Source organism: Bacteroidales bacterium (assembly GCA_013141385.1).
In the GTDB taxonomy this organism is placed as follows: Bacteria; Bacteroidota; Bacteroidia; order Bacteroidales; family Tenuifilaceae; genus UBA8529.
The window spans coordinates 173,014-230,684 of the sequence record JABFRB010000022.1 but is presented as its reverse complement, the minus strand read 5'-3'; the positions used below and the strand labels follow the sequence as shown (position 1 = coordinate 230,684).

39 protein-coding genes and 2 pseudogenes (1 of these 41 running past the window's edge) are annotated in these 57,671 nt (G+C 35.4%); 12 read left to right on the top strand and 29 right to left on the bottom strand.

From position 1 onward, the window contains the following. The 5 genes from HOO91_14525 to HOO91_14505 all read left to right on the top strand — a co-directional run. Positions 1 to 718, top strand: the final stretch of a protein-coding gene (locus HOO91_14525; protein NOU18768.1) for a PAS domain-containing protein. Its footprint begins 1,565 nt before the window's first position; only the last 718 of its 2,283 coding nucleotides appear in the window; the start codon falls outside the window, past its left edge; its stop codon occupies positions 716 to 718. 153 nt (positions 719 to 871) lie between these two features. Further along, positions 872 to 2,590, top strand: a complete 1,719-nt coding sequence (locus HOO91_14520; GenBank protein ID NOU18767.1) for a DNA polymerase III subunit gamma/tau — start codon at positions 872 to 874, stop codon at positions 2,588 to 2,590. Between the two features lie 276 nt (positions 2,591 to 2,866). Next, complete coding sequence (locus tag HOO91_14515) at positions 2,867 to 3,385, top strand: ferritin (GenBank protein ID NOU18766.1); 519 nt, start codon at positions 2,867 to 2,869, stop codon at positions 3,383 to 3,385. 199 nt (positions 3,386 to 3,584) lie between these two features. Further along, on the top strand, positions 3,585 to 6,872 hold the full coding sequence (gene secA, locus HOO91_14510; protein ID NOU18765.1) for a preprotein translocase subunit SecA: 3,288 nt from the start codon (positions 3,585 to 3,587) through the stop codon (positions 6,870 to 6,872). 25 nt (positions 6,873 to 6,897) lie between these two features. Then, complete coding sequence (locus tag HOO91_14505; protein ID NOU18764.1) at positions 6,898 to 8,691, top strand: arginine--tRNA ligase; 1,794 nt, start codon at positions 6,898 to 6,900, stop codon at positions 8,689 to 8,691. A 130-nt stretch (positions 8,692 to 8,821) separates the two neighbouring features. Here the strand turns inward: HOO91_14505 and HOO91_14500 are convergent, their stop codons facing one another. From HOO91_14500 to HOO91_14465, 8 genes are all read right to left on the bottom strand, one after another. Next, positions 8,822 to 9,391, bottom strand: a complete 570-nt coding sequence (locus tag HOO91_14500; GenBank protein NOU18763.1) for a 3'-5' exonuclease — start codon at positions 9,389 to 9,391, stop codon at positions 8,822 to 8,824. Positions 9,392 to 9,623: 232 nt separating this feature from the next. Further along, positions 9,624 to 10,601, bottom strand: coding sequence for an adenosine deaminase (gene add / locus HOO91_14495; protein NOU18762.1), 978 nt, complete (start codon positions 10,599 to 10,601; stop codon positions 9,624 to 9,626). Between the two features lie 191 nt (positions 10,602 to 10,792). Next, positions 10,793 to 11,359, bottom strand: a complete 567-nt coding sequence (locus HOO91_14490; GenBank protein ID NOU18761.1) for a pentapeptide repeat-containing protein — start codon at positions 11,357 to 11,359, stop codon at positions 10,793 to 10,795. A 326-nt stretch (positions 11,360 to 11,685) separates the two neighbouring features. Then, positions 11,686 to 12,159: an N-acetyltransferase gene (locus tag HOO91_14485; protein NOU18760.1), complete on the bottom strand. Its 474-nt coding sequence runs from the start codon at positions 12,157 to 12,159 to the stop codon at positions 11,686 to 11,688. Positions 12,160 to 12,199: 40 nt separating this feature from the next. Further along, positions 12,200 to 12,721 (bottom strand): hypothetical protein, encoded by a 522-nt coding sequence (locus HOO91_14480; protein NOU18759.1) that lies wholly within the window; start codon positions 12,719 to 12,721, stop codon positions 12,200 to 12,202. Between the two features lie 41 nt (positions 12,722 to 12,762). Next, positions 12,763 to 14,046: a sugar MFS transporter gene (locus HOO91_14475; GenBank protein ID NOU18758.1), complete on the bottom strand. Its 1,284-nt coding sequence runs from the start codon at positions 14,044 to 14,046 to the stop codon at positions 12,763 to 12,765. Between the two features lie 112 nt (positions 14,047 to 14,158). Then, entirely contained in the window at positions 14,159 to 14,653 is a 495-nt protein-coding gene (locus HOO91_14470) for a peptide deformylase (GenBank protein NOU18757.1), read from the bottom strand. 83 nt (positions 14,654 to 14,736) lie between these two features. After that, positions 14,737 to 16,653, bottom strand: coding sequence for a T9SS type A sorting domain-containing protein (locus HOO91_14465; protein ID NOU18756.1), 1,917 nt, complete (start codon positions 16,651 to 16,653; stop codon positions 14,737 to 14,739). Between the two features lie 242 nt (positions 16,654 to 16,895). Here HOO91_14465 and HOO91_14460 point away from each other — a divergent pair, with 242 nt between their 5' ends. Both HOO91_14460 and HOO91_14455 read left to right on the top strand, forming a co-directional pair. Further along, positions 16,896 to 17,453, top strand: a complete 558-nt coding sequence (locus HOO91_14460) for a hypothetical protein (protein ID NOU18755.1) — start codon at positions 16,896 to 16,898, stop codon at positions 17,451 to 17,453. Positions 17,454 to 17,593: 140 nt separating this feature from the next. Next, positions 17,594 to 18,802: an ATP-dependent 6-phosphofructokinase gene (locus HOO91_14455; protein NOU18754.1), complete on the top strand. Its 1,209-nt coding sequence runs from the start codon at positions 17,594 to 17,596 to the stop codon at positions 18,800 to 18,802. 326 nt (positions 18,803 to 19,128) lie between these two features. Here HOO91_14455 and HOO91_14450 read toward each other — a convergent pair whose 3' ends face one another. The 5 genes and pseudogenes from HOO91_14450 to HOO91_14430 all read right to left on the bottom strand — a co-directional run bounded on the left by HOO91_14450 (position 19,129) and on the right by HOO91_14430 (position 24,307). Next, complete coding sequence (locus tag HOO91_14450) at positions 19,129 to 19,608, bottom strand: T9SS type A sorting domain-containing protein (GenBank protein NOU18753.1); 480 nt, start codon at positions 19,606 to 19,608, stop codon at positions 19,129 to 19,131. Positions 19,609 to 19,824: 216 nt separating this feature from the next. Continuing rightward, positions 19,825 to 20,211 (bottom strand): annotated as a pseudogene (locus HOO91_14445) (fibronectin type III domain-containing protein). Positions 20,212 to 20,826: 615 nt separating this feature from the next. Continuing rightward, positions 20,827 to 21,933: pseudogene (locus tag HOO91_14440) on the bottom strand (endonuclease I). A 468-nt stretch (positions 21,934 to 22,401) separates the two neighbouring features. Next, a complete protein-coding gene (locus HOO91_14435; GenBank protein NOU18752.1) occupies positions 22,402 to 23,070 on the bottom strand; it encodes an outer membrane beta-barrel protein in 669 nt (222 codons plus the stop codon). A gap of 127 nt (positions 23,071 to 23,197) precedes the next feature. Next, a complete protein-coding gene (locus HOO91_14430) occupies positions 23,198 to 24,307 on the bottom strand; it encodes an ATP-binding protein (protein ID NOU18751.1) in 1,110 nt (369 codons plus the stop codon). Positions 24,308 to 24,594: 287 nt separating this feature from the next. Here HOO91_14430 and HOO91_14425 point away from each other — a divergent pair, with 287 nt between their 5' ends. From HOO91_14425 to HOO91_14415, 3 genes are all read left to right on the top strand, one after another. Beyond that, the gene (locus tag HOO91_14425; GenBank protein ID NOU18750.1) at positions 24,595 to 25,380 is read left to right on the top strand and encodes a hypothetical protein; all 786 of its coding nucleotides are present in this window, start codon (positions 24,595 to 24,597) and stop codon (positions 25,378 to 25,380) included. A 250-nt stretch (positions 25,381 to 25,630) separates the two neighbouring features. After that, entirely contained in the window at positions 25,631 to 28,048 is a 2,418-nt protein-coding gene (locus HOO91_14420; GenBank protein NOU18749.1) for an FtsX-like permease family protein, read from the top strand. Between the two features lie 143 nt (positions 28,049 to 28,191). After that, entirely contained in the window at positions 28,192 to 28,788 is a 597-nt protein-coding gene (locus tag HOO91_14415) for an isochorismatase family protein (GenBank protein NOU18748.1), read from the top strand. 66 nt (positions 28,789 to 28,854) lie between these two features. On the opposite strand, the gene HOO91_14410 is transcribed toward HOO91_14415, so the two are convergent. From HOO91_14410 to HOO91_14365, 10 genes are all read right to left on the bottom strand, one after another. After that, positions 28,855 to 30,852: a tetratricopeptide repeat protein gene (locus HOO91_14410; protein NOU18747.1), complete on the bottom strand. Its 1,998-nt coding sequence runs from the start codon at positions 30,850 to 30,852 to the stop codon at positions 28,855 to 28,857. A gap of 1,394 nt (positions 30,853 to 32,246) precedes the next feature. After that, on the bottom strand, positions 32,247 to 35,639 hold the full coding sequence (locus HOO91_14405; GenBank protein ID NOU18746.1) for an efflux RND transporter permease subunit: 3,393 nt from the start codon (positions 35,637 to 35,639) through the stop codon (positions 32,247 to 32,249). A gap of 47 nt (positions 35,640 to 35,686) precedes the next feature. Beyond that, entirely contained in the window at positions 35,687 to 36,811 is a 1,125-nt protein-coding gene (locus HOO91_14400) for an efflux RND transporter periplasmic adaptor subunit (GenBank protein ID NOU18745.1), read from the bottom strand. A gap of 41 nt (positions 36,812 to 36,852) precedes the next feature. Continuing rightward, on the bottom strand, positions 36,853 to 38,238 hold the full coding sequence (locus HOO91_14395) for a TolC family protein (GenBank protein ID NOU18744.1): 1,386 nt from the start codon (positions 38,236 to 38,238) through the stop codon (positions 36,853 to 36,855). Positions 38,239 to 38,241: 3 nt separating this feature from the next. After that, the gene (locus HOO91_14390) at positions 38,242 to 38,871 is read right to left on the bottom strand and encodes a TetR/AcrR family transcriptional regulator (protein NOU18743.1); all 630 of its coding nucleotides are present in this window, start codon (positions 38,869 to 38,871) and stop codon (positions 38,242 to 38,244) included. Positions 38,872 to 39,080: 209 nt separating this feature from the next. Beyond that, entirely contained in the window at positions 39,081 to 39,770 is a 690-nt protein-coding gene (locus HOO91_14385) for a tRNA/rRNA methyltransferase (protein NOU18742.1), read from the bottom strand. A 66-nt stretch (positions 39,771 to 39,836) separates the two neighbouring features. Continuing rightward, positions 39,837 to 41,645, bottom strand: coding sequence for a beta-galactosidase (locus HOO91_14380; GenBank protein ID NOU18741.1), 1,809 nt, complete (start codon positions 41,643 to 41,645; stop codon positions 39,837 to 39,839). A gap of 175 nt (positions 41,646 to 41,820) precedes the next feature. After that, the gene (locus tag HOO91_14375; protein NOU18740.1) at positions 41,821 to 43,164 is read right to left on the bottom strand and encodes a hypothetical protein; all 1,344 of its coding nucleotides are present in this window, start codon (positions 43,162 to 43,164) and stop codon (positions 41,821 to 41,823) included. A 309-nt stretch (positions 43,165 to 43,473) separates the two neighbouring features. Beyond that, entirely contained in the window at positions 43,474 to 45,525 is a 2,052-nt protein-coding gene (locus HOO91_14370) for a hypothetical protein (protein NOU18739.1), read from the bottom strand. A 265-nt stretch (positions 45,526 to 45,790) separates the two neighbouring features. Next, complete coding sequence (locus HOO91_14365) at positions 45,791 to 46,159, bottom strand: YccF domain-containing protein (protein ID NOU18738.1); 369 nt, start codon at positions 46,157 to 46,159, stop codon at positions 45,791 to 45,793. 304 nt (positions 46,160 to 46,463) lie between these two features. On the opposite strand from HOO91_14365, the gene HOO91_14360 reads away from it, so the two are divergent. Both HOO91_14360 and HOO91_14355 read left to right on the top strand, forming a co-directional pair. After that, complete coding sequence (locus HOO91_14360) at positions 46,464 to 46,871, top strand: hypothetical protein (protein ID NOU18737.1); 408 nt, start codon at positions 46,464 to 46,466, stop codon at positions 46,869 to 46,871. A 223-nt stretch (positions 46,872 to 47,094) separates the two neighbouring features. Next, positions 47,095 to 49,104 (top strand): tetratricopeptide repeat protein, encoded by a 2,010-nt coding sequence (locus HOO91_14355; GenBank protein ID NOU18736.1) that lies wholly within the window; start codon positions 47,095 to 47,097, stop codon positions 49,102 to 49,104. A gap of 729 nt (positions 49,105 to 49,833) precedes the next feature. On the opposite strand, the gene rsgA is transcribed toward HOO91_14355, so the two are convergent. The 6 genes from rsgA to HOO91_14325 all read right to left on the bottom strand — a co-directional run bounded on the left by rsgA (position 49,834) and on the right by HOO91_14325 (position 57,416). Then, the gene (gene rsgA / locus HOO91_14350; protein NOU18735.1) at positions 49,834 to 50,901 is read right to left on the bottom strand and encodes a ribosome small subunit-dependent GTPase A; all 1,068 of its coding nucleotides are present in this window, start codon (positions 50,899 to 50,901) and stop codon (positions 49,834 to 49,836) included. Between the two features lie 42 nt (positions 50,902 to 50,943). Further along, positions 50,944 to 51,564, bottom strand: a complete 621-nt coding sequence (locus HOO91_14345; GenBank protein NOU18734.1) for a chloramphenicol acetyltransferase — start codon at positions 51,562 to 51,564, stop codon at positions 50,944 to 50,946. Positions 51,565 to 51,738: 174 nt separating this feature from the next. Further along, complete coding sequence (locus tag HOO91_14340) at positions 51,739 to 52,353, bottom strand: outer membrane beta-barrel protein (protein NOU18733.1); 615 nt, start codon at positions 52,351 to 52,353, stop codon at positions 51,739 to 51,741. A gap of 579 nt (positions 52,354 to 52,932) precedes the next feature. Continuing rightward, positions 52,933 to 54,033 (bottom strand): universal stress protein, encoded by a 1,101-nt coding sequence (locus HOO91_14335; GenBank protein ID NOU18732.1) that lies wholly within the window; start codon positions 54,031 to 54,033, stop codon positions 52,933 to 52,935. Between the two features lie 137 nt (positions 54,034 to 54,170). Next, positions 54,171 to 55,244: a hypothetical protein gene (locus tag HOO91_14330; protein ID NOU18731.1), complete on the bottom strand. Its 1,074-nt coding sequence runs from the start codon at positions 55,242 to 55,244 to the stop codon at positions 54,171 to 54,173. A 444-nt stretch (positions 55,245 to 55,688) separates the two neighbouring features. Continuing rightward, complete coding sequence (locus tag HOO91_14325; GenBank protein NOU18730.1) at positions 55,689 to 57,416, bottom strand: T9SS type A sorting domain-containing protein; 1,728 nt, start codon at positions 57,414 to 57,416, stop codon at positions 55,689 to 55,691. Positions 57,417 to 57,671 lie beyond the last annotated feature (255 nt).

The window sequence follows — 57,671 nt, the reverse complement described above, 5'->3', positions numbered from 1 at the left end:
ATCTATTTATGATTTTGTGGCGGAAAACGATCGTAAAAACCTTGAAAGGATATGGGATGATCTTACCCATGGCATTTCTTTTGAGGGACCCATAAAATTCTTAACAAAAGCAGATGAAAAGCGTTGGTTTAGAGTTACTTTCTCTGTTGTAAAAGATATGTATGAAGAGATTGCCAAGGTTATTTTCATAGCCAATGATATTACCCGGGAGAAAGTGATGGAGAAAGAAACTAAAGAACAAACTGAACGCTTGATGGTTCAAGAAGATTTACTCCGTCAGAATGAGGTTGAACTTAACAGAAAACTTCGCCAAGCTCGCGAGGAAGTTAAAAATCAATTTAAAGAAATTGAAAAGGCTAAAATAAGAAATGAGAAGATACTTGAGGGTTTCCTTGATGCTGTGGTTATAACTGATCAGGATGGAATTGTTAACTTCTTTAATAATGCTGCTGAGCAATTATTTGAAGTTAGCAAGAGTTACATTATTGGACAAAACATACGCTTACTTTTCCCTAATGAAATTGATGGAAAGGATGAATTTCTTGATGCATATCTTGATCCTCAGAAACAGAAAATCGTTGGTCAGCGTCGGGAGATTAATATTACATCCAAAAGTGGAAAAGAAATTCCTGTTTTAATGCTTCTTTCTGAAACAAAGATTGGTAGGGAGATAACCTATACAGCATTTATTCAAAATATCTCAGTTGATTTATTTTGATAATTGATTTATTTACCCGCCGCCTGTTGATAATTTAATTGTTTATAACACAATAATCTACATAATCATTTTTTTATTATTGAAGTCCCTAAAATCATTTTAGCTATTTTTGTCATCTTCAATCGCATTTAAAAAAGCGCATTATTACTAATTATGGAGAATTTTGTTGTATCTGCAAGGAAATACCGTCCATCTAACTTCCATAGCGTAGTTGGGCAGCTATCAATAGCTACTACTTTAAAAAATGCAATTCAGAGGAAACATCTTGCTCAAGCCTACCTGTTTTGTGGTCCAAGAGGTGTTGGAAAGACCACTTGTGCTAGAATTTTTGCCAAAACAATAAACTGCTTAAATCAAAGTCCTCAAATAGAAGCTTGTAACGAGTGCGAAAGTTGTGTTTCATTTAATTCTTCACGTTCATTTAATATTCACGAACTTGATGCTGCCTCCAATAACTCGGTAGAGGGTATTCGTAAGCTGATAGAACAGGTAAGAATCCCTCCTCAAATTGGTAAGTATAGTGTGTACATAATTGATGAGGTGCACATGCTATCCCAATCGGCATTTAATGCTTTTTTAAAGACACTTGAGGAACCACCCGCTCATGCCATATTTATATTGGCAACAACGGAGAAGCATAAAATACTTCCTACCATTCTTTCACGCTGCCAGATATATGATTTTAATAGAATTAAGGTTGAAGATACTGTTACCTATTTAGAACATATTGCTAAAAATGAAGGAGTTAAATATGAGGTAGAGGCATTAAACATCATTGCTCAAAAAGCCGATGGAGCAATGCGAGATGCATTATCTATATTTGATCAGGTAGTAAGTTTTAGCGATAATAATATTACTTACAACAATGTAATTGAAAACTTAAATGTTCTCGACTATCAATACTACTTTAAATTGACTGAGAACTTTAATAGCGGGAACTACACCGATTCATTAAGAATTTTTGACGAACTTTTATCAAAGGGTTTTGATGCTCAACAATTTGTATCAGGATTAAGCAATCACATTCGAAATTTGCTGGTTTGCAAGGATAGCCAAACGCTCTCTTTATTGGAGGTTGGAGCAGCAATAGCTGAGAGGTATAAAAACATGGCTGCTATTTGCCCACCAGATTTTTTGATTAGCGCATTAGATCAAGCAAATCAATGCGATGTAACATTCCGGCAAAGCACGAATCAAAGACTTCATGTTGAATTGATGCTGATTAAACTTTGCGGTCTTAATCAGGAAAAAAAAAAAGATAGTAACCAAGATGTAGATGATGTTCATCTTGAACCTGAGGTAAAGAAAAGTTTACCGAAGAAACCAATTAGCTCATCTTTGAATGAAACACCAGTTAAACCTCAAGTAAATAGAGTTGCGCCCAAATCATTTTCAATAAAAAATGCCGTAAATGGCACTTCCTCTGAAAGTAAAGTAGAAAATTCAGAAATTATTGCTGAACCTATTTCTGATGAATACGGTAGTAATAATATTATTGATGCTGATGTTCCGATAGTATCTGAAGAAAATCTTCTTAATAGTTGGCGATTATTTACCAATCAGATAAAAGATGATAAACCAAACCATAGCAGTATATTACAATCATATCAACCTCACCTTATTGATGATTATAAAATTGAAATTGTTCTAGAAAGTCAATTGCAGGTTGATCTATTTTCTGAAATAAAACCTGATCTATTACAATATATCCGTAACCAACTTAAAAATAAACAGCTAAATATAGTTGAAATTATTGAAGAGCAACAAGTTCAGAATAGGCTCTACACCTCAGACGATAAGTTCAAATTTATGCTTCAAAAAAATCCGAACTTAGCAAAACTAAAGCAGCAACTTAACCTCGATTTCAGCTAATTAATCCTAGTTGCTACATATAACAATCTTTTAAAGAATTGATTAACGAATATCGATTAACGATTTAGGATTTTTGAAGTAAAGATGAACAAAACACTCATATTTAGAAATATGATATTAAATTTCAAATATCTTCTTAAATCAAAATTTGTTAATCCTTGTTCTTAAATCTTTCGTTTTGTCCATAACTAACAACTTGAATTAATTAAATATTTTTTTGAGCATATTTTAAGTATTTTTGTTTACTTATTAAATTAAAAACTAATTCATTAAGATATGATATCAAAAAAGGTTGAGGAAACAATTAACAAGCAGATAAATGCTGAACTTTGGTCTGCTTATCTATACCTATCCATGTCAGCCTATTATGCTTCAATTGGATTAAGTGGCTTTGCTAACTGGATGCGAGTTCAATGGCAGGAAGAGGTTGCACATTCACTCAAATTTTTTGATTATTTAATCGAAAGAGGAGGAAGCCCAATTCTTGCTCAAATTGCTGATGTTCCAAAGAAATGGAATGATCCATTACAAGCTTTCGAAGAGGTACAAAAGCATGAACAGCATGTTACTGCGTTAATAAATAATTTAATGGATGTTGCCATTGAAGAGAAAGATCATGCATCAAAAAGTATGTTACAGTGGTTTGTTGATGAACAAGTTGAAGAGGAAGCAAATGCACAAGCCATAGTTGATAATTTACGCCTTGTTGGGGGTAAAGGGGATGGATTACTGCTTTTAGACCGTGAACTAAAACTTCGAGTTTTCGTTGATCCTACAGCTACTCCTAAAGCATAACTATTTTATCGACAATCATGACATAATAGCATAAAATTAGAGATTATTTTCAGCTTATGTCATGTAATTCCATTTTGGGTGCAATAAAATGTGCCCTTTTTGCTTTTGCATACTATTTGAGAATGATTAACCTTCTGGCAAATCGAAAAAAACGGTTAAATTTGCTGATTCAAAAAAGTAGTCTAAAAATATCAAGATAATGGGTTTTATAGATGGTATAATTGCTAAGCTCTTTGGTACCAAATCCGCACGCGATTTGAAAGAGTTGATGCCAATAGTTAATCGGATTAAGGAGGCATATCCACGATTTGTTAACCTTAGTAACGATGAACTTCGAAGTGAAACTTCGAGATTAAAGAAAAAGATTAGGGAATATATTTCTGCGGAAGAGAATAAAGTTGCAGAATTGAAGGCTCAAATGGAGACCGAGGGGATTGATTATGAGGAGAAGGAAAAGGTTTACACTGAGGTAGATTCACTTATTAAGCAGATTGATGTTAAGATAGAAGAGATTCTTAACGAAATTCTACCGGAGGCATTTTCAATCGTTAAGGAAACCGCTCGTCGCTTTAAGGAAAACGAGACAATTGTTGTAACTGCGAATGACTTTGATAGAGATCTTGCCGCTAAAAAAGATTTTGTTACCATCGAGGGCGATAAGGCAATCTATAAAAACCGCTGGATGGCTGGCGGAAATGAGGTTGTTTGGGACATGGTTCACTATGATGTTCAGCTTTTGGGAGGTGTTGTACTGCATCAAGGAAAGATATCGGAGATGGGAACAGGTGAGGGTAAAACCCTTGTTGCAACATTACCCGTATTCTTAAATGCTTTGGCAGGTAAAGGTGTTCACTTGGTAACTGTTAACGATTATTTGGCTCGTCGTGACTCGGAGTGGATGGGCCCAATTTATGAATTCAATGGCTTGTCTGTTGATTGTATTGATAAGCATCAACCCAACTCGGAGCAACGTCGTAGGGCTTACCTAGCGGATATTACCTTTGGAACTAATAACGAGTATGGTTTCGATTATCTCCGCGATAACATGGCCATTTCGCCTGAAGATCTTGTTCAGCGCAAGCATCACTATGCAATTGTTGATGAGGTCGACTCTGTACTTATTGATGATGCTCGTACACCATTAATTATCTCTGGTCCTGTGCCTAAAGGAGATGATCAGATGTTTGACGAGTATAAACCAAAGGTTGAAAAGTTAGTAAGTGCACAGCGTAATTACGTAACCCAACTTCTTGCTGATGCTAAAAAGCTAATATCAGAGGAAAAAACTGAAGAAGGAGGAAAACTGCTTCTCAGAGCACATAAAGGGATGCCAAAGTATAAGCCACTTATTAAATTCTTAAGTGAGCAGGGTATGAAAGCTCTTCTTCTTAAAACGGAGAACTTTTATATGTCGGACAATAACAAAAACATGCATGTTGTTACTGATGACCTTTTCTTTGTTATTGACGAAAAGTTAAACTCAGTTGAGCTCACCGATAAGGGTATTGATTTAATTACCAGTTCTTCGGAAGATTCAAAGTTCTTTGTTCTTCCCGATTTTGGTAGCGAAGTAGCAGAACTTGAGAAGAGTAGTTTAAGCCCTGCGGAAAGATTAGAAGCAAAAGAGACTATACTAAGGGACTATTCAATAAAATCGGAACGTGTACATACCGTTCATCAGTTGCTGAAAGCCTACGCCATGTTCGAGAAGGATATTGAGTATGTGGTGATGGATAACAAGGTTAAAATTGTAGATGAGCAAACAGGTCGTATTCTTGAGGGACGACGTTATTCCGATGGTTTGCATCAGGCTATTGAGGCTAAAGAGAAGGTAAAGGTTGAGGCTGCCACGCAGACTTTTGCAACCATTACACTTCAGAATTACTTTAGGATGTACCATAAACTAGCCGGTATGACAGGTACTGCTGAGACTGAAGCTGGTGAATTCTGGACAATCTATAAACTTGATGTTGTTGTAGTACCCACAAATCGTCCAGTAGTTCGTAAGGATATGGAAGATTTGGTTTATAAAACCAAGCGTGAAAAATACAACGCCGTTATTGATGAAATTGTAAGTCTAACAAATAATAATCGTCCTGTTCTTGTTGGTACAACATCCGTTGAGATTTCGGAGTTATTAAGCCGAATGCTCAAAATAAAGGGTGTTAAGCATAACGTTTTGAATGCTAAACTTCACCAACGTGAGGCTGATATTGTTGCTGAAGCAGGTAGACCTAAAACTGTTACCATTGCTACAAATATGGCTGGTCGTGGTACTGATATCAAGTTAACACCCGAGGTACGTGCTGCTGGTGGTTTGGCTATTATTGGTACTGAGCGTCACGAATCACGTCGTGTTGACCGTCAGCTTCGAGGTCGTGCTGGTCGTCAGGGAGATCCAGGTACTTCGCAATTCTTTGTATCGCTTGAAGATGAATTGATGAGACTTTTTGGCTCCGATCGTATTGCTAAGATTATGGATAGACTGGGCCTAAAAGAGGGTGAGGTTATCCAACACTCAATGATATCAAAATCGATTGAACGTGCTCAGAAAAAGGTTGAAGAGAACAACTTTGGTACTCGTAAACGTTTGCTCGAGTACGATGATGTAATGAACTCACAACGTGAGGTTATCTACACACGTCGTCGTCATGCTCTGTTTGGCGAACGTGTAGATGTTGATGTGGCAAATATGCTATACGATGTTTGTCAGGCAGTTGTAAATGATAATCATGGAATCGCTTCGTATGAAGATTTTAATTTAGATCTTATTAGAAATCTTTCCATTGAAGTTCCTATTGATGAGAAAGAATATCTCCAGATAAACGCAAGTGACTTAACCGATAGTATTTATAAATCGGCATTAGCTTCGTATAAACATAAATCTGCAACTATTGCAAATCAAGCTTATCCTGTTATAAAAGAGGTATATGAGAAGCAGTCGGCATTATATGAAAATATTGTAGTTCCAATTTCCGATGGTCAAAAGGTTTATCAAATTGTAACAAACCTTAAAAAATCATACGAATCGGGAGGAAAAGAGCTTACTCGCTCATTCAGCCAATCCATTAGTTTAATGACTGTTGATGATTATTGGAAAGAGCATTTACGTGAAATGGATGAACTTAAGCAGAGCGTTCAGAACGCAACTTATGAGCAAAAGGATCCTCTATTAATCTATAAATTCGAAGCGTACCAACTATTCAAAATAATGCTCGATAAGATGAATAGGGATGTTGCATCAATTCTGGTTAAAGCGTTTATTCCTACAAGGGATCCAAGTCAGGTTCAGGAAGCTCGTCAACATCGTAAACTCGATATGAGCAAGTATGAGACAAGCCGCACCGATGCCTTAAATGCAGGTTCAAATACTCAGGAACAACGTCATGAACCTATCCGTGTTGAGAAAAAAGTTGGTCGTAATGATCCTTGTCCTTGCGGAAGCGGTAAAAAGTACAAGGCTTGTCATGGTAGGAATGAAGCGTGAGTTTAACTAGATACTAAAGACAAAAATGTCTACAGAATTATTTCTTCAAAATGAAGCAAAAATAGCAGTTGAGAAGTTATATGGTGTGATTGCTGACGCTTCGCAGCTGCAAATACAGAAAACACGAAAGGAATTTGAAGGCGACTATACCTTGGTCGCCTTTCCTTTGCTTAAAATATCAAAGAAAAATCCAGAGGCAACTTCTCAGGAAATTGGTCAATATCTGGTTGATAATTGTAAGCAGATTGTTCGTTTCAATGTAATAAAGGGATTTCTTAACCTTTCGATGTCCAATGAATATTGGGCAGAAACCCTTACCAATATCTCCCTGACCAGTGATTATGGCTTTTTGCCATTGGGTGCATCGGGGAGGAGCGTGATGGTTGAATTTTCATCGCCTAATACCAATAAACCCCTTCACTTGGGTCATATTAGGAATAACCTACTTGGTTTTTCGGTTTCCAGAATCCTCGAAAAGAATGGTAATAACGTTAAAAGGGTGAACCTTGTTAACGATAGAGGTATTCATATCTGTAAATCGATGCTGGCATGGCAGAAGTTTGGTAATGGTGCAACCCCAGAATCATTGGGAAAGAAAGGCGATCATTTTGTTGGCGACTACTATGTTCGATTCGATAGGGAGTATAAATTGCAGATTGAAGATTTAAAATCGAAAGGGTTATCGGATGAGGAGGCAAGAACCAAAGCACCTTTAATGCTTGAGGCTCAGGAGATGCTCCGCAAGTGGGAGGCTAAAGATCCTGTGATTTATGCATTGTGGGAGAGGATGAATGGTTGGGTGTACGATGGATTTGAAAAAACCTACAAAGCGCTTGGAATTAGCTTTGATAAAACATATCACGAATCACAGACTTATCTCTTAGGAAAAGCAACTGTTTTGGAGGGACTCGATAAAGGGGTGTTTAAGCGTAAGGATGATGGATCTATTTGGATTGACCTTACCAATGATGGGCTTGATGAGAAGATTCTAATGCGCTCCGATGGAACATCGGTATATATAACTCAGGATATTGGTACTGCCATTCAACGTTTTGATGAGCATCATCTCGATGAGCATATCTATGTTGTTGGGAACGAGCAGGAGTACCATTTTCAGGTACTTAAGCTGATACTGGCAAAGCTAGGCTATAAATGGAGCGATAACCTGTTTCACCTATCCTACGGGATGGTTCAGCTACCTGAAGGCAAGATGAAATCGCGCGAAGGAACAGTTGTTGATGCCGATGAATTGGTTGAAGAGATGGTTTCAACTGCCCACGATATGTCCGCTGAGCTGGGTAAACTCGATGGTATTGATAGCAATGAGGCTGCCGCAATTAGCCGTATGGTTGGACTTGGTGCGCTTAAATACTTTATTCTTAAAGTTGATCCTAAAAAGAATATGACCTTTAATCCCCGCGAATCAATTGATTTTAATGGGAACACGGGGTCATTTATTCAGTACACCCACGCTCGAATTTGTTCAGTACTTCGCAAAGCGGAGGAGTTGGGTATTAACCTACCAAAAACAATCTCAATGCAAGGTTTTACAGCATTAAAGGAGATTGAACTGATTAAGCTGATAAGCGAATTTCCTACTATTGTGGAGCTGGCAGGGAAGGAGCTAAGCCCATCATTTGTGGCTAACTATGCTTATGAACTTACCAAGGAGTACAACCAGTTCTACCACGATTTCCCAATCCTAAAGGAAGAAAAATTGGATGTTCAAGCTCTACGGTTATCACTTTCCAAAATTGTTGGCGATACCATACGGAAAAGTATGTGGTTGCTTGGAATTGATGTGCCGGAGAAGATGTAGAGAGATTGTTGATTGTAATAAAATGAAAGCCCTTGGTAAGAGGGCTTTTTTGATTTGAAACAATTTCTTTAAGGGCGTTAATGCAAATTAGAAATTTTCTAACCGGTTTTAACAGTTAGAAAACTTCAAACTATATCTTTCCAATTCTCTTTAGCTCCCAAAAACACTTTGCTGTTGCAGTTATATCTACTGCTGCATTATGCGCTTCGTCGAATCCTGTTTTGAATAGTTTGTAGTGTAGCTCCGACAGTTTTGGCCATTTATAACCGTAAGGGCCATTAAGGGCACAAAAATTTGTGGTGCTTTGCATTGTGCATATTTTCTTTTTTGTGGGAATTGAGTTTTGCATTCCAATCCTTAAAAATTCGGCACCTACAATTTTTTCGTCAAAACTCATATTATGCGCAACAAGAACCTCTGCTTTACCAATTAATGAATGAAAGTGTTCTAAAACTTCCTTTAATGATTTACCCTCTTTAAGTGCCCTTTCTGTTGAGATTCCATGAATACGAGATGCATCTGCTGGGATGGTAAATCCTTCGGGTTTAATTATAAAATCACCATCCGAAATTTTGTTACCATTTCCGTCATAGTATAGATATGCTAGTTGTACAAGACGTGGCCAGTTTTTAAGGTCAGTTATAGGTGCTTTCCAATTTTTTGGTAAACCTGTTGTTTCGGTATCAAAGAATAAATACATAAAATAAAGGTTATAAGTCTCAGATTAGGTAAGTTAATATAGTAAGGTATATCTATTATGCTATTCAAAACTAGACAATATATTAGAAAGGAGCAAATGAATGATGTAAAGAAGCTTGTGTAAACAGATTAAATGAACTTTGTTTGGAAACTATATGCTGTAATTGTTTTTATTGTACTTTTTTCTTGATAAAAAAGTACCAAAAAATCAAGAAGATATGCTGTGTCCGTATTTATTTATATGAATTAATTAGCTGTTCAATGTATTTCTCTTTTTTGTGATTATCTAAAAATGAAGCGGAGATAGAATTTATATTACATTTCAGGAAATCGGTTTTCTCCCATCCAAATGCGTTTATCAGATTTTGATATTCATTATTTAATGTTGTATATGTCATGGTTCTACCATCGGTATTTATTCCAACAGAAATGCCTTTTCTATAGAGTTCATTTATGGGATGTTCTTTTAAATTGGGGTAGATTTTAGATTTTAAATTACTGGAAGGGCAAACTTCTAGGTGAATATTTTTTTCAATTAAATAGTTTATTAGTTCGCTATCCTCAATGCTCTTTACCCCATGTCCAATTCTTGATGGATTCAGATTTTTGATTGTTTCCCAAACACTTTCTGGCCCGTTAACTTCACCGGCATGTGCTATTCTATTAACATTATCGAGCATTGCTGATTTATAAATTCCAATATGATTGCCTATTCCGTATTTTATTTCATCGGATGCTAAATCGATTGCAACAACTTTCTTATGCATATTTTTTTTAGCGAGATCGTAAATGAGCTGACTTTGTTCAGGTGAGTATTCCCTAAGGGTTGCTAGGATTAAATTGGCTTCGATTTTATATAATTCCTGACATTCAACTACGGCATCGCTTAATATTTTAACAACCTCTTCGGGAGAAAGCCCTTTTTCCGAGTGTAGTAATGGGCAGAATCGTATTTCGGCATAAATTACGTTGTCGCTCTTAAACTGATCGAATAGATCTGTTATTGCATCTTTTAAATCTATCTCTGTTTGAAGTAATTCTAATTCATTACGTACATAGCTCAAATGATCGGTTAAACTTGAACAGCTATCGCCAGCAACAAAATTCTTAATAAAATCTTCGTGAGATATTTTTTTTCTCTTTGCCACAAAATCATAGCTTAAACAACAGTCCAGGTGAACATGTAATTCAATTTTTGGAAAGTTTTCCATATTCAAAACTTATAATTTCAAAATTGAAAAAATCTTTAAAACGACTTGTCTTTGTTAAATCATATATATCCTTATGCTCAAAAATAGTAATATTAGTAAATCATCAAATGATTATACCAATATTAGAGATAAATTATAGAACATTCCTTTGGACATATACGATAATCCAAGTTGATATTATTTGAACGGATTCACTCTTGAATAATAATATCCAAACCTCGTAAAAGGCCAATAACATCTGGCATTGAGAATTTGGTCTTTTTGAGCTTATTCAACTCAGGATTTATGGTATAGTTTTGAGAAGTGGAAAAGTCGGCTTTTTCAAGATTTGTCCTATCAAAGAGCGCTTTTTCGAGATCGCAATTAAGAAACTTTGTCGATGTGAGGTTTGTTTCAATAAAATTCGTCTCAATTAGCTTACAGCTATTGAATACTGTATTTTTTAAATCATTCCTGGAGAAGAGAGAGTAGTTCAAAATTGAGTTTTCAAATGATACGGAGAAAAGTAATTTGGAGCATTTACTAAAATCGACCCCAAATAGTTTACAAGCATCAAATTTAACCCTGCTAAGTGTTGTGCTATCGAACTTAGCCATTGTTAGGTTGCATGAGATGAATATACAATCGATAAATTCGGCTATGCCAAAATTAACGTTGGAAAAATCACAGTTTTTGAATGTACAACCAATGTATTTATTGCTATAACCATCGGTAGGTTGAATCTTTTCGAAAACTACATCTTCGAATGTTTTTTTCACGAAAATAAAATTAAGTTAGACATTTACTTATGTCAATTAATTGTTGAATCAATAACTCCACCTTTTAAGGCGAAGGCTGTAATCATTAAATTATCTGGGCTTTAGCCCTTGATTTTAGTTTGTTTATTTCAGCAACTTTCTCAGTTAATTAAATAATTGTATCATTTTATTTTGTAATAGTTAATTTAATTGATGTTGGGCTAAAGCCCTATTCCCCTTTCTCAATCTACTCCGTCTTAAATGGCGGAGTTATTGATTGTGTTTTTTGCCTTTTTTTCTACTCTAAAATTCGCATTATTATATTAAAACAAAACAGAGATATTATACTAATTCCCAACAATTTTACTTCTTCGTTCAAGCAATATGGTATCCCTCCAAGTACCATCAAGCGAGGCAACTCGCTCACGTTTTCCAATAATTCTAAAACCGAATTTTTGATGGAGCTTTAGAGTTGCAGCATTTTCAGGAAATACGCTCGATTGAATAGTCCATATACCATTTTCTTCGGAGGATTTTATGCCTGTTTCCATTAGTTTAGAGCCAATACCTTTCCCTCCATATTTTAAATCGACATAAATGCTCACCTCGGCAACCCCTCTATAAACATAACGAGATGATACTTGAGAAAAGACAATCCATCCTAGAATTAGTCCATCTTCCACATATACAAATCTTGAATGCTTCAGATGCTTTGAGTCCCATTCCTTCCAGCTTGGCACAGATGTTTCGAACGTCGCATTCCTCGTTTCAATACCCATGCTATAAATTTCGAGTACTCTGGAGTCATCGGTATCATTCATTTCTCTAATCACGAGAATGGTATTTAGGATAGTTTGTGGGTTACTTTTTCCTTACACTTTTCCCTTCGATATAGATTTTAAAATCATCGGGTTTTGAAGGTGGAGCAAATTCAAACCGAACATTAACCGAATCCTTATCGATTACAATGTATGAAAGGCGAAATCTGGGAGCATTCTGTATTGCTTCGCTTGTTAACACTATTGAGTTTTCCGAATAGGTTATCGAGTAGTTTATTACATGACCCTCATTATCAAAATAAATTGCTTTTGAGATATTCCCAGTATAATCTGTGTAGATATACATTAAATCGTCATGAACGGAGGCTTTCTTATCGGATGTTGCAGGGAATTCTGTGTGACTCTTGCGTACAAGAATATTTCCATCCAAATCGGTATTAAACGAGAAATATCCACCCCCTTTACCGGGTTGCCCGTTACCTTCGCCAACCCATTCTCCCATCAGAAAATTCCATTTTTCCCATTTACTATTTGGCTGCTGAGCCCAACATAATTGTACAAATAGAATAAGTGCTAAGGCTAGGGAGAATCTTAATTTTTTCATTTTTTATGTTTTAAAACGAACTCAATAACCAAATGTAGGTACTAATTTTTAGCTCTAAGTTTTCTCCAACTTAATATTCTATGCCCGTTTATGCTGTAGTAGAGTATAAACAAGTAGCATGGAATCATAATCCAATATGCCAGTTGGTGTCCAATTGCCTGAATCACCGATAGGCGACCCCAAAGAACCGTAAATACAGCACCTCCGGCAATACCCATAATCAGCAGTGCAGACCCAATTTTTGTGTATTTACCAATACCATGTATTGCTAAAGGCCATATTGCAGGCCACATAAGCGCATTGGCTAAACCAAGTAGTGCGATAAACAAAACTGATGTATAGCCATTTGTGAAAATTGCGCAGAGACTAAAAATAATTCCAGTACCAGCCGAAATGGCTAATGCTCTGGATTGAGATATGAATTTAGGGATTGTTATAATTCCAATAATGTACCCAATTACCATAGCGGCTAACGTAAAAGAGGTGAAGTATCGTGCCTCCGAAAGTGCAATACCCTGCGATTGTCCATACAACGGAAGAGTATCTCCTGCTACTACCTCTACACCAACGTATAAGAAAATTGCAATAACGCCAAGTACAAGATTGGGGTACATGAAAACACTTTTTCTATCCTCCGCAGGTTTTTGATTATCATTTTCATTTTGCTCCATTTCAATTTCTGGAAGTGGCGATAACCTTATCATCAATGCCAGACCTGTGAGGATTATTGCCATGATTATATATGGATTTATAACCCTTGCTGCAATCTCATCAAGCCGAATTGCCCTAGCGGCTGAATCCAACCCTTGGAGTTCCTTGGTAAGAGTATCAGCATCAGAAAGAATTATAGCACCCAATATTATAGGAGCAAGCACACCGGCAACTTTGTTGCAGATACCCATTATGCTAATCCTTTTTGCAGCACTTTCAATAGGCCCAATTATAGTGATATAAGGATTTGATGCTGTTTGAAGTAAAGATAATCCTGTACCAATAACAAATAGCCCTGTTAGGAACAATCCATAGGTACGAGTATTTGCAGCTGGTATAAATATTAATGCTCCAACAGCCATTACTAATAAGCCCACCATCATACCTTTTTTAAACCCTGTAAATCTTAATATCCATGACGATGGTATTGCCATTACAAAATAGGAGATGTAAAATGCGAATGCAACAAATGTAGATTGAAAGGTATTGAGTTCGCAAGCAATTTTAAGGTAAGGAATTAGCGTACCATTTAACCAAGTGGCAAAACCGAATATAAAGAATAGCGCAGCAAGGATAGTAATTGGAACTATTGGTGTTTTGAATTTTTGAGTCATAAAAACTTTTTTAAGGATATTTGAATTGCGATAAAAGTAATTGAAAGGATAGAATTATGCAATTTTGATCTTTCACTATTGTTTTACTTTTTGGGAGATGACTTTAGATCCTTTAAACCTTTACATGACTTTTTAGTGCAAACGAAAATTGATCAACAGCCCTTTGAGTCGCTAGAATTCCATCAAGATGATCGTATTCGTGTTGTATTAGCTCCGAAAGATCATTGCTAAAGGTTAATTTCTGATCTTGCCAATTAGTGTCCTTAAATTTAATTCTACAGCTTTTATATCGATTAACTCTTACTAAAAGATTTGGAAAGCTCATGCAATCATCCCAAACTTCGAACATTTCGGGGCTAAATTGATCTAGAGAGGGGTTAATAAAAACAATAGGTTTATCAATATACATGTAAATAAGCCGCTTCATAATGCCTAATTGTGGAGCGGCAATTGCTCTACCACAATTATATTGCTTTCTAAAATCGATAAGTGTATCGTGCAAATCAACAACTGTGGATTTTACCAAATCGAGTTCATTGATTGAAATCTCTGCTGATTTCTCATAGAGCATTGGATTTCCAAGAGATAGAATTTTTTTTACAGCCATTTGTTTTAATATATTTTGATTATCTCAATTATCATAAGTTGGTTAGTTTTATCATCGTTAGCATTTCGAATAAAGAATTATTACTACCCTTTGACTATCTTCTTTACTGCATATCTATTTCCATCTGAAACTTTTATTATGTAAGTTCCTTTGGGTAACTTCGAAGTATCTATTTCAAAAAATTGGCTGTTGAATGATAGGTTGTAAAGTACTTTTCCAGTTATATCTGTTATGGAAACTTTAATGCTTTGGTAGTCTTGTAGAATAGTGAATTGAATCTTATTGGAAAAGGGGTTTTGATCTATGGTAACCCAGGAATCTGCATCATTTGATTCAATAGAACCAAATTTACATAAGAGCCAACTCAATGGATCAACTTGTAACGATTGAATCTTTGGCGTATCAAAGGTGAAGATTTGTGGATTTTCAGAAATGAAGATTCTTTGCGTTGATGTTGTTTGATCATTAAACTTAAGAACTAAATCCATAGATGTTTTAAACAAGGGCGTTGATAGGTTTGAAGGGATTTGCGAAATGGCAACCCAACTCTGACTCCCAGTGTAACCATATTTGATTGTGAATTCAGGGAAACCATACCCATAATACCACTGGTCGAAAAACCATGTATAGTCCTGACCAGTTAATTCGTTTACAACCGTCTTAAAATCCTCACCTGTTGCGGTTGAATGACCAAAACGATTAAGAAATTGTTTAAGTATTGAATAAAATAAAGAATCGTTATTTATCTCATATCTAAGTATATGGATAATACATGCACCTTTTTTATAGGAGAGTTCGGTACTGAAAATCCTATTCTCATCTGTAGATTCAGCAATTCCAAGGTAAACACTACCATTTGGTTTCAGTTTTGCTCTATAATGAGCAGATTCCATCCATAAATCTGCATTAGCCTGACTGTTAAGATTTTGAAGATTGATATACTCGGCATATGAGGCGAATCCCTCGTTAATCCATATATCTTGCCATGTTTTGCAGGTAACATAATCGCCAAACCACATATGGGCGAGTTCGTGTGCAATTAATCCATTTGAGAAGGAGCCAACAGTTGTCATTGTTTGATGCTCCATGCCACCTCCGAAAGGAGCCATAACATGACCATACTTTTCATTTGAAAAAGGATACATCCCGAAGAGGTTTGAGTACAACTCAATTATTGCCGGAGTACCATCAATTGCGTTTTTGTATATGTCCAAACAGCTACTAACATTGTATACAAAGTTTTGAATTAGCAATGGTTTACCAAGACCAGTTGGATTTGCATAAATATTGTATTCTATGTAATCGGAAATAGTTACTGAAATAAGATAATAGTCAATTGGGTAACGGCACTGCCATTCAAACCTTTTCTTTCCACCTCCAACATCAGCAACATTCTTTAGTAAGCCATTTGAGGCTACTTTAAGGTTTGATGGAACAGTAACGTAGATATCTGCGCTATCTGCCTTATCCGTTAGCGATTGTTTAACTGGAAACCACTCGTAAGCATGAAATGACTCGGATAATGTCCATGTTACTGACATATTCCAGTTCGATGCGACCGTATTTGACCATCCTGCTCCAACAGGTATTCCCGAATATTCCACTTCCACTGTAAAAAGCTCTCCAACTGGAATTGGTATTGGGCAGGTGAAGGAAATCTCATTGTTTACATGGGAGAAGGTTACTACTTGCCCATCAATTTTTACCTGAGAAACTGTAAGTTCGTTTATTAGCTGGATTACGAATTCCGTTAAAGGGGCATTCTCTGCTTTTGCTTTGATAATAACTCTTCCAGAGGAAATTGTACTAGTTAAGTTTGATGCTTCAATATTCAGCCCATAGTACACCACATTATAGGCATCCATTTTTGGATTATAGATTACTGTATTTGACGATTTTAATTTGCTTTGATGCTTACCTGTTTCATAAGTTTCATTTACTTGGCTAAATGCATACAACGTGTAAAAGACAAGAAGAATGAGGATAATACATTTTTTCATTTTTCTATTATTTTATAGCTAAATTAGAAAGAATATCGATTTTAAAGATAAGTATAATTGCACATCAACTAAAAAAATGATTCATATCACCATTGCAATTTTTCTGTAATTATGATATCAGTTTTCTGTTTAAGAATTCTTTACTTGCAATAATAAGGCATTAATTTCATTTTTATTGTATTCAAGTGTTTTTTGCTCAATATTTTAATTATCCATCTTAATATCAATTTAAACTACTCAATATGCATGTAAAAGGAACAGCCGTTAGATCTATTCAAGAGTTTGTTCAAACTCAATACAGCAGCAAGTACGCTGAATGGCTAAAAGCAATGCCGGAGGCATCAAGAGTTATAATGTCCAAACCAGTGTATGTTTCCGATTGGTATTCAGTAAAAGATGCTGCTATAGAGCCAACAATTGCAATAGGTAAGGTTATTTTTAATGGTGATGTTATAAAAGCTGGTTGGGAAACAGGCAGGTATAGCTCAGAATCGGCACTGAAAGGGGTATATAAAATATTTGTTAAGTTGGCAACACCACAGTTCATTATTGCACGTGCAGGTCAAATACTACCCTCGTATTATGATCCTGCTGTTCTTTCAATTAAAGAAACAGGAGCTAAGCATGTAATAATGATTGTAACAAAGTTACCTGTAAACAATGAAGTACTGGAGGCCAGAATTTTTGGGTGGATTCAAAAAGCGCTTGAAATTACTGGATGTAAAAATGTTAAAATATCACCTACAAAATCGATGACAAAAGGGGATTCAATCACTGAATTAATGATAACTTGGAATTAATCTATTAAATTTAAAAGTACAAAGCAGATGAGTATACATCTGCTTTTTTGTTTATTAATTGTTACATTCGTAATATTATTAACATTGACTTTATTAGTTTTATAGCATATCTTTATTCGAATTCATTAAATTATATCAATATGTCAGCAAGTACAAAGAAGAGTAAAGGGGTTATAGCCATACTAACAGGGGGTGGCGATGTACCTGGTTTAAATCCGGCAATTAGAGCAATAACCATTAGAGCATTGCGTGAGGGTTATGAAGTTATTGGGATAAAAAGAGGTTGGGCAGGGATGATTGAAGTCATTAGGGATAAAAAGGTTGATAACAGCAATTGTTTTGAGGAACTAACCGAAGAGAGGGTAAATAAAGCATTCCGAACAGGTGGTACATTTCTTCACACATCAAGGACTAACCCAAGTAAGGTTCTTAAATCATCGGTACCTGATCATTTACAAGATCATTATAATAAAGAGATGAACGATCTTACCCCAGAGGTTCTTAAAAACCTTAATTTTATTGGCATCGATTACTTAATTCCAATTGGGGGCGATGATACGCTTAGCTATGGTGTTAGGCTATACAAGGAGGGTGTAAAGGTGATAGCCATCCCAAAAACGATGGATAATGATGTTCCCGGAACCGACTATTGTATTGGGTTTAGTACTTGTGTTACAAGAACAATCTCATTAACGGATATTCTCCGAACGTCGGCTGGTTCCCACGAACGAATTCTTGTTATGGAAGTATTCGGTCGGTATGCTGGCTTTACTGCGATGATACCTACAATGGCTGGAATCGCAAATAGGTGTGTTATCCCTGAATATAAATTTAATATTGATCGGCTAACAGAGTTACTAATTGAAGATAGAGCCAAGAATCCTAGTAAGTATTCAACTGTGCTGGTATCTGAGGGTGCTATGTTTGAAGGAATGGAGGAGATGTCTTTCCAAGGAACAGAGAAGGATGCCTTTGGTCATGCAAAATTGGGTGGGATAGGAGAGTTGGTATCAAAGCAAATTAAGGAGCTTACTCCAAAATATAACAAGGGTAAAGTAGTTAATATTATTAGCCAGAACTTAGGTTACCTCGTTCGTGGGGGCGAGCCAGATGCTATTGATTCCATTGTTCCAATGGCTTTTGGAAACCTAGCGCTTGATTTAATCCTTAAAGGCATTCATGGTCGCTTGGTTGTTCTTAAAAATGGACGGTACGATAATGTACCAATCGATGTAGTATCGAGCCAAAAAAAGGTTGTAAACATCCAACGTTACTACAATACCGATAGGCTAAGACCTTACTTTAAAAGCTTTGAAATGCAGCCATTGTTTATTATGACTAGTGAATAGTTGAATTAATAGGATTTTGTCTCAGGCGAATTTTTGTTAGTGTTTGAAACACAGGAATTGTAAATCTGAATAAGCGAGACTTATTCGAATATAGTATAATAGACTTTATACAGATTAAGCAACAACTGTTATACCTAAAGTTTTCTCAGAAAATTTAATCCTCGAAAAAGAAGTTAAACCCTAGAGTTCCGAACTTTTTAAAAAGTTCGGAACTCTTATCAAACTCAAAACAGCCTAATCTATATAATGTCTAATATAAGATCCTTCGTTTGCAAATGTAAAAAGACGGCTTAATGGCCGTCTTCTTACATTTAAACTTGAAGTATTTATTCCTTTATGAATTTCTTAGTTTGAGTTTTCCCTTTATCATCCGTAATATTTACAAAGTACAAACCTTTTACTAAAGTAGAAACATTAATGTGTGCTTCACTTTTAAGATTTCCACGCTCAATGGTTTTCCCATAAATATCAACAATGGTATATTGGTTATTACTACTATTTGTAATAATCGTTAAAACATTACTTGCTGGATTTGGATACATATTGAATTCTGATACAGGGTTATCCAAGTTTTCTTCTATTGACTTTGCAATAGCGGTAGTATAAGGAGTCCATTCTATATTATCGATAGTTACTTGTCCTGAGGTTGAATTAACTTGAACAAATTTAAGTGTAACAGCACCAGCAATATTTACTGTAATTATACCTGAGTTAGCAGGTACATTTACAGTACCACCGGTGATGGTTTTTACAAGTGTACTATTAACATAAACATATAGATTTACTGATGTAGTAAATGCCCGCATCCAATCAAATTTCAATGTACCTACACCACCTTGGATAGTTCCTGATGTAACATAGCTTAGTGGTGTTCTGCCCTTTCCTAGGGTTGGAGCCGAGCCTGTTATAGCAATATCGCCTCTGGCACCATTGTACGACCACGTAGAACCATCTTGTCCTAAAAATGTACCCGTTAGGTAAGAAGCTCCTACTGAAAAATTAGCAAAGGTTTCCAATTTTGAAGTACCCCCATTGGCCGCTGTTGTAACATTTAAAGTGGTACTTGCAGCAGAAATATTACCCGCAGCATCCTTTGCCTTAACATAGAAAGAGTAAGCTGTAGAAGCAGTTAGGCCAGTTACATTATAACTTGTAGTGGCAGCAGAAGTAAGCAATATCCCATTTTTATATATATCATAACCAGTTACTCCAACGTTATCTGTTGATGCAGTCCAACCTAAGGTTAGAGTAGTTTGAACAACATTAGATGCTGTCAAATTGGTTGGTGCTGTTGGTGCTTGTGTATCTGGAACAACAGCACCAAATGTAACCGTATAATCTTCAACTTCGCCGTAACCGAATGCCTCACAGGCTGTTTGAGCAGCATTATATTTCATCGAAACCCTCATTCGGGTAGTTCCTGATGCAGTAGAAATAACGTTAATTGTCCCTGTTTTGACTGTATTGGATACAGCTCCAGCATCAAAAACTAGCTCGTTGGCATCAGCAAAATCTTTATCCCCATTGTAGTCAATCCAGATTTTCCAGTATTCATTGTATGCCGAACTGGTAAACCCTGGTGTTAATGAAATACTAGCAGCGGTACCAGCAGTTAATGTTATTGTTTTACTTGTAAAATCGGTGTAACCCGCAGCGGTGGATGAGTTTGTAAATGCACCTATAACTACCTTCGAAATCCATTCGTCCGCACAGCTATTTCCTTGGGAAGTACAGTAGCTAACCGTTGATGAAGCTGTGGTAACATTAATAGTACTGCTTGCCGCAGAAATATTACCCGCAGCATCCTTTGCCTTAACATAGAAGGAGTATGCTGTAGAAGCAGTTAAACCAGTAACGTTATAGGTTGTGGTTGTAACTGAAGTAAGCAAAGTTCCGTTTCTGTATATATCATAACCTGTTACCCCAACATTGTCAGTTGAAGCAGTCCATCCTAAGGTTAGCGTTGTTTGAGCAACGTTTGATGCAGCTAAATTGGTTGGTGCGGTTGGCGCTTGTGTATCAGAAGCAGAAGTAGTTACATTTATAGTACTGCTTGCAGCAGAAATATTGCCAGCAGCATCTTTAGCCTTAACATAGAAGGTATATGCTGTTGCAGCAGTTAAACCAGTAACATTATAGGTTGTGGTTGTAACGGAAGTAAGTAATGTCCCATTTTTGTAAATATCATAACCAGTTACACCAACGTTATCGGTTGAAGCAGTCCATCCTAAAGTTAATGTAGTTGAAGCAACACTAGAAGCAGCCAAATTGGTTGGTGCTGTTGGTGCTTGTGTATCTGTAGATGTACTCCAAATTTGATTTGCATATTCGGGATGATCAATAAATGGATTCCTATTATTTTGTCTGGCATAAATTGCGTTATTCCTTGCTATTTCACTTGCACTTACAGGATCTTGTGCATTCCATGTTAAAAGAATAGTTAAGAAAGGTTGGGCAAATACCTGATTTGTGGTACCATTAAACATAGCGTAGGATACACCCCATGTTGTAACTACGTTCTCATAACGTGTTGCAAAATAAAAATACATACGAGCAATATCGCCTTTAAATTCGTTAATAGGCTCAAATACTGTCCCTGAATATCCCGCAGAATAACCTGAATTTAATGCTGAACCTAGTTTAGAACCATTTTGGGAAGTATAGGTAGCAGTTCCAACCATACCATGTGGGTAATTAGATCTCATCCCATTTACTTTACCATCGGTAGCTGTAATAAAATGAGCATCAGCAACCATAGGAGATCCTTGGTTGAAAATGGATTGTGGTATCATGTGTTCCCTATTATAGCAATCACCCTCAACGGCATAAGTACCACATTGATCGGTGCTGTATGTGAAATTATAGGGATCAGCACCTGTTGGGTTCTCAGAATACAAATCTAGTATGGTTCCATCATTTTCATAAGAGTAATCCCGATCAGAAGTTTGGTAGGTTGTCCATAAACCAGCATAACCAAGATCCGTATGACCTTTGATTATATTGTACAGTTGGGTCTTTAGAGTATAACCCGTCCCTGTTGCAGTATTATAATATCCTGCAGGGATTTGTGCATATAGAGAAGATGATGTAATCCCTATAAATAGCACTAACCATTGTAGTTTTTTAAACATGATAAGTTAGGTTAAGTTAAAAATTAGGTTATTTAGGTGTTTATGATTACTACAGTTCATTATTTTCGGGATAATTAGTTTCGTTTGCTATAAGTATTTATAATGAAAAAAGATTTCGTTTAACGAAACCAATATAGGGAGTTTTACATATTAATGGTTAATTATGTAAAAACGTTACACCTGAAATACAATTATTTATTAACAATGTTTTTAAATTCCCACATTATCAAATATTTATATGGCTGTTTATACAAACAATAATTACTTAATATAGAATTTATTGATTTTTACGATTTGCCTGTTGGTAGGAATAACAAATCTGATTAATTAACGATCGAGAAGTTTGTCAATTTTTGGAGTAGTAATGATGGAGAAAAGATTTTGGATGTGTTGGATAATCTTCAATGTTACCACACTTCGTTCGGCTAAACAAGCGTATTCAAGAGATTAAACTTAATTAAACCGCCTTTATCTTAATTGTTTAATTATTCCTATCTGCAAATAATGTCGTAGCGACATTGTTGGTGCTTCAATGTTTTTAAATTCTTCAGTCAAACCCCTATAAAAAATGTATTGAGGAACTATGTACCAATCTTTCTTTAATCTAATATCATAGCCAATTCTAAATAATAGGCCAAAATTAAATCTGCTATTTTTCGTAATTGACCCATTTTCAGTTAATTTATATGAATCTGGTTGTCCTATTTGCCAAGATGATTGGTATCCCGATTCCGTTTCAGCAATTAAATAATTGATCTCACCCCCAAGGCTAATCCTGATTTTTTTATTGATATTAAAGTTCAATGGGTATACTCCCAGTCCAACTATATATTTGTCTACAGTAGCGTTAGTTGTGCTTTCTCCAGCAAGTCCGCCATTTATTGTGTGTATACTACCTCTATAATTGTCAAATTTTAAAATAATCCTAAATTTTAATAGAGTGTCTAATTTGATGTCTTCTAATCCAATTCCTAGCGAATAGCTATAAGTATTGTTAAAATTTGTTCTAAGATGTCCTCCATCTTTCTGTGAACTAAAAAACCGATTGTTATTTAAACCACCAGAAAACTCAATACGCTGTCCTGCCACTCTTAAAAACAAGAAACTGAGAAATATGTAAAGTATTAGTTTCTTCATCTCCATAAGGTACTAATAATTAGTGCTGTTTGGGCGGTTAAAACTGCTGACTCGTCACCCGATAGTAAACCTAGCAAACTACTAACCCTCCAAATGCGTCATCTGCCCAAATACAATAAATACGCTGTTAGGTGTAGTCCATTTTTTCAAATATCATTTTTGCTTTACACAGAAATTCTAAACTTACAACAGAATTATACTCTTTCTTTCTCTGAGTAGGAACACAGTCAGGTTGCAGTGAATCAATAACTGATTTATTGTTTTCTAAATATTTCTGGAATTCATTCACTTTGTCATTGTTATTAAAAATTAAAAACGGTGCACCTAATCCACGTGAACCAAAATGTATCTTTTTGCGAAGTAAAAATTGAAGAAATATTCCATCCCAAGTGCTCAAATCGTAATAGTAGAACCATTGTTCTTCATTTCCTATTTTGACATATCTTGAACTTGGATTGGCAAGCATTATTCTCATTTCATCACAATAGATATAAGTTAGTTCAAAAAGTGTATTTAATTGGTATTTAAATAAGGCTTTTCCATAATAACCTTTGTTGTTTGGATAAAACTCACAGAATGGCTCCCACATTTCGTTTGGCTCTGAGACCTCTATTCTAAATTCAGGGAAATCTTTATGATAAGCATATTCCACATTTCCAAAATCCTCAAACCACTCATCTGGTCTAAGTAAAAGTTTTTTAAATCTTTCTGAAGGATTTAAATCTAGTCCAAATCTCTGATACCACATTTTTTCGACATGATACAAATCTGCAAAAGAATCTATTGGTGTATTTGTATCAACTACTCTCGTATAAATATGATGTGCTTTTACACATTTGTCTTTATCACGTATGTCAGATGTTAAATAATAAGGTTTATATGGATTATCCTTAATTTTTATAACATCAACTTCTAAGCTATTTAATAAAATCGTTTCAATTTCTATTTCAGGTCTTATTCCTCCCGCAAATGGTTTGTTACGCAAAAAATCTATAAGATTTGATTGATTCTTTCTATTTTCTTGTCCTTTAGTCAATCCGATTATTTCACAATTTTCAGTTGGGTCTGCAACGCCAATAATCAAATATTTTTCACCTTTATGTAAAGAATTGGATAAACATATTATATCATGTAATAAAGACGCTTTATTGTCATGCGGCTCTCTTTTGAAATCCCAATAATCTCCTTCTCTATTTGAGTGAATTAATTCAAGTATTTTGGTAATTATATGTTTCATGATATCATTGGCTTACACCTAATTTATTATAGGTCTAGTTTTTGACATCCCTATATACAAATATACCCATATTTATTAATCCTCAAAACTCAGGCTACTTAATCCTTTTAATACATACAACCATCACAAATTGCATATTAATATATCTTTAAAAACACCTACCAATCAACATTTTATTGGAGTATAGTGTTTTTTAACCAAAGGAAAATCCTTTTTGGCAGTATATTTGCTAGATATCGGAAATTAGGATATTAATATTTGTGCTATTAAAAACAAAAAATATTACAATGAAAACTTATAAAACCGCTATTGTTATTGCAGTTCTTGCAATGCTTACCTCATGTTTTTCGCCAAAGCCTATTATGCGATTTAAACCAGAGGAGACTCAAACCACATGGGAGAAAGGGAAGGAGTATGTTAGCTATAAAAAGGGAGACTATGAGGTTCATGCATCATACTACGGTAATAACGAAAAGTATATAATATTTGATATCGAGGTAATTAATAGCAAAGGGGTTGATTTTCTTGTTGCTCCCGAAGATATAAAATTTTACGCTGGGCGTTGGAACAATGTATCGCAAAGTGTGATTTACGATAATGTTCCCATCCACGCCATTGATCCCGAGGCTGAACTTCTGAAAATAGATATGGATAACTCTAGAGCCGAAGCATCTCGGAAAAACTCACAAATAGCGGCAGTAGCTATATTCGCAGCGGCAATACCTTTGGCAATTGTTGCCTCAAATACCGATATGAAAAATTCAAATTCTGGTAATTCAAATAATTCTGTTAACAATACCGATTTAGTGGAAGTTGGTGTTGATTTGGCTCTTGGAACTACTGCTATTAATCAGATTGGTACTGAGAACCAGATTATATCGCTTAATGATAATCGTAATACTTGGGAAACGGCTTCGCTTCGGAAAACAACCCTTTCGCCTGGCTATTCCATTAGAGGTATGGTATATTTCCCTGTTCCCGATTTAGGTACAAGAAAAATTCAGTTTGATGTTCCTACACCCGATGGAGTAGTAACTTTTAAGTACGATTTTCTTCTTTACTACCCCAAATAGGATAATGATTTAAGTATAGTTTTAGAACTAAACTTTAATATTTCTACTTACAATTTGCATTTAGTTTTGACTGCTCATTACCTGTTCGATTACGTACAGCTAATGGGCAGTTTCGTACATATAAATCAGTTCAGAAAGGCATATAAATGTATGATTATAAAATAGATAAATAAATATTCATGGTATTTGTTAGTAGTTAAACATATCCATATTAAATTAAAAAATTATAAATAATTTAATTGAAAAGAGTATGTTTAAACATATCATTACCATCGCAATTAGGAATATTGCAAAATACTGGAACTATTCGCTAATCAACATTAGCGGGCTTGCAATTGGTTTAGCAAGTTTTATGTTTATTGTACTTTACATAACCGATGAGCTTAGCTACGATAGGTTTAACGAAAAAGCTGATCGAGTATACCGCGTTAACCGCTTTTACAACGCTAACGATGCTAATGAGGATGCAGCAACATGTCCATTCCCATTAGGGCCAACACTTGAAACCGCTTACCCAGATATGGTAGAGAAATCAGTAAGGTTTTTCAATGCTTTGCGTCCTCAATGGTTTTTTGATTATACGAATAGCAAAAACGAGGTTATAAAGTTTAATGAACCAAATTTTGTTCTTGCTGATTCGAGCGTGTTCGATATATTTACTATTCCTTTCGTACAAGGAGATTCAAAAACAGCCCTTGCCAGACCGGGAACAATTGTAATAACTGAATCAACTGCAAAAAGATATTTTGGGAAAGAATCACCAATTGGCAAAAATTTACGGGTAGAGGAGTTTGCAAACTTTGAAGTTACTGGGATTATAAAGGATCTACCAGCTCAATCGCATTTAAGGATTGATTTGATGGCCTCTCTATCAAGTTTTATTCAATTCAACCGTGGAAGAGGTCAGTTTAACCCCGGTTGGATTTGGAATCCTTGCTGGACTTACGTTCTGTTAAAACCGGGGATTAAACCAGAAATGCTCGATAAAAAATTCCCTGAGTTCTATAAAACATACTACACTGGCATTCAAAATCAGGATGTAAGACACTACCTACAGAGCTTAAAGGATATACATCTGAAATCGCACCACATGTATGAAATGCGTCAGAATAGCGATATAATGTATGTTTATATTCTATCAATTATTGCCGCTATTGTTCTTATTCTTGCCTGTATCAATTTTATGAATTTGGTTACAGCAAGCTCCGCAGGTAGGGCAAAGGAGATTGGCATTAAAAAGGTGTTTGGGAGTAATCGTAAAGGTTTAGCCTTGCAGTTCCTAGGTGAAGCTGTTATCCAAAGCGTTTTTGCAATGATTATCGCTCTAATTCTTGTTGAAATTTTCCTTCCAGGATTAAATAATTTTACAGGGAAGCATATACTCACCTCATTTTTATTCCAACCTAAACTGCTTGCTTTCATCATACCTTTATCAGTAGTTGTTGGCCTATTTGCCGGATTATACCCAGCAATATTCCTATCATCGTTTCAACCGCTTAAAGTACTGAAAGGATCACTTAAAAATGGCTCAAAAAGTGTTACGGCACGGAGGGGTTTGGTGATTTTTCAGTTTACAATTTCAATAGGATTAATAATAGGTGCATTTGTAGTTTTTGCTCAGCTTAACTTTATGCGAAATGCAAAAATTGGTTTCAAAAAGGATCAAATTATAACTTTTCAGTCCGTTGGACAGCTATTCAGAAATTACGAGGCTTTTAAAGAGGAATTACGTAGCGATAAAAATATAGTTTCTGTTACAGGAATGGAGGATGTACTTGGTGTAAACCATAACACACGAGCTTACCAGATTGAGGGATTAAACGCTGGCGAAGACTATTATGTTCCGGCATTTTTGGTTGATTGGGATTTTATCCAAACTTTCGATTTTAAGGTTGTTTCGGGTAGGGCTTTCTCCAGAGATTTCCCTAGCGATACCGTAAATGCTGTTATGATTAACGAAACCATGGTAAAAAACATGGGTTGGACAAATGAGAATGCTATTGGGCGAAAGGTTAAATCGTTAGATGGGGATGAAAGAGTTATTGGGGTTGTTAAAGACTTTCATGCGATGTCGTTGCGTAGCCCTTTGAATAATTTTATTATTGATATGTTTCGCAGACCACAGGCATTTGCTCAAGTTATTGCAGTAAGGATAAACTCGAACAACTACAAAGAAGCCATTAAGTTTATTGAAAGTAAATGGACCAAATTTGTTCCCACCCGACCATTCGAGTATAATATTCTAGAACAGCAAATTAGCGGCCTTTATAATGATGAGGAGAAGTTTGGAAAGTTTACTATTATGCTTAGCATTTTAGCCATTATTATTGCAAGTATGGGACTAATTGGCTTAACCTCATTCCTAGCAGAGCAACGCACAAAGGAAATTGGGATACGAAGGGTTTTAGGGGCATCATCGGGTAGTATTATTAAGCTGATGTCGAATGAGTTTATAATTCTACTAATTATCTCCAACGTTATATCGTGGCCTATAACTTATTTTGCAACAACTGGCTGGTTAAAAAACTATGCAAGCCATATCGATACAAAATGGTGGTTATTCATCCTTTCTGGCTTAATAACCCTATTTATAGCATTAATTATTATTGGGGTTCGGGCATATAGAACATCGAATATGAATCCTGCTAAAACGTTGAAATACGAATAGTGATTTTATGGAGGATATGTAATACAAGAAATGTGAAGGTTTATAACAGCCTTCACATTTTTTAACTTTCAGAAATGCTTCTCAGTAATATTTATAGATAACTTGTACACTCTTTAAAAATTATTCATTTTAAATTAAATAGTATGAAGAAAAATCTACCCATTATCATTCTTACCCTTCTTATTAGCATTGCAAATTGCTACTCGCAGGAGGTTAAGGATCAAAAATCGAAACGTATGAGACCTGCTTTACTCGTTATCGACATTCAGAACGCCTACCTACCGATGATTCCTGATCGTGAAAAGGAGGTTGGAATGTATATGATTAACGCAATGATTGATCTTTTCAGAAAGAATGGGTTCCCAATTATCCGAATCCATCATCAGGATTTAGTTGAAGGGCCTAAAACCGATTCCGAAGCTTTTGAGTTCCCCACAACAGTTCAGATAAAACCTGACGATCCAAGGGTTATAAAGCACTACGGCGATGGTTTTAATAAAACCGAATTGGATAGAGTGCTAAAGGATAAAGGTTGCAATACGGTTTTTCTTTGTGGATTAAGCGCAGTTGGTTGTGTTTTGGCAACGTACATTGGTGCAGAAAATCATGATTTTAAAGCCTTTTTTATTAAAGATGCTATCATGAGCCATAATTCTACCTACACCGATAATATTGAAGAGATTTTTGGGGCTATAAGCTACGATGTTGTTAAGGTGATGTTGGAAAATGCGGAGAAATAAATACTATCCCAATTGGTGATAAGAGTTCCGAACTTTTTAAAAGTTCGGAACTCTTACTTTTTGGCTTTACTTAAACGGCAAATGCGATATATAGATTTCAGGGTGAAGACGCTGTTTGTCTAATTCATAATAAAAAGCAGCTGCCCATTCCTCAGCCCTTTCAACCTTTGGGCCTAATGTGATTTTTTGGATTATAGGGTTAATGGGTACTGTTTCTATGTAAACTCTTAGCTGGTTATTATCACTATTAATCTTTTTCTCTAATCCAGCTCCATTTACCACCATTCTTATCTCATGCTCGTACTGGTACTCCACACTTTTAAATAGATAGGCTATTGAGTTTAGCAGCTCCAGTAAATCTTTAATACTATATGATTTCTTTTTGACATTGGCTATATAATCCTTTACTTTTTCTGCTAATTGGTTCATACAAATATTTAACTCCTTCTCTTCATCTTTAGCTCCTGGTACTACAAATAAGTTCTCTTTATTCTGAGTTCTGTATACCATTCTATAGAAGTTAAAGTCATCACCCACCATGTCGGGAGTATCTTTTTTGCTTCCAGATTTTATTGTATCCATTAAACTTTCCTGCAACTTTTTACTATCAAGTGTTATTGAACATCCCTTCGCCTCCTCCTTACTCTCCTTGCCGTACATACGCCATAGCGTTAAATCGTCGTGCTTAATATCCGAAACAAAGCTACCGATAAAGGGCTTTCGAGTAAATGGCATTGCGCAATTCTCCTCGCTCCTTCTGGTTGGTGCTTCGGAGATTCCCAGAAACTTGAAGAGTTCCCTACCCTCTGATGAGTCGTTAAGAAAAGCACATTCAGATAGCCTAAACTTACTATCATCTAAAATCATGGCTTTAGCTGCCGTTAAGCTGGTATAGTGGGTAACAGAACCATTCTTAATCAGTAAAATATCTTTAATCCCCTTCACTAGTTGCTCAATAATACCGTAATCAGCACTGGTAATCGATTTATTTAATTCTTCAATTTTTGATTGGGCTTGCAATGCAAAGTAATCCGATTTATCTTCGGTATACTCAATATATTTTTCAAAATCGTTAAGTGCATTCTGGTACTCATTTCTAAATCTATATGTTATGGCACGGTTATAGTAAGGAAGAGCATACTTCGAATCAAGTTTAATAGCTTTATTGAAGTTTTCTATGGCTTTGTCATATTTTTTCAACTTATTATAAACAATTCCTAATCCATTGAATGGATGTTTATGTCCAGGATTAAGTTCGATGGCTCTATTATAATTTTCAATTGCTTTGTCATATTCTTTCAAATTATTATAAACATTTCCTAATCCGTTGTAAGGATATGCAAAATTGGGATCAATTTCTATTGCTTCTTTATAGGATTCATTGGCTTTATTGAATTCTTTCTTGCAATAATAAGCATTTCCTAATCCATTGTAAGCGTATGCATCTTTATGATCAAGTTCTATGGCTTTATTGAAATATTTTATTGCCTTCTCGTAGTCTTTTAGATTAATATAAACAACTCCTAATCCTTGGTAAGAATATTTACCTTTGGAATTAAGTTCAATAGCTCTATTATAGTTTTCTATGGCTTTGTCATATTGTTGCAAACTTTTATAAACATTTCCTAATTCAGTATAAGTGTATGCATTTTTAGGATCAAGTTCAATAGCTCTATTATAGTTTTCTATTGTCTTGTCGTATTCTTTCAAATCTGAATAAACATCTCCTAATCCATTGTAAGGATTTGCATATTTAGGATTGCTTTCTATTGCTTTATTATAATATCTTATTGCTTCATCGTATTTCTTTAAATCAACATAGATATTGCCTTTATAATGGTTCGCCTTCGCTTGATTTGGATTAATAACGAGAGCCTTGTCAACCGCATTTTCGCAAAAATCATTTTCATATAATCCATGATGTGCATGTGCTTTTTCTACATATAAATCAGCATCATTTAATTTTTCCAATAAGTTGTCAGGGAGTAATTCTATTACCTCAGAATACTTTTTTTCATTGTTTAAGGCTTGCGCCTTTTCTAGTAATTCTTTGTTTGTTGACATCTGTTCCTTCAATTTGGGTAAACGGTATTGCTATGCAATTTGAATTGGAGTACTAAGTTAATTATTAAACAGTATCAGCCAAAAACCTTGTTGTTTTATTATAGAATGTTACTGGTTTAAAGATTTTACCCTTAACTCTTCCAGTTTCTGCGAATTTGGAGGGTTTGGGAGGTTAGTAGATAGATGCTTAATAATCATTATATATTACATTGTTTCTTACATCGAACTCAAAATAAAAACCTATTATAAATATTCACTGCTGTCCGATAAAAATAAATACAATCTCATAAAACATATTAACAACGAGGCTTTGAAAAATATTACGCCCCTACAGGGCTTATTTTTCTGTAGATAACATTTTTCCTACAAATATTATCGCGGTGCTACCGCTTGAAAAGCTGCAGAGCAGCAAAATATTTGTAGTGAGTAATTTACAAATAGAAGTCTAAGCTGCAGAGCAGCGTAATATTAATAAACATTCTAAAACAGATATCATTCAAAATTTCATCGGATAACAATGATAAATATTATAACAGAAGTATCAGGTATAAGATTTCCTATATCAAAAGCAGTTTTTCCATTGTCAGAAACTCAGGCAACGAAAAAACAATCGTTTTTTGCTTCCCAGAAACTCAGGCAACAAAAAAACCATTGTTTTTTGCTTCCCAGAAACTTAGGCAACAAAAAAACAACGGTTTTTATCCTCTTGATACTTCACTCAGATAATAATGATTACCAAAAAGCCCTTTGTGAAATCTTAGTGAACGTTTAAGCGGTAGCTATCCCACAAAAAACACGAAGAAGGCACAAAAAACACTATGCAAATACTCACCCATAATTCCCACGGGTAATTATATCGCAAATTGCGATAGTTGCTGGCACTCTTTGCGTAGTGGCTATTCCATTCCATCGCCCTGTTATAACCTTTTTTTAAGGGGAAGGGGGTTTTTACTGATTCAACCATCCTTTGTGGGTTGCATTTTCTTTGCCCATAGCAACAAATAATCGCAAAATGCGATACTGGGTGGAGGTTGTTTGTATTGTGTGTGATAAGGGTTTCGAACTTTAAAAAAGGTTCTACCAGTATTTTGTCCCTATCAAACAGTCCCGATAGGGACGTTATATCGGTAAAGGATAACATGAGTATTTTTAAAAATCCCGCTAGGGATGAAATCGGAAACTTTTCGGACTTCCGTATTCTACAATAAGCCAAACTCTATTTCATCCCGATGGGATTTTAGGATATGGGGGAATGCTTTTAGTTTTACCGATATTTTGTCCCTACGGGACAGTTCCTGTTGGGACGCTAGATGCATTAATTGGTCTATTCAAAAAAAAACAACCCCAACTCCTTAAATCAAAAGGGTTGGGGTTTATTCGTTATTATTTTAATTCTAGTACAACTTTTTAAAATCAACTTTCTGTGCTAATCTGTTGGATTTACGGCGTTGTCTCCTAATACCACGTGAGTAAATTACAAAGTACATCACAGGTATTAGAATTAGCGTTAGGAATGTTGCAAAACTTAACCCGAATATTATTGTCCACGATAGCGGGCCAAAGAACATAACATTATCGCCACCAAAATGGAGGTGTGGATTCAAATCCGTAAATAGAGTAATAAAGTTAATGTTCATCCCAATGGCTAATGGAATTAGTCCAAGAATGGTTGCAGTTGCAGTAAGAATAACAGGTGTAATACGTGTTTTTCCGGCTTCAATAATGGCCTCGCGGGTTTTCATTCCCTTCTCCTTGAGTACATCGGTAAATTCAACCAGAAGTATACCATTTCTCACCACTATACCTGCTAGGGCAACAATACCCATACCGGTCATGATAATTGAAATGGTCATTCCAAAAATCATATACCCAATGAGTACACCCATTATACTAAATATTACCTCCGAAACAATGATCAATGGTTTTGACATTGAGTTGAATTGGGTAATCATAATAAACATAATCAAGAACAAGGAAAGTAACATTGCCTTGGATAAAAACACCATTGACTCCTGTTGATCTTCTTGCTCACCAGTAATTCTAATTTCAACACCATTGGGTTTTGAATACTGAGGCAACGCTTTTTGAATTTGAGGAATAATAGCGTTTGCTGTATAACCATCCAAAACATTCGATGAAAGTGTGATAACCCTCTTTAAGTTTAAACGATTTATCTGTCCGTAGCTGGTTACATAATCAATTTTAGCAACAACAGATAGAGGAATCTGGCGAATTGCACCCGAGTTCATGTCACGGTAAGTAATTGTCAAATTAAGCAGCTGCTCAATATCGTTGCGCTGGTTCTCCTCAAAGCGAAGCATAATTGGATATTGATCCTCTCCTTCACGATATTTCGAAATCTCCGTGCCAAATCTTGCAGTACGTATAGCACCACCAACAATACCAGCCGAAATTCCTTCGATATTTGCCCTTTCGCGATCTAGGTTGATAACAATTTCAGGTTTTGTAGCTGCAAAGTCCGATTTCAGCTCTTCAATACCACCAATCTGAAGTGAATCGATGAATCGTATAAATTTGGAGGTTGTATTAACCAAATCTGTAAGATTTTCACCTGCAAATTCAATGTTGATTGGTTTACCTGTTGGTGGTCCCGAACTGTTCTTATCAATAATGATTTCAGCACCAGGAATATCTTTAACCACTTTTCGAATTTCAGCCAAATAAACGCCTGTACTAACGCCTCCTCGTTTGCTATACTCAACAAAGTTAATAGCAATCTTCGCTAAATTTGATGATTTAGTTGAATTATCGAAGATATCTTCTGAGGCACCTAATGCAACATTAGTCACAACCGATTCAACGATTGGGTTGTTATTACCAAAAACACCCATAACACGACGTTCTACAACTTTGGCTACTGAATCCGTAACATGTATGTCAGTACCAATAGGCATTTTAATATAGGCATTCAATGAATTGGGTTCGTTATTTGGGAAGAATACGACATCTGTCTTAACATAGTGGTTTACAACCATCGTAACAACAAATAAAGCAATCATTGCCCATAGAATTTTGATGGGTCGCTTTCCAAGGAGTACCCATGCTAAAAGGCTCTCATATCTGCGCATCATTGCTGGAATAAAACGTGACTGGAATTTCCGAAGCACCTTATACCAGAATATATTATGCATAAATATAACTATGGCTATAAAAACTAGAAAATTGCCAATTCCAGTATAGCTTAATAAATAGAATGGAATTGCTGCAGCTATTATTCCGAGTGTAATTTTGTACAATTTTGAAAGTGGAACGGGACGATCCTCATCGTCATGCTTCATAAAGTCAACAGCAAAAATAGGGTTGAATATGTAAGCAACAATAAGTGATGCAAATAGTGTTATTATTAGAGTGATTGGAATGAATTTCATAAAACTTCCAACAACACCAGACCAAAATGCTAATGGTAGAAATGGGGCTAATGTAGTTAAGGTACCCGAAAGAATTGGAGCAAACACTTCCCCTGCCCCAAACTTCGCTGAAACGGCAATTGGCAGTTTTGTCTTCTTAAAAATTCGGTGGGTATTCTCAATAACCACAATGGCATCGTCAACAACAATTCCAAGGGCGAAGATGAATGCAAACATTACCAACATATTCATTGTAAAACCAATATATGGCATGAATATGTAGGCAATAAACATTGATAAAGGAACTGACAGACCAACAAAGATGGAGTTTACAACACCCATGAAAAACATCAGTACCAAGGTAACCAATATGAATCCAATGATAATTGTATTGTTCAATTCGGTTAACGTGTTCCTTGTAAAACGGGATTGATCACCAGTAATCTCAACAGCTAAATTGGGTGGTAACTTATTATCTTTAAAATCGGTAATTATTTCCTTTATTTGATCGGATGCATCGAGTAGATTTTGACCGCTTTTTTTAATTATATTAAGGGTAATTACATTTTTTCCATTGTAGCGTGCAAAACTTTCTTGATCATGATAGGAATCAACAACCACAGCAATATCCTTAAGTTTAACTTGGGCACCACTTGATGTGCTGACAACAATATTCTTTACCTCTTCAATATTTTTTATCTCACCAACAACACGAATTGAACGGCTCATACCCTGCAAATCAATATTTCCACCCGATACGGTTACATTGTTCGCAGCAACAGCCGATTGAACATCATAGAAAGTTAAATTAGCCGCTCTCATTTTATACATATCCATGTTGATTTGGATTTCGCGATCAAGCGCACCAATAATATCAACACGTGTAATCTCCTTTAGCCCTTCGAACTTCTCCTGCATATCGTCGGCATACTTTTTCAATCGATCCAATGGTATATCACCTGAAAGGTTGATGTACATGATTGGAATCTCAGATAGATCGATATCTGTTACTGTTGGCTCTTTAAAGGTTTGATCCTTGGGTAAATCATTAGATGTTTTATCAACAGCATCTTTTACTTTTTGCTTTGCATCTTTCACCTCTACATTCGTATTAAACTCAACAATTATAGCCGAGTAATCCTGAAAGGAGCGTGAAGTAATTTTTTTAACACCATTGATTGATTTTATATTTTTTTCCAAGGGACGAGTTACCAAATTCTCCATATCGGTAGGAGAAGTCCCAGGATACACAGTGCTAACAATAATTTGCGGGATTACAATTTCAGGGAATTGTTCCTTTGGAATTGTAAAATAGTTGATGAGACCAAAAACCGTTATAATAAAAACCAGTACATAGACGCTAATCTTATTATCGATAGCCCAGCTGGTTGCAAAAAACTCTTTGTATTTCTTTTCCATGAAAGTTATTGTTTTATGTTTTAGCATTTATGATAATAATCAAAAAGCTAAAATCTTACATATTCTCCATCTATTAGTTCTTGATAACCCAATGAAATAACCTTTTCAGTAGGCTTAACACCCTCAAGGATTTCAGCTAATCCGTTGTAACTTATACCAAGTTTTACAGGTTGCTTATATGCTGCATTGTATTTATCCTTTGGACGGATTACATATACGTAACTCCCTTTAGCATCGGTTTGTATTACGTTCATTGAGAGTACAACCGCATTATCGGTATGATAATCGTTAATCTGAATAATTGCAATCATATTGGCTTTTAGATCTTGAATAGGGTTTGAAAGCCTAGTCTCGATTATAAAAGTTCTATTTACAGGATTAATATACTGGCTAACAAAGTCAACCTTGGTTTCAACCTGTTGGTTGATATCAGGGAAATTAACCAACAGCTTGTCTCCTTTTTGAACCCTTGAAGAGTATGCTTCCGATACTTCGGCCGTAACTTTCAAGTTTCTAAAAGCAACAACACGGTATGCCACCTGACGTGGATCTGGGCTAACCATACCGCCTACCCTAATGTTACACTCCTCAATATTACCATCAACTGGGGATTTTATTTTGAACTTTTCAATCTGCTGTTTTAAAGAGGCAATTTGCTGCTCAAGCGATTCCTTATTGGATTTGGCTTGTAGATACTGAACCTCACTACCAATTTTTTGATCCCAAAGACGTTTTTGTTTATCGAACATATCAGCAACAAATTTGTATTGGGTTTCTAAACTTTCAAGCTGCTTACGATATTGATCATCATCAAGTTGGGCTAATATCTGACCTTTAACTACATGCTGGCCAACATCAGCGTATTTTGCTAATACGGTTCCTGGTGCTTCGGCAAAAACGCTGGCGTTTTGCTCACCATCCAATTTACCTTGTGCTCTGGTATAATGGTCGAAAGGGCTAGTCTTAACCTCAGTAACCCCAACAAACTTAAATTTTTCGGGATTTAATGTTACACCAGCTACCTTTTGTACTTCGCTCTCAAGATTCTTAATTTTTTCATCAATAGCCTGACGTTGTTCCTTTAGCTTAGCAAGTTCAGCCTGTTTATTGTCACCTTTATTACAAGAAACCACTAGAATGCCTAGGAGTAGTATTAATAATTTTGTCTTCATATTATGATTTTTTCAGTTATCAATTTTAAGAAATTCGATATTTAGTTTTTTGAAAGTAGTTTATTGAGTTTAACTTTTGCTGTTAATAGGCTGTTTAGCGCCGAAAAATAATCTCTTTGAGTTGTAAGGTATTGGTTTTCGGCTGTATTTAAATCCATTGCAGAAGAAACTCCTTCCTTATACTTTATCATAGTTTGATCAAAAATCCTTTTAGCCAACTCCATATTCTTCTTATTAGTTATAAAGCTTGAAAAGGCGGTTTGAAATTCGTTGAAAGTGTTCTGATACTGTAGGTTTAATCCTTCAGTTGCCTGCTGTTGTGATAATTTCATTTTTTCGAAATTAAGTCTAGCCTGCTGAACTTTCACACCACGCATTCCGCTGGAAAATATTGGAACCGAAATATTTATACCAGCAACATTTTTGGGTTGAAAATTGAAACTTGCCGATTTTAGCTGCTCATAATGCCTAAAATAACCTGCTAATGAAGGTAGGAATGTCGTTTTTTCTCTATCCCAGTTAAGTTTCTGAAGTTTCACTCCAGTTTCAAGAATCTGGTAATCCATGGTTTTTGTAACGTCAAATTTTTCTCCCATATAGGGGGTGAAAAATGATTCATCGGTATACTTATCAAGCTTATCGGTTAGGGTAATTTCGCTCTCAATTGGCAAGCCCATTTGAAATTTTAAAAGGTTTTTTGATACAACAGCTGCCCTTTCCAACGAACTTACCGCATTATCGATAGTAGATTTGATGATTCTTACTTGATCTACACCAGTTTGCTCAACAAGTCCCTGATCGCCCATTGCAACTAGATCCTTTAGGTTAGAATCGGTAATTTGTTGTGTTTCTTTTAAAATACGAACATTTTCGTCAATTACCAGTGCTAAATAGTAAGAGGTGGAGACCGATTCTTTTATATCTTCATAAGACTTTGTAAGGTTTTGCTCGGACATCTCTCGGAAAACTTTGGATGCGCGTAAACCAACAATATATTCACCACTAAAGATTAGCTGAGATACTGTTACATCCCAGGTTGTATTGTTTGCAACCCCTAAAGAAATAGGAGTAGCCGGTTTGTATGCATCAATAATATCCTGTTTGGTAAGATTTACCCCAGAAGGTAATGAACTAGGATCGAAAGCATAACCAAAGCTTAGCACAGGTACTTCAAAAACATGCTGATAAGCCACACTGCCACTTACCTGCGGCAAACCCATTGCAGTTACCTCCCAAATTTTCTTTTTAGCAACAGTTAAATCTATACCTTTTGATTTTACATCATAACCATTTTGAATAGCATATTGAACGGCCTCCTCAAGAGTAAACTGATTCTTTACAGCGGTTTCACTTTTTTCTTGCCCAAACCCTTCGTAAATTAATCCTAGAATAATAAACGTTAATAGACATTTACGTATCACCATCATACTTTAATTATTTAATGTTACTGATTCTAATTCTTTAATCTTTTTTTCTAAAACATTTATCCCTTTTTCTGTTGAAATACCACGAACATGGTAGATTAACAATTCCAAGAATAGTTTAATTGATGTAAATTCTTCAATTGTAAATATTTCGGTAAAATGAACATTCTCGGCACGAGAAAGGTGTAATTTGGCAATTACCTCTTCGTTCAGTTCCTCACGGTACAACCCTTCTTCTTTTCCCTTTCGAAGATTCAACAGTATATAATTGTACATCCTCTCCCTACGGACTTTTACTATCTTTTGAAAATGGTGTGGGTAATACTTTTTCAAATCATATTCGGTTGTAGGATTCTGATTTCTAATAATTTTATTCATAAAAAGTGAAATCTCAAATAGCTCCTCAATAGCATTAAATCCTTCTCCAAAGCACTTACAAATTGCTTCCTGTCTTTGTTCAATTTCACTCTCAATATATTTACCAACCAAATCATCCTTATCGGAAACAAACTGGTAAAGAGTTTTCTTGGAAATGCCTAATTCTCGAGCAACATCATCCATGGTAATGCTCTTGATACCGTATTTATTGTACAGTTCACCGACTTTTAATAATATCTTTTTTTGCTCTTCGTTCATGCGGCAAAACTATAATGAAAAAACTTAGGAAACAAATTTTATATAAAATGTTTCCATAGTTTATTTTAAAAAATGTTAAATGATTTATAATCAAATTTCTTGGACAGTGGAATTGAAATCAAAAATTGAATAATGCAAAATCAAATTCGGTCAACGTTATTTAGGCACGGACAATGGACAAACTAAACACCAAATACTAAACACTATCATCACCCTTTAATCGAATCCAACAATTTACTGGTTATTGAATGGAGTAATCGGATATCACTGGCATTAAGGGCTGTTATTCGTTCGTGGATTCTACCATAGATAAGCATATCGGGGGTAATATTTGCAATGGTTAAAAGCTCCTTAACCCTTTGCTGGAGCATTCTAAAACTCTCTGGGTTAATTTCTTCTTCAACACTATTATCTACCTGCTGGCTTATGGATGATAAGGTGTAGGCATAAATCATAACCGTTTGAGCAAGATTGATAGAAGGGTAGGGGGATGCAAGTGGAATTGTAGAAACCCGATTGCACAGGTTAATCTCCTCATTGCTTAAACCCGATTCCTCCCTGCCGAAAACAATTCCTATATTCGATATTGTATTCCCCTTCCCATCAAGGAACGTTACAAGTTTATCGTTTGGAATAATATCAACCTTAACCCATCGTTGCTTTGCCGAGGTGGCAATGGTAAAATCCAAATCAGCTACAGCATCTGCTAGGGTAGAAAAAACTTTGGCATTTTCAAGAATATCATTGGAGGCATGAGCAAGCATCTTTGCCTTTATACTCAGGTAATCGCATGGATTTACTAAACGTAATTCGGTAAATCCCATGGTTTTAATTGCTCGTGCAGCAGCACCAACATTTTCGGGTACAGCAGGCTCAACAAGGATAAAGGCAATATTCATAAGAAGGTACTAGAAATCAGCTATTAGATAACAGATAATATGTCATTATTGGGTTGTGTTCTATCACTATTCAAGCGTTTTCATCCCTTTAATCGTTTTGGGATCCACCTGATTCAGATCAAAGACAACAACCTCATTATCCCCATTCTTTAACCAGCAAGCAGGGCAGTATAAACGTTTTTGTGGTCCAATCTCCCAGAATCGCCCAAGGTTATGTCCATTTACCCATACAACCCCCTTTGAATAGTTAGACAAATCAAAATAGGTGTCTGCCGCATTACTCAGAGTAAAAGATCCTTTAAAAAAGATCCCGGGTTTGGAAAAATTAGCCGAAGGTTTTAATGAAGCGATAAAATCATCATTCATTGGAAATTTAAAGATTTCCCAGTTCATCAAGGTCATCCCGTTTAGGGTAACCCTATCGGTAATACCTTTACGATCGACTATATGCTGACCGAAATTAATATGTCCCATTCCTTCAACTAATATCTCAAGAATTGGATCTTTTACATCCGATTTTGGGATTCTAATGGTAGTATTCTCTTCCTTACGATCAAGCTTCCCGATATACTTCCCATTTAAAAATAGGGTAGCATAATCATGAAGATTTGTTATATCTAGTTTACCGCTTTTGTGACCAATTAGCGTTGTTTTATATATCATAAAACCCTGATTCTGATCTAGCACTTCAAATGGTTTTGGTTGTACCGATTGAACTGCTGTAGGTAAATTATCCCAGATTGATGAAAATGGTTTCATCCCTATCTCTGGAATTTCTATTGTAGAAATTGGCTTGGGTAAATCGGGAAGTTTGTTTCCATTAGCCAGATATGATCCAATTAACTTACGAAGCGCAAAATACTTGGCTGTTGGCAAACCCTGCTCGTTGATGGGGGCATTATAATCGTAACTTGTAACACTAGGTTCGTAACCCTTTCCGCCGGAATTAGCACCAGAGGTAAAACCGAAGTTTGTTCCGCCATGGATAACGTATAAATTGAAAGATTTTTTGGTGTCCATTAAGAATTTCACCTCCTTTAGCAAGGCGATTGAATCAGGTTTTGCCCACTGTTCGCCCCAATGGGTAAGTCCACCCGTATAGGTTTGGCTACTGAATACTGGAACCCCAGGGTTCATCTGATAAGCTAAATCAAAGTTTCCTTGATCCGATCCAGGATTGAGACCACCTGCACAACCCTTAATACTACCCGCTTCGAGCATATACTGGTTTGGCACATCGCTGGTAAAGAAAGGAATTGTTATCCCATTCCTTCTCCAGATATCTGATAGGGATTTTAAATATTCACGGTCGTTTCCGTAACTACCATATTCATTTTCTACCTGAAGCATTAGTATTGGCCCGCCATTATCAACCTGTAGGGGTTTAATAATTTCGGCAAGTTTGGATAAATAGTTCTCTACAGCCTTTACATAACGCATATCCATGCACCTTACCTTAATATCAGGGATCCTAAGAAGATATGCGGGAATACCCCCAAAATCCCACTCAGCACATACGTAAGGTCCCGGTCTTAGTAATACCATCATACCCTCTTCCTGTGCGATGCTAATAAATTTAGCAAGATTTCTGTTCCATGTCGAAAAGTCATAAACTCCCTCGGATATTTCTTGGTAATTCCAGAAAACACAAGCGGCAATTGTATTACATCCCATTGCTTTTGCCATCTGAATACGATGACGCCAATATTCAGCAGGAATACGTGCAGGATGCATTTCGCCACTAATAACCTGATATGGCTTGCCATCGAGCAGAAAATCGGTATTGCTAAAAGCAAATGAATGTTTTGTAGATTGCGAGTGTGATGATAAACTTACGATGCTAAGTATTAGCAAGGAAAAGACTAATTTTTTCATAGAGTATCCATTTTTTTCTAATTCGAATCTACTCAAATTTAAGGATAAATTATAATGAAATAACTACAGTTTTTGATATTATCTTGTGCTCAGAATCATCAGAAAAATTAAAATCCATTCCTCTCTCCATCTCGCTTATCATTTTTCTCTTTTCTCTTTTCTCTTTTCATTTTCCCTATGGCGTCAGCAGTTCCTCAATTTTTTCGTTTTGCAGGATAATCAAACCCAAGCGTTCATCGGATTTACCTTCACGAATTTTATAGTTAAAAACAGGTCGTCCATTATCAACAGAGGAATCGAAATACCTGAAAAAAACCGATGGTTTATCGTCTATCTTTTTTGATAGTTCCGTTAGGTGCGATGCAAGAACAAACATGCCAGAATCCCATTTCAGTAGCCCATTGATTACAAGCATCGAACCATCGAAAGCATCCTTAATATTTGTTCCTTTAAAGAGCTCATCAAAAATCATAAAAACCTTTTTCTCCTTTTGGAGTGTTTCCGCAGCTTTTCGAACCCTCATCACCTCGCTATAGAAATAGCTATAACCAATGCTAAGATTATCTGCTGTATTTAAACTGCTGAAAAGAGCATTAAATGGGGATATTTTCATTCGCTTAGCAGGTACACCCATTCCTAGCTGTGCGAGGTAAATTGCAATTCCATACGATTTCAGGAATGTTGTTTTCCCTGCCATATTAGGGCCGGTGAGGAAGAGAAAATGTTTGCCTGTTTCGAAAGATAAATCGTTGGAAATTGGTTGTTTAAGGAAAAGGTGGTAAAGCCCTTCTATCTCCAAAGCCGGGCTTTCTGTGTCAATAATTTCTGGAAAGGTAAGATTTAGCTCATTTACAGTTTTAGCCATTGATGTGTAAACATCTAGCCTATAGGCAATATCAATAAGTGTAGTTATTTTGTTCTTGTGAGTGGAACGGAACCACTGATCGATTGTTATTAAATCAATAAATCCAAGCGATTGGATATTCTCAACCTTACTAGCAATTTGAATATCCTTATCGTTTATTATCTCCTTAACTGTTGTTAAAATCTCTTGAAGAAGTGTTGGTAGCTTTTGTTGATCAAATCGGTTAACATACTTACTCATCTCAATTAAAAAGAGGAGGGTATTTTTTGTCCCTTGGATAGCCGTTTCCTTATAATCCTTATGCTTTATTCTGTAAAACAAACCCTCAATAAATCTACCTATAGAGTTTTGGCTAACAGCTGTATCGCATTTTGCGAAGTAGTAAATCTCAACCATATCCATAAGCTTCCTTGTGAAAGGAATTTGCCACTTTTCAATATCCTTACAAATTGCTTTAAGTGCATCCTGCATTGCAATAATTTCGCTTGCACCGATAAAAGGATTTTGGAATTGAATTTTAAGGTTATCTCTCCCTCCACTTGTTACAGTTCTATCCAGAAGATCAAATATATTCATGCCTGAGGTATCATCTCGAAAAATTTCCAGTTCAGTAAGTGTTTGTCTATCAACGGCAAGTTTATTTAGCTTTATCATAAAAATGGTTAATTAGAAATAAAATATACAGTAAAGATAGATTATATAGAGTATTGTAAAAGAAAAAGCTGCCTAAATATAATCTAGACAGCTTTTAACTTTAGTAAGTATTTCTTTTGAAAATAAAAAATTTAATTATACATGCTATTCTCGCATTAATATTTCACGCAAAGTCGCCAAGTTCGCCAAGAAGAAAAAACTATTAGTTTTTTCCCTTTGCGAACAAAATGTAGTTACGATTTTAACTTTACTTTTCATCTACCTTGCTTTCTTTGCGGCTTAGCGACTTTGCGTGAGATATTTTTATTTTTATTTGGAAAGCATTTCAATTGCCTTTGCAGATGCCTCCAATATTGGTTTATTCGATAACGGTTCGCCAGTAGCACCCTTCATCCAAACCTGTGGAATTAACTTACCCTGCTCATAGATACGCTGTACCTCACCCGAGAATGATTTTCCTACTAGCTGTTTTTCAAGCTGAAAATCGATAAGATGTCCAATTGGGTAAGCCGAAAGGTAAAGTGGGCTATCAACCATGTGCGAGTAAATGGCAAGGATAGTCTCGTCCTTTGTGCCAAACAAATCGGCATAGTACTTATTCCAAATATCCTTTGCAATTGATATTGTGGCCTCTTTAACCTGCGCTGCATTGGCATTTGGGTTACTGTAGAGCCATTTCCATAGGTTGATATCAACAAGCGATACTCCCATAATCTCGTAGCAATTCCATAGATTATCAAGAGCCATTAGTTGATCCTTAACAGGGCTCGATTCTTTCATACCGAGTAGCTCAAGGTCACGTTTTTGGAAAACAAACGCCAAAGCTTCTGTGAATGCAGTATTCGGAACACCATGCATCATATAGTAATCAACATCTTGAAGGGTGATGGTTTGCTCTATATTATGCCCAAACTCATGCGATGCAATATTAAAGCCCTTGTAGTCCATGCCAGTACTTTTGATACGGGCACGAAGAAGTGCAACATCACCGTTACGCATCTCTGCTCCCCAAGCATGACCGGAACCACGTGCACCTTCAATCCTAATTCTATCGGCAAAGAATTTAGCCTTCTCCTTACTCCAGCCAAGTGTGGTTAGGAAGTTAGGAATCTCATTCTGAAATGCTAGTGCACTGGTGAATTTTTTTCCAACAACCTCATCCAACTTTTCGGCAGGGATTCCGCTACGAGCCTTAAACCCATCGTACCAGATATCGAATGGTTCAAGGTTACGACCAAGCCTTTTGCTAATCAGTTTACCAAGATCACGCACCTCCTTTGAGGAGAGTAACTCGATAAAAAGTTTCTCAACATCATCAACAGGAATCTCCAGGGATGCTTCAAATTGACGTTGGATATAGGTAGGCATTGTTGGGTAATACTTATCCTGCGCTTGGAGCGATTTAAATAGGTTAATGATATGCTGATAGCGTGTATCGGGTTCAGCAATGGCAACTACTGGTTGACCGTCCTTTGTAATTACGTTTGAGTAAGGATTCCATAGGTACTGCTTGCTATTGATTACCTCCGATGGGATTGATTGGTCGATGATTCGTTTCATTACCTGATAAATCATTTTTTGACGCTCAAGTCCACCATCTTTATTGGCATATTGGGATTTCAACTCATCGCGAATTCCCCAGTGGGTGATTAATGATAGATCTTCGGGGAATAGCTTTTCGTTCTTATCGTTTACCAAATATCCAAGTTTAATATTATATTCGCTGATATACCCATCGGCATTGGAGCTGGCTACGCTGTTGCCCTGGATTAGCTCTGCTGGAACTCTTGATGTAAAAGCATCGCCCATACGAGCATACGCCCAATCCCTACGTGACCATTTGCTACTTAGCTCGGTTTTCTCCTTTAAAGAGTATTGTGGGAAGTTTAGGGCTATGATAAATGCCACTTTATTTGCTAGCAAATCTTCGGTTAGGTGCGCACTAGCATCAAAACCAGCGAATATCTCATCAATATTGGTAATTGACCCTAAATCAAGGTCAACTGGCTTGCGAAGATCCTTTTTTATCTTAATAAAACTCCCATTTAGCACCTCTAATCCATTGGATAGCTTATTGAAAAGTTGCTCAAGCTCGGTATCATTTGGAATAAACCTGTATATGCAGAATCTTTCGAATTCCGCTAGGTTTCCATCCGATTTCCGCCAAAGATCAGCAACCTGTTTTACTCCACGTTCGGCCCTAAAGGTAAAGTCCTCACCATATTTATCGATAATTTGCTGTTTAACCAACTGTATGGTTTGCTCACGAATAGGTGAACTTTCAATCTTTTGCTCTGGCTGCTTACACTGTACCATGCTTAACAGGATTGGAATTGTTAGTAGATTAATAAAGTGCTTCATATGTTATTTTTTAGTTAAAACTCTATTTTTTAAAGAATACTAATAAACTTATTTTAACGCAAAGCCCAAAGTCGTCAAGAAATGGCTTAACAAGCCATTCCCACTCTTTGGTACTTCGTGTTCTTTACTCATTTTACTCCGTGGTTAAGTTTTATTATTGATTTGTAGCATCTTGTTTTTGTGATATTTTGTGTTTTCGTGTTTTGGTGGCAAAAATTTTATAATAGCCACAAAATTACCAAGTCACCAAAATACACCAAAAAGATTACCTAATTGTTTTGCCAAATGGTGATAGCGCAACAGCCGCAAGTTTAAAATGTTGCAAAGCGAACGGAATTCCAATAATAGTGATTGCCAGTAAAAGTCCAATAACTACATGGCTTAGCGCAATCCAAATACCACCAAAGATTAGCCAGATAATGTTCATTAAAACATTCAGGCAACCGTTTGAATTCGGATTGCTTTCTATATTCGTTCCAAAAGGCCAAAGCGAAACGAATGCGAGTTTAAACACCTGTAATCCGAAAGGAATACCAATAATGGTTATACAGAGCACCAGCCCGCCAACCAAGTACTCGATGAAAATAAATATTCCACCGAATAGCAGCCAAATAATATTTCCAAGAATCTTCATTAAGCAAAAATATAAAAATAAGTCAACGTAAGTTCTTAGCAAGAAACAATATGTATATATAAATCTACTGTATCCGAAATTATTGGGAGATGCTGTGATGCAGTGAGACTGTTTTGCTGTGATGCTGTGATGTAAAATGTAAATGGTAGAAAATAATTTTAGCGAATAGAAGATTGTTGTATCTTCGGAATGGAAATTTGAACGAGGATGTGATTAAACTTTGCGTTTTCGTGTTTTGGTGGCAGAAATTTTATAATAGCCACAAAATCACCCAATAACTCAATAACCAATAACTCAATAACCCATGGAACCATTAACCACAGCTGTAATGATAAGCAGTATTGTAACTTATTTGGGCGTAAGGCTCTCGAAAGATAAATCGGTAGACGAATTTCTTTCCGATTTAACCAAGGCTGCTGTAAGTTGGATAAGACCTCTTTTTTTAAATGATGATGGAAGCGAAAAAGAGGTAATTACCCAGCTAAAAGAGAAAGCCGATAGCCCCGCTAGGCAAAAAGCAGTAGAATCGGTTTTGGAGGTAGGTTTGGAAGAAACTCCCGCAGCAAAACAGCACATTAAAGAGATTTTTGAGAAGATATCGAAAACAAAAGAGGGTGCAAAAATTATAAATAACATAACCAACAGCAAAAATGTAAACACTGGGAATGTAAATACTGGTGGTGGTAATTTTAGGCTTGGCGATAATAAATAGATAATGTGTATTCTCTTAAATTACAAAATCAAACCTTTGTACTGTCATTGCCTTGCGGCGAACTCGCAAAATGAGCTCGGTTCCTGCGAATGCAGGAATCCCATTGTTTATATATAGATTCTGGGACTTCACCCGGAACCGAGTTTACGAGTTCGGCGAAGCCAATGACACCTAAGTTTGCTTTTCGAAATAGTAATTTAAACAGATACTTATAAAACAGATTATGGAAACAATTAATTCAAAAAATATAAACGCAGGTACTATAAATGCGGGTAATGTTCAATTAGGGGATAACTACTATAAAAGCATAGAATATCTGGATATGGAAAAGAACATTTCCCGGTTAAAAGAGCTTATAGAATTAGCTAAGACTACCGAGAAAAAAATCCAATATAATCAAGAATTACAGGAAGAGGAAGATAAACTTGAGGGTTTCAAAAAAGGGGTTATTTCGCTTGCCGAAACATTCCAGAAAATAGTAATTGATACCGAAAGGTTAAAAACCGCCCAGCAGCTTTTTAACGAGGGGAAGTTTAAGGAGGCACGGGCTATACTAGATACCGAACAGATTGGAACAGAACAGGAGAAGCTACTGAAACGCAAATCGGAACTGCAAAACCAGTCCCAGCAAAACATAGAGGATTTGCATAACAATGCCAATGAATATTTGGTACTTGCAATGCTAACCGCAATTGATTTTGAGTTGGAGAATCGCTTTGAAAAAACAATAGAGTACTTCGAATTATCCCTACGCTCGGAAAGAAACGCCGAAAACCTATACTTCTTTGCTAGTTTTTTAGGAAAACACAATCAAAATAATAAATCGGAACCTCTCTATGAGGAGTTACTTTCGGTATGCCGAATCCTAGCCGAAACCAATCCCAAAACCTATTTACCAAATGTTGCAGGGATTTTAAACAATTTGGCGACTTTGAAGAGTAAAAAAAATGAATTTGGAAAAGCCGAGCAAATATTTCAGGAAGCTTTATCTTTATTCAAAACTCTTTCCAAAACCAATCCTAAAACCTTTATCCCATTTGTGGGAATGACTATAACTAATTTGGGAAATTTATACCGAACTAAAAATGAATTTGGAAAAGCACAACTAGCATATCAGGAAGCCTTAGCGATTAGGAGAACTCTGGTTGAAACAAATCCCAAAATCTATTTACCTGATTTGGCTGTTACCTTAAATAATTTGGCTGTTTTACAGCAGGATAAAAATGAATTTGGAGAAGCCGAACAATCCTATCAGGAAACCCTTTCGATATATCGAACCCTCGCCGAAACCAACCCCAAAATCTATCTACCAAATGTAGCAACTACGCTAAATAATTTAGCAAACTTTCAACAAACTAAAAAAAATGAATTTGAGAAAGCACAACAGGCATATCAAGAAGCTTTAGCTATAAGAAGAACTCTCGTAGAAACAAATCCCCATGCCTATTTACCCGATTTGGCGGATACCTTAAATTGTTTGGCTGTTTTACTGCAATCTAAAAATGAATTTGAGAAAGCCGAACAATCTTATACGGAAGCACTATCGATATTTAAAACTCTCGCCGAAACCAACCCCCAAACCTATTTACCCGATGTGGCGGGTAACCTGAATAATTTGGCAGTTTTACAGAATGATAAAAATGAATTTGGGAAAGCAGAGCAATCTTATCAGGAAGCACTATCGATAGAAAGAACCCTCGCTGAAACCAACCCTCAAACATATTTACCCATCGTGGCAGGTATTTTAAATAACTTGGCTAATTTACAACTTGCTAAAAATGAATTAGGAAAAGCAGAGCAATCTTATCTGGAAGCACTATCGATAAAAAGAACCCTCGCCGAAACCAACCCTCAAACCTATTTACCTGATGTGGCGGGTACATTAAATAATTTGGCGGCTTTACAGCGGACTAAAAATGAATTTTGGAAAGCTGAACAATCGTATCAAGAAGCCTTATCGATACTTATAACTCTCGCCAAAACCAACCCCCAAACATATTTACCCTATTTGGCTGTGACGCAAATAAATTTGGGAATTTTTTATTTGGAGTCAAAAGTGGATAGGGATTTATCAATTCAATTCATTGATGAGGCTATTGAAAACTTATTGCCTTTTGGGGAAATTCCATATATCCAGAATTACCTACAAAGCGCATTTGGTGTACTTACTAAATGGGGAATAGATGTGGAGGAATACCTAAAAGATAAGGCAGCAAGCAACCCTGAATCATAAAATTAGCTCTCGTAAAGTAGTTTCAGGCAAAGCATGCAAAGAGAAAGCGCTATAATGGCAAAGTGCTTATATTCTTTGCAAGCTTTGCGAAAAACTTGGTACTCTTTGGGTGAACCCTGAGTTGCGCAGCAATATCGCAATTTGCGATATATTTTATAATATCTATTAAATATGGTTACATAATTCTGTTATGAGCTAAACCCCAAAATTTGTATTAGTTCTTTTCCTGTCCTCCCGTTGAGGGTGTTTCAAAAGTCTAAAAACAGCTCTCTTTTCTCTCTGTGCATCTCTGTGAATTCTCCGTGATCCTCTGTGTAGCAATATTTAAAAAATTACACAGAGTTCCACAGAGATTAACACAGAGTTCCACAGAGGACTTTTTAGAGATAGCCTCTTGGAAAGTCGTTCGGGAAGGAAGAAAAGTGACTTGGCAATGTAGGAAAGTGACTTGGCAATGTAGGAAAGTCACTTTTCCATGTAGCAAAGTGACTTGGGAATGTAGGAAAGTCACTTGGGAATGTAGGAAAGTCACTTTTCCATGTAGGAAAGTGACTTTTCAATGTAGGAAAGTGACTTGGCAATGTAGCAAAGTCACTTTTCTATGTAGAAAGCAAAGCTTTGGATGTAGAAAGTAATGCTTTGAATGTAGGAAGTAAAGCTTTGGATGTAGTTTTTGGATTCAAGAATTTTTGCCTAAATTTTATTAAAGTACAAGTATCAGAGCTTATATTAGTACTTATTTTTCTTCAAATCTTTCTTATAATTCTTAAACATCTTCCCAAATTCTTTATCCTTTTTTCGTCTCTCAACAACTGTTGATTCAAAAAATGCCTTTTCTTTTTCTATTTTAAGGTAGTTTTCGTACGAAGATCTATCCATTTCACCTTTATCTACTGCTTCAATAACAGAGCAGCCTATTTCATTGGTATGCGTACAATCTTTAAATTTACAATTTTGGGAAAGTTTAATAATTAAATCAAAGGTTAATTCTAGTCCATCTGAGGTGTCGGCAATACCAACCTCTCTCATACCTGGATTATCAACTAGTATACCACCATTTTCAAGAATAATTAATTCCCTATGGCTTGTAATATGCTTCCCTCTGTTAATAGTCTGGCTTATTGCATCCGTTCGCATTACGGTTTTACCCGCAAGGTTATTTAAAAGGGAGGATTTTCCAACGCCAGAGGAACCAAGCATACAGTATGTTTTTCCTTTTTCAATACAATTCTTTATGGCTTCGTAACCATTCATTGTAATGTTACTAATTGCGATAACTGGAGTATTTTTAATTCGAGTTTTTATGCTTTCTACTATCTCCGATATCCTAGTTTCATCTATTAAATCGGTTTTGGTAAGTATAATAATAGGGCTAACCTTGGATGAATTACAAATGGTAAGGTATCTTTCAAGCCTATTGATATTATAATCCCTATCAATTGCTTGAAGTAGTAAGGCGTAATCAATATTTGTTGCTATAATTTGAACCTCACCAAACTGAGCAACTGCCTGTCTTTTAATGGTTGAGAATCTGGGAAATATTTTATGAATAATTGCAAAATCGGGATCATAAGTTGCTAATGCAACCCAATCGCCTACTGCTGGAAAATCTTCACGGCTATTAGCAGTAAAACGCATATTACCAGTTATCTCTGCCTCAAATTCACCATTTAGCGCCCTGACAATATATCGTTCTTTATGTTCTGCAATTATCCTTCCAATCTCAAAACTTTCGAGATTATTTTCAATTCTGAATTTTTCCAGATTATCATTATATCCTAAATCTTCTAATTTCATTTCTGTTTTAAAAATTTTGGGAAACCAATTGGCAGTTGTTTCTTAAATCATTTGATTTTGAAATTCATCAATAAACTGCCCAACATGAATTCCATCCATTAAGGCATGGTGAACATGTATTGAGATTGGCATTTTTTTCACATTATCAATTTCGGATATCTTTCCAAATGTGATTTTTGGACAACTATCTTTAAATGAAAAACTCCGTGCGTGCGATACTGATTTAAAGTTAATCCAAGGTATGGAGGAGTAATGAATTACATTTTCACCAGAAACAGCAGGAATAAGCCCTTTACTGTTTTGAACTTTCTCAATCTCTTTTTTTGCCTCTATATTGAACGTTTGAAAATCTTCATAATAATCTATATAGGCAAATCCAAATGTTCCATCGGGTCGATTGATTGTTGGTGAGGCATGGATTTTATCGTAAATAAAAACATTTTCGTTTTCTATTCTGTATCGGAAAGGCTCAATTTTATTTGCCGCTATCAAAGATTTATGAAGGTAGAAAAGAAAAAATGAAATACCCTCATTCTTGCATTTTGCGTATGATTTAGTACAGTCAATATCAACACAAATTCCAAAGAATGGCTCTTCAAATTGTTTAAAGAATTTGAAATGATCATGTCTTGCCCAATTTTCAATATCTAATAGAGTTTTCATAAAACTGAAATATATCTATTCTTTTGATTTACTGATTAAAAGTTATCAATCCTTAGTTAAATATTAGAATTGAAATCTGCCTTATTTTGTGGTGGTATATACGTGGTAAAAGAATTATGCAAAAATCTGCGCCAATTATTTTACCACGTATAAGTTTCGATATTATGAATATTTTTATAATGAAATGCTAATTCCAGCTCCCAAACCTACTCCACTATAAATCCTCCTATAATTATTATTATTATTCTCCTTATCTTTATATGAAGAATAATTATACCCAACACCAATATCTACAGAAACTTTATCGTTAAGAAATATTCCGAACCCACCTCCTAATTCAAATGAGAACATTCCTACAGTATTTTTATCGGAAGGACCAGTTACTGGATTATCCTTCATTACTAGATTACTAAAACCAACAGAGCCATTCAAGTATGGTTTTATATTACTTGTTCCAAAATAATATTTTAAAAACGGAGAGATTCCTAAACTTGTTGAACTATATTTATCATTATTTTTGTCTTTCTGAAATTGAAAACCAATTGGTAATTTTACACCAACAGCAAGATTATCAATAATAAAAAAACCAATTTTTGGAGAAATTCCTAAACTTATTGTATTACTGAAGCTTCCACTGCCATCATCGGATTTCCATTTTGAATTCATTGAGCTAAGATCAAAATTAGATTCACCACCTATTAAAATAGTTCCCCGAGTTGTTTGCCCATGAACTGAGAAAACAAATAGCATTAGAATAAATACACCAAAGAAAGACTTTAAATTTTTCATTTTTTTATAAGTATTATAACCCTACTCTTAAGATTTTCGGTATCCTCTCCTTACTCTTTATGGATTTTCAGGGATCTCCATCTTTAAATAATAAGAACCTATGGTTAATGCTTTTGAAACAGGTGTGTTAATTTTAATATATTTATTGATACTATTATTCATACACATATTGAGTTCCTTAAATAAGGTAATAAAGTTGAATCCGCGCATAAACAATAATTTTCTACGAAGGTTAAATATCAGAAAATAAGGTTTTGAAAACCTTAGTAGAAAATCGAACAACCAATGGAATCAACCTTATTACCTTATTTTATTAACACATAAGTTGTGAGAAACTATTAAACCTATTTCATTCAAAATTAGCACACCTGTTTGAAACTAATACTTTATCCCTAGAGTAGTAAAGTAAGCAAAAAGTGTTGAACCTTACAAATGAATCACCATTCCAATTACATTAAATATAATAATTGTAATTCTAGGTACAAGTGAAAAAACCATTTCAATTATTGGGATTGGTTTAAAATGAATGAGTTAGAAATTTATCCTAAAATCATTTAAGCCAATTGTATTCAATCAATGTTATGAATGGAAAATTAGTACTGGAACGTCCGATGTGTAGAGTAATTTTTTTGTAATAGAAGGGTTAAACATTTTATAAATCAGATTACGTTTTTGATGTGTTAGAGCAACAAGGTTTATTCTATTTTCTGATATGTAATTCTTAAAGATTTTGGTAATATCTTTTCCCTTAACAATTGAGCAGTAGACTTTAACTTTTGGGCTTATCTCGCCAAAATATTCCTTTAACTTGCTCATATTAGCCTTTTCTATTGCGCTATCGGGTTCATCAGTAACATGAAGGCAATGAATGTTAACATTGAAGGATGATGTTATACTGATTAGTTTTCTGATGGCAACAAAATCGCTTTCATCGTAATTTGTTGTGTAAAGAACATTTTTAACTTCGTCAACTCCCTTTAGCACTGCGGCCTCGGGAATTACAAGTAATGGAATTTTGGTTTCGTCAGAAACCTCTGTGGCAACACTACCAACCAGTTCAGTGCTACGATATCCTTCTCCCTTAGTTCCCATTACAATTATACCGGGTTTATATCTTAAACCCATTTCAATAATACCATAGGCAGCATAACCCTCAATAAGTGAATAACCTATTTTGATATGCCCTAAACCGAGCTCATTGGCAAAACTTTTAAGATCAACATAGAATTTTAAAAGCTTCTCTTTTGCATTTTTATGAAGGACGTTATAGCTTATATCGATATCAATCTGGATACTTGCTGCATCGGTAAAGGGAATCATATCCACCATAGGTGAATTGAATACGTGAAGGAGTTTTATTTCCGATCCATATTTTGAGGCAAGATGCACCGCAAAACGTGCAGCATTCTGCGAAGGAGTAGAGAAATCAATTGGTACAAGTATTTTTCTTGGGCTAACCAGCTTCGATGGGTGTTCCTTAGGGTGTTTTTCAGCAAGAAGTTTTAATGCTTTCTCAACCTCAGATTCCTTAATTTGAACCTGAACACCCTCCGATACCATTGGTTGAACAAGGTTAATATTATTTAAGTAGCACTCTATCCCATTTGACTTTAGATAGGTTTGCAAGATTTGAGCACTAGCATAATTTTCAGTAGCTATAACGGTCAACTTATCTTCCATGGTTGTATGAATTAATCATACGTAAGTTATGGAAAACTTAGGGTAATGTCAAATGATCTAGTTAGATTAAATCGATTTATAGAAAGAAAAAAAGCGTGAGAGTTTCTCACGCTTTTTTTATAGCTAATTGAGAAAGTTTATGCTTGTACAAAACCCATAATAGAACCCATAAAGTCTTCGATTTCATACAAAAGATCATGTAAATATTCCGAAGCTTTAACCGTTGTACCATCTAAAAACTTAAAATATGGTTCATAATCTTGGAGTTCAGCATTATATACCAATACAACGTCAGCAACTTTGGCTCCGTTAGTTTTCCATACCGAAATCTTCATAAAGTTGTTTGGGTTTTCGGTATTTGTGGTATTATCCACATCAATATCCCACTTGATAATGATATCCAAAACTCTAAGTTGTGCATTAATAGTAGCAGTATAAGTGCTTTGAGTACCGCTCATGGAAATATTAGCAGAGGTTGAATATATCACAGCACCATTTTTCTTAACTTCAAATGAAAGTGAATAATTCATTTTTGAAGTAGTGTTACTAATAGCAATATCAGCTGAGTATGATTCAGTTTGGGTAAATGCTCCAATATTGTAAACAAAAGTCACACTTCCATTTGTTAAGCCTTTTGAAGCGGTATACACCCAGGACATTACAGGATTAGATGCTTGTCCATCAATATCAACTTTAGCCTTTAGTTGGCTAATATATGCCTGTCCATTAGCAGTTTTAGTTTGATAATCGTAGTAAGTTAATGTTCCATTATTAGTTCCGCCATTGTATGAGAACTTAATAACAACTTGATCGGTTGGAGTTGGCGAAATTTTTTCCCATTCTAAAGTACTAGTGTTATAAGCCCATGTACCTACCCACTGAGGAAAATTGAAATAGATAAACTCATCGGATCCACCTTTAGCAAAAGCAGGTTTAATAGTTCTAGTCAAATCTTTTTGAATAGATTCTAGTCTTGCAGGAGCCTTCTTAGGAGCATCGAAAGGAAGTGTTAGATTGTAAATTGTTTCTTGAACTAACACACCAGTGGTAGCATCGTATTCTGCTTTAATGGTATTATAGCTTCCGTCAACAGTGGTTATTGCAGTTTGAGCCTCTTCCTTTGTAAGTGGACTTGGATCATCCTTTTTGCATGATGCAAAAATCATTAAACCTGCAATTGCAAGTAATGAAAGTAGATTTTTTGTTTTCATAGTTTATTTTTTTGTGTTTAAATGTTCCTAATTTAAAAATTTAAAACAAGATAATATAGTTAAACGTTTTTTTCAAAATAATGTTTACTTTTTTTGTTTAACATAAGCAAAATATGTTGCTGCCTTATGTACAAGGCAGTAGTGGTTTGTTGCAACAACACCGATACTCGTTTAAGCAAATGTTATGCCAAATTTTAGGTTTTTGAAAAATGAATATAAATGCAAGTTTAGAATCCTTAAAATTAGTTTCACTGAACTCACTTTGGTAGGTTGTAAATATGCACAAACGGAGATGAAAGCAAAATGACTTAATATTAAAAGGGGCTGTTCAAAAAGGAAAATTAAGATTCTGAGAATTGAATATTTGTAAAATTTCTCAAGATGTAAGAATAAAAAAGGATGTCCTTGACTTTTGGACACCCTCTTCCTTCTTAAAAACTTACTTTATTTCTGAATAATAACTTTTCTAGATTCAACTTTTGCACCATTTATTAAATTTACCATATAAGCTCCGCTAGGTAAGTGAAATAAGTTTATTTCTAATGAAGGCTTATTATTTATCTCATTACAAAAAACTAATTGGCCAAACGAATTAAATACCTTAACACTTGTATATTTATTGTTATCAAGGTTTATTGTAAACTCACCGTTGTTTGGATTTGGATAAACTTTTACTTCAGTATTATGATCTAAACTATTTTGTTTTGATAATTCAATCTGCGGTATTCTAATTACTTTGCTTGAAGTAATTGTAAATTTCTTAGCAATATAACTAACTGTATTATCCCAATTTTTAATATTTGGAATAACCCATTGAGAACTCCCTGCAACACCGGGTACGCTACCCATTTGTGAAAAAGATTTAGTTTCACCTATGCCTATTGCCTCTGTAGCTCCTATATTGAAAAAATCTACACAATTAATTAGTCCATATTGAGCAAAAAGGGCTAATTCGTCTAAATCAGTATCAAGTTTAGATTTTATTTTTATTAGACTTTCAGGTACAACTCCACTTTGAGTACCAATATTTTTTACCTTTACTGTATACGTGATATTTGTACCACTTTGAGTTCCGTCCCAAGTTATGTCTGTAACTTGAAAATATGGTTTACCAACAATTGTAATCTGTTTAGAAGCAAAATTATTTGATATTGGTTCAGCTATACTACCAGTTGCATTTGCCTTAGATACAATATAATAAGATCCCCCAATTGTAGAAGAAGGTATTGTAAGAGTTGTACTATGTGAAGTACTAGCCCCTGCTGCAAGTTCACCAATAGTGTAGGAACCCAACTCTTGATCTTGACCTGTTGATGTAGTGGAAATATAGTACTTTAGCGTTGAAGAGGGTGCATTCACACCTCCAATATTTTTTACCAAACAGGAAACATTAACTGTACTACCACCATCAACTGTTGTTTGACTTAAAGTAACATTGCTTGTTGTTAAATCAACACTAGCAATTTCAATAGCAGTAGTAGCACAATTATTAGTTGTTGATAATTCAGGTGTGTGATTATATGTCAATGGACTTACTATACACATAATATAATATGTACCATTACCGGTGGGTGTTGTTATAGTTAAACTTTTTGAAATACTTGTTCCAGCAGTCAATCCTGCGTCAACCATTTGAAAATATTCAGTAGGACCAGCTAGGACTCCTGGTTCTGTTGAAGTTGAAGAAACTAAAACTCTTACCCAAGTTTCGAACAAAGTTTTATATGTTCCAATATTATTTACTGTATATGAAATTGTAATCGATTCTCCTGGATTAACAATTGTTTTACTAGGAGTAATATTGCTAATGGTTAAATCCGCAAGAAGACCAACACAAGTTTGACAATAACTAGATTGATAAGGTACACCTTTGCCATTTACGATAAAACCTTGATAAGCTGAAATTCGATAAATATTATTAGAAATGGCTGTGTAAGTAGTTGAAGTTAAATTAGAGGAAACTTTACAAACTTTTTCCCAGTCGTTACTCGCACTTATTAATTTTTCTATATAAAAACCTGTTTCATTATTTGAATTATCAGTCCATGTAAAAGTAATTTTACCTGGAGATGATTCAACTCCTGCAAAATTAGTTGGTGCTGCAATAGTTTGACTAAAACAAGTTATACTTGTAAGTAAAAACAATAAAGTAAAAATGTAATTTTTTGACATAATTTTAAAGTTTTATTTTATCCTACTCTATTTTAGCTTTTCGGTATACGCTATTTAATGTAAATATACATTTAATAAACCTTAATTCCATATGTGCTTATATTAAGTTTAAAATGTTTAAAATAACTTCAGAAACGTTCATAATGATTACGACGGTATTCGATTTTTTTTAATTTGTTGGGATAATAAAATTGCAACTTGGCAAGAATACTGATATTCACATTAATATTAATTGAGAACGAAAAAACCCTAACC

Excerpts from the sequence above, each read along its gene's own strand:
- HOO91_14520 (NOU18767.1), top strand. The coding sequence starts at position 872 with ATGGAGAATTTTGTTGTATCTGCAAGGAAATACCGTCCATCTAACTTC.
- HOO91_14515 (NOU18766.1), top strand. The coding sequence starts at position 2,867 with ATGATATCAAAAAAGGTTGAGGAAACAATTAACAAGCAGATAAATGCT.
- secA (NOU18765.1), top strand. The coding sequence starts at position 3,585 with ATGGGTTTTATAGATGGTATAATTGCTAAGCTCTTTGGTACCAAATCC.
- HOO91_14505 (NOU18764.1), top strand. The coding sequence starts at position 6,898 with ATGTCTACAGAATTATTTCTTCAAAATGAAGCAAAAATAGCAGTTGAG.
- HOO91_14500 (NOU18763.1), bottom strand. The coding sequence starts at position 9,391 with ATGTATTTATTCTTTGATACCGAAACAACAGGTTTACCAAAAAATTGG.
- add (NOU18762.1), bottom strand. The coding sequence starts at position 10,601 with ATGGAAAACTTTCCAAAAATTGAATTACATGTTCACCTGGACTGTTGT.
- HOO91_14485 (NOU18760.1), bottom strand. The coding sequence starts at position 12,159 with ATGAATGATACCGATGACTCCAGAGTACTCGAAATTTATAGCATGGGT.
- HOO91_14480 (NOU18759.1), bottom strand. The coding sequence starts at position 12,721 with ATGAAAAAATTAAGATTCTCCCTAGCCTTAGCACTTATTCTATTTGTA.
- HOO91_14475 (NOU18758.1), bottom strand. The coding sequence starts at position 14,046 with ATGACTCAAAAATTCAAAACACCAATAGTTCCAATTACTATCCTTGCT.
- HOO91_14470 (NOU18757.1), bottom strand. The coding sequence starts at position 14,653 with ATGGCTGTAAAAAAAATTCTATCTCTTGGAAATCCAATGCTCTATGAG.
- HOO91_14465 (NOU18756.1), bottom strand. The coding sequence starts at position 16,653 with ATGAAAAAATGTATTATCCTCATTCTTCTTGTCTTTTACACGTTGTAT.
- HOO91_14460 (NOU18755.1), top strand. The coding sequence starts at position 16,896 with ATGCATGTAAAAGGAACAGCCGTTAGATCTATTCAAGAGTTTGTTCAA.
- HOO91_14455 (NOU18754.1), top strand. The coding sequence starts at position 17,594 with ATGTCAGCAAGTACAAAGAAGAGTAAAGGGGTTATAGCCATACTAACA.
- HOO91_14450 (NOU18753.1), bottom strand. The coding sequence starts at position 19,608 with ATGCGGGCATTTACTACATCAGTAAATCTATATGTTTATGTTAATAGT.
- HOO91_14435 (NOU18752.1), bottom strand. The coding sequence starts at position 23,070 with ATGAAGAAACTAATACTTTACATATTTCTCAGTTTCTTGTTTTTAAGA.
- HOO91_14430 (NOU18751.1), bottom strand. The coding sequence starts at position 24,307 with ATGAAACATATAATTACCAAAATACTTGAATTAATTCACTCAAATAGA.
- HOO91_14425 (NOU18750.1), top strand. The coding sequence starts at position 24,595 with ATGAAAACTTATAAAACCGCTATTGTTATTGCAGTTCTTGCAATGCTT.
- HOO91_14420 (NOU18749.1), top strand. The coding sequence starts at position 25,631 with ATGTTTAAACATATCATTACCATCGCAATTAGGAATATTGCAAAATAC.
- HOO91_14415 (NOU18748.1), top strand. The coding sequence starts at position 28,192 with ATGAAGAAAAATCTACCCATTATCATTCTTACCCTTCTTATTAGCATT.
- HOO91_14410 (NOU18747.1), bottom strand. The coding sequence starts at position 30,852 with ATGTCAACAAACAAAGAATTACTAGAAAAGGCGCAAGCCTTAAACAAT.
- HOO91_14405 (NOU18746.1), bottom strand. The coding sequence starts at position 35,639 with ATGGAAAAGAAATACAAAGAGTTTTTTGCAACCAGCTGGGCTATCGAT.
- HOO91_14400 (NOU18745.1), bottom strand. The coding sequence starts at position 36,811 with ATGAAGACAAAATTATTAATACTACTCCTAGGCATTCTAGTGGTTTCT.
- HOO91_14395 (NOU18744.1), bottom strand. The coding sequence starts at position 38,238 with ATGATGGTGATACGTAAATGTCTATTAACGTTTATTATTCTAGGATTA.
- HOO91_14390 (NOU18743.1), bottom strand. The coding sequence starts at position 38,871 with ATGAACGAAGAGCAAAAAAAGATATTATTAAAAGTCGGTGAACTGTAC.
- HOO91_14385 (NOU18742.1), bottom strand. The coding sequence starts at position 39,770 with ATGAATATTGCCTTTATCCTTGTTGAGCCTGCTGTACCCGAAAATGTT.
- HOO91_14380 (NOU18741.1), bottom strand. The coding sequence starts at position 41,645 with ATGAAAAAATTAGTCTTTTCCTTGCTAATACTTAGCATCGTAAGTTTA.
- HOO91_14375 (NOU18740.1), bottom strand. The coding sequence starts at position 43,164 with ATGATAAAGCTAAATAAACTTGCCGTTGATAGACAAACACTTACTGAA.
- HOO91_14370 (NOU18739.1), bottom strand. The coding sequence starts at position 45,525 with ATGAAGCACTTTATTAATCTACTAACAATTCCAATCCTGTTAAGCATG.
- HOO91_14365 (NOU18738.1), bottom strand. The coding sequence starts at position 46,159 with ATGAAGATTCTTGGAAATATTATTTGGCTGCTATTCGGTGGAATATTT.
- HOO91_14360 (NOU18737.1), top strand. The coding sequence starts at position 46,464 with ATGGAACCATTAACCACAGCTGTAATGATAAGCAGTATTGTAACTTAT.
- HOO91_14355 (NOU18736.1), top strand. The coding sequence starts at position 47,095 with ATGGAAACAATTAATTCAAAAAATATAAACGCAGGTACTATAAATGCG.
- rsgA (NOU18735.1), bottom strand. The coding sequence starts at position 50,901 with ATGAAATTAGAAGATTTAGGATATAATGATAATCTGGAAAAATTCAGA.
- HOO91_14345 (NOU18734.1), bottom strand. The coding sequence starts at position 51,564 with ATGAAAACTCTATTAGATATTGAAAATTGGGCAAGACATGATCATTTC.
- HOO91_14340 (NOU18733.1), bottom strand. The coding sequence starts at position 52,353 with ATGAAAAATTTAAAGTCTTTCTTTGGTGTATTTATTCTAATGCTATTT.
- HOO91_14335 (NOU18732.1), bottom strand. The coding sequence starts at position 54,033 with ATGGAAGATAAGTTGACCGTTATAGCTACTGAAAATTATGCTAGTGCT.
- HOO91_14330 (NOU18731.1), bottom strand. The coding sequence starts at position 55,244 with ATGAAAACAAAAAATCTACTTTCATTACTTGCAATTGCAGGTTTAATG.
- HOO91_14325 (NOU18730.1), bottom strand. The coding sequence starts at position 57,416 with ATGTCAAAAAATTACATTTTTACTTTATTGTTTTTACTTACAAGTATA.